Source organism: uncultured Neptuniibacter sp. (assembly GCF_947498015.1).
Classification (GTDB): Bacteria; Pseudomonadota; Gammaproteobacteria; order Pseudomonadales; family Balneatricaceae; genus Neptuniibacter.
Map to the genome: position 1 here is coordinate 57672 of NZ_CANMIR010000011.1, position 57671 is coordinate 115342.

Below are 57671 nucleotides of genomic sequence, written 5' to 3' on the forward strand. Positions count from 1 at the left end.
CAGTCGGATTAACCACTATGACCAGTAAAGCTGATTTCTATGTGTTGCCCTCCAGCGATCCCGATGCCCGGGGTCGCTTTCTCTGCCGTCTGGTAGAGAAGATCCGTGCATTAGGCCACACCATCTACATTCAGGCACCGGATGAAGCGGAAGCCAACCATATTGATCAGCTACTCTGGGAGTTCCGCCCGGATGCTTTTATCCCGCACAGCTTACTGAGCGAGCAACTCAACAGCGGTATCGAGATCGGCTGGGCTGAACAGCGTCCAAGCCATCGGGATGTTTTTATCAATCTGCACTTGGAGATACCTGAAGATGCGCTGCAGTTTGATCGCATTCTGGAAGTAGTGGTGCAGAGCGAGGATATTCTGACCGCGACACGCGCGAACTATAAGCGTTATCAAGCGAATAATATTCCGATCGATATGCATGATATGCGCAAGAGGGCCTGACGAGGCTTGATCCTCCTTATTCATTTCGCGGTGGGAGACCGCTCCCACTCACAGCGCCTTTTTGTAGGAGCAGTCTCCCACCGCGAATTCCCATAGCGAGTCCTAGGAACGATCCCCCACTGCGAAACCTCACAACGTTTTTGTAGGAGCGGTGTCCCACCGCGAATTCACGCAACCACGGTCCATTTACCTCCTGTTTTTTTATGCGCCCGGGTCTCCTCAATCAAAAACTTCAGCCAGCGGATATAAGGTGTTCCGCCAGTCCCCTGCGGATCGTTGCAGCGGCGGGCGATATATTTGATCGCCCAGTGGTAATGCACCTCTCGGAAACAAGCCATCAGCTCTAATACCGCATCAAACTTTTCTGAGTGTGCCAGCGGTTTCAGGTCAGGCATCGCCCGCACCTGCTCCAGAAGCATTCGATGATCCGCTGGCATATAGCGGCGCATATCGTAAAGGTGGCGCGTTAGCTTGTTATCCTGATGCGGAATCTTCATGAGTTCGGTGAGGAGCGGCATGATCGAGCTTTGCGCGCCTGTTTCTCCCCGAAAACTGATCGGCTCAATGTTTACCCCTTCATACACGACCTCCCTGAACTGACCGATATAGGGGCGAAATTTGGAGAAGTAGAGCTCATCTGACATCTTTTCAGGGATACGCTGCAGTACCTGAATAATCTGCGTTAATGCTGCTGCGATCTCATCCAGTGCCGTATCAATTTGAGCAGGCCCGACCTCCCCATTCAGTGAGACAACCGCTTTAAGGATATCGGCCGCCAACGCTTCTATCTCAACATGAACAAGAATAAACCAGCGCTCATCGTAGAGATGGACAAAGTTCTGGATAGTATCGATATTCCCTAACGCAACCGGTTTACGGATATTGAACCGGCGCCAGTTATACAGCGCATAGCCGTCATAGCTCAGGATCGGCGGACGCTCCAGTAAATTTGAAATTTTTACTAAAGGCCGCGCCAGATTCGCAGGCAGTGAGTGGCAGGCGGGTTGCCCAATCTGATTGATATACCCTGAGGCGATAAACCCCAGCCTCAGGTAGTACAGACAGGCTTGAGGCCAGAGATCGTCCGGGATATTGACATAGGACCAGTCTGGCACAAAGACACGCCGCAGATAGTCCCGCGCATCTTTTTCCAATAGCAGGCTGGGTAACATCCGCCCAACCTCATCCAGTACCTCATATCGTTCCCCCAAAACGATCTCGGTAGCGGGATCTTCGCAAGGTAAAAAACCACGCGTGGCATAACACTGTTTCATGTTTCGCCCTCCGCTTAATCGTAGATACCTTAAGTATAGGAGTAACTACACCTAAACAGGCTGTATGATTGCGAAGACACATGACTAACATGCAAATAAGCTCCTCTGCGTTTGGCTTTTCCAAACGACTGACAAATCAACGCTTGAGCCCCCTGAAAGGCACAGCCGTTCTCGTAGCGTAGCGTACGTATACACTGTATAATGCCGGGTTTATTCGCGCCGTCCCAAACTGACCGGACGGCCCTAAATTCGACAGTTTTTCAGAAGAATCAGAGCGCAATGGATACCACTTACCAGCCGCACGAAATCGAGAAGTCCCTGTACAAAAATTGGGAAGATAAAGGTTACTTCGCCCCATCCGGTGAAGGTGACTCTTACTGCATCATGATTCCACCGCCGAACGTCACCGGTAGTCTGCATATGGGACACGCGTTCCAGCATACGATCATGGATGCGCTGACCCGTTACAAACGTATGCAGGGCAAGAACACATTGTGGCAGGTCGGTACCGACCATGCGGGTATCGCGACACAGATGGTCGTTGAACGCAAACTGGCGGCAGAGAAACAGCAGACTCGCCACGATCTGGGCCGTGATGCCTTTATCGAAAAGATCTGGGAGTGGAAAGAGGAATCCGGTGGCACCATCACCAATCAGATGCGCCGCCTGGGTAACTCCGTCGACTGGCCATCTGAGCGCTTCACCATGGACTCCGGTTTCTATCACGCGGTTCAGGAAGTGTTTATCCGTCTGTATGACGAAGGACTGGTATACCGTGGTAAGCGTCTGGTTAACTGGGATCCTAAACTGCACACCGCAATCTCAGATCTGGAAGTCGAGAACAAAGAAGTTAAAGGCAAGATGTGGTACCTGCGCTACCCACTGGCCGATGGCGCTAAAACTCAGGCGGGTGAAGATTACCTGGTTGTCGGTACTACACGTCCGGAAACGATGCTGGGTGACACCGGTGTTGCGGTAAACCCGGAAGATGAGCGTTATAAAGACCTGATCGGCAAAGAGATCATCCTGCCGCTGGTTGGCCGTCGTATCCCAATCGTTGGCGATGATCACGCCGATATGGAAAAAGGTACCGGCTGCGTAAAAATTACTCCTGCGCATGACTTCAACGATAACGAAGTGGGCAAGCGTTGCGGTCTGCCAATGATCAACGTCCTGACCTACAACGCCGATATCCGTGATGAAGCGGAAGGCTTCAACACCGACGGCACACCGAACAACGAGATCGACACCACCATCCCGGAAAAATACCGTGGCATGGAGCGTTTCGCGGCGCGTCGTGAGATCGTAGCTGATTTCGAAGCAGCTGGTCTGCTGGTTAAGATCGAAGAGAACGACATGACGGTACCTTACGGCGACCGTGGTGGTGTTGTTATCGAGCCTATGCTGACTGACCAGTGGTTTGCCGATGCTAAAACGCTGGCAAAACCTGCGGTTGAAGCGGTAGAAAAAGGCGATATCAAATTTGTACCGCAGCAGTACGAAAATATGTACAACGCCTGGATGCGCGATATCCAGGACTGGTGTATCTCCCGTCAGCTGTGGTGGGGCCACCGTATCCCAGCCTTCTATGACAATGAAGGCAACGTATACGTAGCCAACGACAAAGAAGCAGCCCGCGAGAAATACGGTCTGGACCCAGAAGTTGAACTACGCCAGGACGACGACGTACTGGACACCTGGTTCAGCTCCGCCCTGTGGACCTTCGGCACACTGGGCTGGCCGGAAAACACCCAGCGCCTGCAGACGTTCCACCCGACCGATGTACTGGTGACCGGTTTCGACATCATCTTCTTCTGGGTGGCGCGCATGATTATGATGACCATGCACTTCATGAAAGATGAAGAGGGCAACCCACAGGTACCGTTCAAAACCGTTTACGTTACTGGTCTGATCCGTGACGAAAACGGTGACAAAATGTCCAAGTCCAAGGGTAACGTACTCGACCCGCTGGATATGATCGACGGTATCGAACTGGATACCCTACTGGAAAAACGTACCGGCAACATGATGCAGCCACAGCTGGCTGAAAAGATCGGCAAACGTACCAAGAAAGAGTTCCCGGAAGGGATTCAGGCCCACGGTACCGATGCCCTGCGTTTCACTCTGGCAGCACTGGCCTCTACCGGCCGTGATATCAACTGGGATATGAAACGCCTGGAAGGTTACCGTAACTTCTGTAACAAGATCTGGAACGCTGCCCGTTACGTGTTGATGAACACCGAAGGGGAAGACTGCGGTCAGAACGGCGGTGACGTAGAACTGTCACTGGCAGACCGCTGGATCAGCAGCCGCCTGCAGAGCGTTGAAGCCGAAGTAGTTAAACACTTCGACGAATACCGTTTCGATATGGCCTCCAAAACCCTGTATGACTTTATCTGGAACGACTACTGCGCATGGTATCTGGAACTGTCCAAACCTGTACTCTGGGATGACAACGCCTCCGCTGAAGCCAAGCGTGGCACCCGCCGCACACTGGTGCGCGTACTGGAAACCATCCTGCGCCTTAGCCACCCGATCATGCCGTACATCACGGAAGAGATCTGGCAGCAGGTGAAAGGTCTCGCCGGTGTTGAAGGCGATACCATCATGACCCAGGCCTACCCAGTTGCGAATACCGACAAGATCGACACTGACGCTGAAGCTGAAATTGAATGGCTGCAGGGCGTGATCACCGGCGTACGTAATATCCGCGGTGAGATGGGTATCTCCCCTGCCAAAGAGCTGGACGTACTGTTCCAGAACGGCGGCGAACTGGATCAGCAGCGTCTGGAAGCTAACCGCACCTTCCTTTCCAAATTGGCAGCCCTGAGCAGCATCACCTGGTTGAATGCTGGAGACGAAGCGCCAATGTCAGCAACTCAGCTGGTAGGCGATATGGAAGTACTGGTACCTATGGCCGGCCTGATCAACAAAGATGCTGAACTGGCCCGTCTGCAGAAAGAGCTGGATAAACTGCAGAAAGAGATCAGCCGCGTTGAAGGTAAGCTGGGTAATGAGAAGTTTGTTTCTAATGCACCGGAAGCCGTTATCGCCAAAGAGCGTGAGAAGCTGGCGGGTTCACAGGCTGCGTTTGATAAACTGAAAGAGCAGTACGGAAAGATCGAAGCCCTCTAAGGCTTCGACTTTCAACAGCCAAAAAAGCGATTTAGTCATAAAAAGCCCAGATCTCGGTCTGGGTTTTTTTCTGTCTGGCGCTACCTGTTATTCGGTGAGATCAAACTCAAACACACGGTAAGAATTTTTACCGGCCTTCTTAGCGGCATACATCGCTTCATCTGCCTGAGAGATTAACTCATCCGCCTCGACATCCTCATCCTGAGGGTAGATTGCCACCCCGATACTGACAGAAACCTGTATCAGATCCCCATCAATCTCAACGGGTTGTGAGGTCACATCCAAAAGGCGTGAGAGGATCTGTTCACCATCCCCCTCTACCGAAAAGTCATGTAGCGTCGCAATGAACTCATCCCCGCCAATTCGGGCCAGCGTATCCTCCTGACGCATCGTTTCACGCATCCTCATGGCAAGACTCGACAGAAGCTTATCTCCTGTTGCATGGCCGTAGGTATCGTTGACCGCTTTAAAACCATCCAGATCAAGAAAGACCACACCCAGTTTTTTCGTATAACGTTTCGCCAGCGCCATCTCCTGCTGCAGACGCTGATAAAACAGAATACGGTTGGGTAACCCGGTGATCACATCAAAATGGGCGATCTGCTCCAACCTGTGCTGATACTCTTTCTGCAACGTGATGTTTGAGAAGAGCCCAACGTAGCCCTCAAGCGCACCCGTTGTATCATGCACCGCGCCAATGGTTAGCTGGACCGCATATTTGGTTCCGCTCTTGTGACGATTCCAAACCTCTCCCTGCCACTCACCGCGCGACTGTAGTGCGCTCCACATCTCAGTATAAAACTCGGGACTCTGCGAGTTGGATTTCAACATCCGGGTATTTTTACCGATAATCTCTGCACGGGAATAGCCGGTCATCTGCTCAAATGCAGTATTTACATCGAGAATCGTCCCCTGCCTGTCTGTGAGCGAGATCCCCTCCCGCGTGTTGGCAAAAACGCTCGCAGCCCGCCGTAGGTTCTCTGCATTTCGGGATAACTGAATGTTACGGCGATACAGCAACAGCGAAAGAAACACGATCACACTAATACAGATCGATAAAAGCACAACCGCTAACTGATGCTTTTCCAGAATATCAGCCAGGGTAAATTCAGGTAGCTGATCATAGGGGGGAACACGCAGAGCACGGGCTAAATTCTCCACCGACAGATAATCCTTCGGTGGATCAAAACCGCCAATTCTGGCGGCCTGAGCAGCGGGGTGGTACATATCCAATGCCAGTAGAGCAGAGGCGACCTGACGGATCTCTCTATCCTGCAACCGGGGCAGCGCCAATAACGGCCATTCGGGATAAAGATCAGTAGAGAGTGCGAACGGAAACGTATCGACCGCTTTAGGGCTGAGTACCTTTACCTGACTGGCTGTAAGCTGTCCTGCTTTGACCATCGCCTCAAGCACACCACTACGGATAAAACCAACATCGGCTTTACCCTCAACCACCGCAGTAACCACCTTATTATGTTTTTTTAGAAATTCGATATTGCCGCTGAGTTCAACACCCTGCTGCATAGCTTCATAAACCTGCGCCTGATACCCCCCTAATGAGCGCGGATCTGCGGCTACCACATGCTTATCAACCAGATCATCCAGCCCATCGATCTGGGCATTATCCGCACGGGCGATGATCACCCCACCAAAGGAACTCACAGGTACACTATTACGCAGCACAACCTGCGTCAGCATCGCACCGCTCAGATTATGATGGATCCGGAGTTTAATAAAATGGCTGGGGTTGGTAAGCAGCAGATCGATACGCTGATTGGCAATCGCCTCCTCAACCTGATCCCCCTCATATGAGAGTGGTAATAAGCGCACATCACGACCGGAAAGGGACTCACTCAGATAGTTTGCTAAGGGTTGATAGCGCTCAATCATCTGCTCTTTAGGCAGGTACGCCAGAATACCCAGCGTAAGCGGCTCAGCAGCCTGAACAACTTGCACAACCAGCAACAAACACGCGGCCAAAACCAACCTAACAGACCGACCAATAGCAGACATTCTCAGAAACAGATTAAGCATACAACGCAATGATTCAGACTACAGACATGACAATTAATGAAGTATAACTCAAAAATAGCACCACCCTTCAGCCTGAGATCAAGCAATTACGGGGTTATTGCGTAGTAAAGTGAAAAATTTTCTTGGTTGGGATTGGGTAGGCTCATCGACAAAAATGCTGAACTGGCACGCTTGCAGAAAGCTCAGCAGAAACTACAAAAACGCTGTTACAGCTGAAACTACTTTGAAATCACTATAGTCAAATAAAAAATCTCCTTCACAATCCTTAAATATCTCACCAACAGGATCATTTCAAAATTCGTTACTTGATGACATATAAATCCCCCTCATACTCATAAAAAGGTTAGAGATATCTTATTATCTAACCGACCCACCAACCTCATCAATCTTAACTTCTTCAATATTATAATTTTGATATTAAGGTAAAACTTTGTCCTTATATTTCCCAGGAATTTTAGACGAAGCACTAATAACTAATCCATCATTTTCAATCTTTGATTGTTTTTCAATATCTAAGGCGATCTCATAATTAACCGACCTTCGATACAAAAAACTGGCCAACACCAGAGAACCAATAACCAAAGATAGTTGTACCCAGAGCAATTTGGGGTCATAAAAAACTATCATCGTAATTGTTTGGATAGCACAAACAAACAGCACTAAAAGTGGGTACCACTTATCTACACAATACCCAATTTTTCTACTTCTGCCTTTAGGTACCTGTATACATTTATCAAACTCTAAAAAGTTACTAGCTCTGCGGAGCTGATTAATTGTTAAGTCACCTTCACTTTTTTCGAGAAGTTCAGCGTAAATTTGGCGCGTATACCTATCACCAGGAATCCCGGTAACATTCATAAAGAGAGTACGATTCATATCTTCAACCAATACGAACCTGACTTCATCTGATAGATTTTCAATTTCTAGGGCAGTCTTGATATGGGAGACTTTTCGCTCTTTCTGCTTCCATGCAAATTCTGAGAGATTTCTCAGAACAGCAAATAGTCCAAAAACAAATGCTAAAGCTAGAACTTGCCAGCTGCTTTCGCCAAAGAAAGCACTCAGTATTGCAGGCCAACTAGTCATGACCACATCCTAAGCATGAGCCCCAAAACCGAGCGGCTGAGGTTTTAAGATGTTCCGCACTCCTCACTAATGGAGTGTTTAGCCATTCACGGCTAATTAAAATACCCTTCACGTCAATTCCCTTTGCATCAGTTCTAATGCACTTTACCCATTACACGTTTTTTACCCATGGTTCCCGCCAGATCAACCAAACGTTCTTCACGGTAGACTTGCACAGCTATGGGATCACCCTCTTTCAGGCCTTTGTAGGCTCTAAAGATATCCCTTGCAGTTACTTGTTCTTTACCTTGCCAGGCAGTGATAATGTCACCTTTCTGAATACCAAGCTGATCTGCTATCTCTCCTGGCTCTATATAACTCACCATGGGCAACGGCACACTGTTTGGACTGCCAATCGTCACATTAAAGCGATACTCGCCCTTCTTTGGATACGGCGGTGCCTTCATGTATTTCTCAAAATACATGTCACCACGTTTCACTCTGACATAGATATCCAGCCCGGGGCGTACTTTTTCCATGCGGCTGCTTATAGTTCTTTGCCCCGGCATCTCTATACTCTCCCACTGTATAATCACGTCCCCTTTTTTAAAGCCCTGTTTCTCCATAAAGCCACCCTGTTTAGGGAAACTGCGAATGACAGTCCCTTCTGGTGTATAGGTTAAGCCCATTCCATAACTGCGATAATAAGGAATACCTTGGTGTTCAAACTGTTCCCCACCGGGGCGAACAAAATTGAGGTGTTTAAAGCCAAAGTTATATTTCGCGATACCGGACATTTCATAACGCCCATAGTGGAGATACCAAACATTGCCAAAAGTATGCCCCAGCGCATTACCCAGTGTTTTGAGGTCCAGTCGCCATTTTCCATCAACCCCTTTTTCAAACAGGAAAGGGTCACAACCACGATTGCTCAGTGCATGATTTAAGACGGCACGTGTGCCAGCTTGATCGTAGATAACATGCTCGGCCACACAGCGACGATAGCGTTTGATGGTATTGTCCATTTGGGCGGCACTACCCACCATCTTCTGCATGTGCGTTTTGGTTTCATCGGTGAAGATATCAAGATCCCAGCGTCCGTTTCTCTGCATCATTGAGTTAAAGAAACGCTGCAATGTTTCTTCCGGGGTGTCCGCTGCCAGCACATCAGGTTTACCCTCCACAAAAGTAAGGTCACGTCCTGCATCAATACCCGCTTTGGCTGATGCTCCTCCCCCAGTGCTGTCTCGTACCGATGAGGGATCAAACTCAATTCCCTCCTGAGCTTGTATGGCTCTTGTCCTAATCAGTTCACTGGTTGCAAAGATTCCATCATCTACACGCCCCAGATTAAAAAATGGAACCATTTGGCGGTGTTCGAGGTAGGATATGAAGGCATCTGTGTAGACAGATTCGAGATTACCGGAGACTTCAATTCGTAGCTGATCTTTCACGGGGTCAATGACGAGCAACATCCCTTTCCCGGTTTTACTGTGACGACCCACCTCCTCTTCCTGAAACGTTTTCCAGGTAAATTGGTTGATATCTTCAAGATTATTTGCCGTAAATACGCGGTAGTCCATATCGAAGCGGCGTAATAGCATCTGGTGGTATTCACCAATATATTTTTCATCTTCGATCGTGAGAAGCTCTGCCTGATCATCCACCAGGCGACTGGATAACCCAACCTCCTGCTGAATCATCTCAAGATCTATAGAGTCTCGATCAAGGTAGGTATAGCCTGCATAACCGGCGGTGGCGAATAGGATTACCAATAAGATTGTGATCCGCATTTTCGTTCCTGAAATTATTTAGTGAAATCCGTTTACGTGGGTACGCATCAGTTGTAGTCGACCTGAACAGCCTCACGCGCCCCTTGTTCAGATTGGAAATAGGCTTTGCGCTGAAAGCTCCCCATTCCGGCAAACCAAACACCAGGAATGGTTCGGATACCGCTATTAAATGCTTCTACTTTTTGGTTGAAGTTATAGCGGGCAACATTGATACGGTTTTCAGTCCCTTCAAGCTGGGCTTGTAGCGCCATCATTTGGTCGTTTGCACGAAGATCTGGATACGCTTCTACTGTGGCTAACAGACGCATCATCAAACTACCTACTTTGCTTTGGGCTGCCTCAAAGTCCTGTAAAAACGCTTCCGATGATAACCCGGTTTTAAGATCACCAGTGGATAGGGTCTTCGCATCAGATTCGGCTTTCACCAACTCAGACACTAAGGTTTTCAATGTGTCCTGATCACCTTGACGCGCATCAATCACTCGCTCCAGTGTTTCCCTCTCATGGTCCATATACGCTGAGGCCGTTTTAACCAGATTTGGAATAAGATCTGCTCTACGTTGGTAGTTACTCTCTACTTGAGCCCAGGCACCAAAAACTTCCTCCTCTTTATTTACAATTCCGTTATAGAAATAAATAACTCCCAACAGAGGAAGTATTAAGAAAAAAGCAACCGCTAGAAGAGTTGATAATGTAGAGTTCATAGCACCCTCATTTCCTGTTTGATTCAGTGTATTGGATACGTCAACAGCTGTCTGAGTCGCCTCTGCGGTCTGAGCTAAACTGCCAAACAGCAAAACAACTAACGTCCCAGCTAAGCAAAAGGCATTTGATTTAAAGAGGTTCTGACAGTGAATTAGATAGCTTGCAAATAAATCAGCATCAATGGAACGAGCCAATTTGTAATACAAGGCGTTACAACTGCTGTTTGTATACTGACGAGTAGTAAAAATACCCAGCCCAATAACAGATAAGATCAGAATTCCTTCCATCGTCATTCCCTCTGACGCTTATAATCCACGGCCACCTTGGCCTTGATTCAAACACTATGCCTTGCACTATCCCCCAGAGCAACTACACGAAGTGATAACACCCGATTCCCCTATAAATACCGAGGCTATTTCGCTCTCATCTTGTGCTAGCATCGGTGGCTATTGAATCGTCATCGGACCTTTAACTGGTGGCAAAGTTTATTAAAGGAATCCCCATGTTAACTATTTATGGTAGCCCTCAGTCCAGTGCCGGTCGTTGTTTCTGGTGCCTTGAGGAAGCGGGTGTTGAGTACACCGCTCAATCGATCGATTTTCGTGCAGGTGAGCACAAGGCTCCTGACTTTCTGAAGGTCAATCCCAACGGTAAGGTACCGGCGCTGGTCGACGGTGATTTCACCATCTGGGAGTCGCTGGCGATCAATAACTATATCGCTGAAGCTTATAAACCCGAGCTGCTGGGTAACACTGTTCAGGAGCGCGGGTTGGTGAGTCAATGGAGTATCTGGTCGGTAGCGGATCTGCAGGCACCGTTGATTCAGGCGTTTATCCAGCTGGTCTTTGTGCCGGAACCCAAGCGTGATGCATCGATCATCGAAAGCTCTTTTGAGAAGCTACCACCCTTACTGAGTACGCTGGAAAGCTCTCTGGCTGATAAAACCTATCTGGTAACGGAGCGCTTTACGTTGGCGGATCTGAATGTCTCTTTCGTCGTAGCGATCTGTGATGCGGTGAGATATGACCTCTCCGAATATCCGAATATCAATGCGTGGCGCGAGCGGATTGGCGAGCGGGAGGAGACGCAACGCTATCAGGCGCTGTGTAAATAGTAATCCTCTTCTGATAAGTGCTATTTAAGGCCCGGAGACACTCCACTCTCCGGGCTGCAATACCCCTCTTTAACCCGGCAAGACCCGTTTCAGCTGTGCGCTCAGCCAGCCATGGCTACTCACCAGCAAAATACCCAAGATAATCAGCCCTGCACCGATAATAAAGTTGGGTTCGATCTGTTCATCCAGCCACCAGTGGCCGAGTAATACACCCAAAACCGGTGTCATAAAGGAGAGGATCCCCAGCTGCGAGGCTTGATAACGGGTTAACAGCCAGAACCAGAGCAGGAAGGCGAGAAACGCCACACCGATACCGTGATACGCCAGGCTCATCATCACTTCAAAGGTCAGGTTCACATCGGTCTGGCCGCTCCAGAAAGACCAGAAGGTGAGAACGATAAATGCCATCACCAACTGATAGAACAGCACCTGTTTGGCGGGTAGTGCCGCCAACCCGGTGGCCCTGACCACCACAGTGGTCGCTCCCCAGGCAGCACCGCCCAGCAGTGCCAGCAGATCCCCCATCAGTACGGCTCTGTTTAGCTCCGTCTCATCATCACCCAGAAAAGCCAAACTCATTCCGGCAAAAGCGAGCATAATGCCCAGCCACTGTAGCCGGTTCATCCGCTCACTGGCTATTTTGATATGCAGGCCGATCGCCGCAAAGATTGGCGAGGTATAGAGCAGTACGATCGCATGGGAGGCACTGGTATAGCGTAACGCCTCCCCAAGGAAGAGAAACTCGACGGTAAATAACACCCCGATCCAGATCGCAGGGCCACGGTTCTCGGGCGCTAAACGCACCTGTGTCGCTTTCGATCGGATAAGCAGCATCAGTAACATCGCCGCAATGCCATAACGCAGACCGATCTGAAACACCGGTGCGATATCCGCAGCCACCGCTTTCAGTACGACCTGCTGTGAAGCCATCACCATGCAGAACAGCAGCATGCAGCTGAAAGCAAAAAGATCGAGCGGTTGGCGAATTCCCATGTAGCATCCTCGGGGTTGATCGTCTGTAAGACTCTATGGCGGCAGAAACTAACGATATCACTCGGATAAGACAAGCGATAATTCAGATAGACCGCAACTCGACCCACTCACTTCAGCTGAATACAAGGTATCAATCCGCATAGCGATCGATCGGTTTCCTGCAAGCTAAGGCATCGGCCCCCCGCGTGTAGTTCGCAACCAGAATTCCCACCACCACAATCATAAAGCCTGCCCAATCAACTGCCGTTGGTACCTGATCAAACAGCGGCCAGGCGATCAGTGCTGCTGCCACAGGAACACCGTAAAAAACACTGGCGACCTGACTGGCACTGTTTCTTAGTAGCAAGATATAGAGCAGACTCAACGCCCCGATAGATACCCCCACCGCCATCCAGAAGATCGCGATTACCAGATCCAGATGCCAAACCAGCTCACCCGATTCAAATAACCAGCCCAGAAGCAGCATCAATGGCAGCGTTGCCAACACCTGAATCGCACCACCACTGATCAGGTTCATATCGGCGCAGTGTTTTTTCTGGATCAACTGTCCGGCCGTTAACCCTATCAGAGAGAGCAACGCCCATGACAGATTGATCACGCTAATCCCTTCAACAGCCAGCCCATCGGCAACCACCAGCGTCACGCCCAACACTCCTATAAACAATCCAATCCAGCGTTGTTTACCGACTTTTTCACCCAGATAGGGGCCCGCCAGAACCGTCACCAACAGCGGCTGTAGTGCGATAATCAACGCACTGACTGCCGGTTTCATCCCCAGATAGAGGGCATAAAACACCCCCACTGAGAACACCCCCTGCATCATCAGGCCACTGAGCAGTAGCCAACCAGGTTGGCGTGGCCAGGTCGCATCCAGCAATATAGCGGCCACAACCAGCAGCCCCCCCGCCAGGGCAAAACGCATCGCCAGAAATGTGAACGGTTCACTGTAAAGAAGCCCAAGCTTCGCCCCGACAAAACCAGAGCCATAGATCACAACAAACAGAAAGCACAGCATCACTGACTGCATCGATCGGTTTTTCATCCCCTTTCACTCCCACAGTCAGTGACTGTTTCATCTGCCTATTTTTACATACCAGTAGGTACAATTTAGTTGAATAAAAAAACGTGCAGCAAAACACGTTTTCTCAGGTTGATCTCTGAGCTGTAGGCCCGACTCAATTGAGGCGCTGAACCGCCAGCAATCCGATAAAGGTTTCACAAGCAGCGGTCACTACTCCCGCCTGAACCACTGCCCGACCATAAACAAAACTGCCCTGAATCACACTGACGGTGGCCGTTGCCAATCCGTCTGGTGAACACTCCGGCTGAAGTTTCCCCTCAGCTTGCGCCTTCGCGTATAACGCAGACAATCCCTGATGGATCGCAACAAAATAGCGTTGCAGCGGGGCAATCAGTGCCGGATCTTCAACCGAAGGGTCCTGAACAATTCGCCCCATGCGGCACCCTTTAAGCGCATCTCTCGGCAAAAGTAAGTAAGCACTGACTTTGTCCAGCCAGTCGCCCTCAGTTGACCTGATAATCTGCTCAAACTCAGCGATCAGCTCATCCGCCCGGGATTCCATTGCAGCAATCGCCAGATCTTTTTTACTTTTAAAGTGATGGTAGAAACTGCCCTTCCCAACCCCACTGCGCTCCAACACATGGTTGGGGCTGGTTGCATCATAACCACGCTCCCAAAGCAGCTGTTTCATCGTATCCACTAACAGATCACGGGTAGTCGCCATACTTTTCCTGCTCTACTAAAAACTGAGACACCAAACATACTAGTAGGTACAAACAGTTTATTCAAGCTCTTCTATTGAACTTTTTGCCAGATATTATTCCCTGCAGATACAGGCATACTGATCACTTTCTCATCAATTATGGATGATAACGATGCGCCCTCAATCACTTTTCACAACGCTCACCCTCACTACCCTCTGTACCCTTTATGCTGGCAGCGCATCTGCTTACGGCATGATGGGTAACAAAAAGGGGGGCGGCGGAAAAAAACAACAGCAGGCGGAACAGCAGGAGATGCAGGGCCAAGGAACCCCTGAGATGAGAGCAAAGGCTAAAGCCTTTATTCCACCCAAAGCCACCCGAGAGATGATGAAACGTTTCGGCTTTATCGCCACCGGCCTGTCACCGGTTTACCCTGAAACATTCAGCTGTCCACAGATGGGTTCCGGTTTCGCGACCCCTTACCGAACCGATGGTTCATCCCGCAGCCGTCGGTTCTTTCAGGGCCTGCATGGCGGTTTCGATATTCCTCAGGCTAAAGGGGTCCCGCTGATCGCCATGGCCGATGGCGAACTGATCCTTCGCCATGAGGGGCAGGCAGACGGTATCGGTGGTAAAGGGATCTGGATGCGGCATAGCCCCGAACAGACAGGCCTCGATAAGTGGCTGTTTATTGAATATAAACATCTGGATAAGCTTCCTGATCTTGAAGAGGGTGCCATGATTCGAATGGGTCAACCGGTCGGGGAGACCGGCAACAGCGGCACCACTGGAGGGCATTATGGCGCAGCTGGGTTTTATCATCTGCATATGACCGCATTCTGGAGTGACTCACCGGAGTTCAGCTTTAAACGCGTTCTGATTCCAAAAGAGGGAGAGTGGCTTGACCCGTTGGCACTGTTTCGTGGAGGTTCACTGGATTCAAATCAGCTGAAGGCTCTGCCATCCGATCAGAAAGCAGTGCCGATCCACTTTATCTCCAGTGATGGCAGTTTTCATCCAGCAGGCACCCGTATTATCTGGCCCTATGCCTGCTCACCTAAAAGTTGACGGAAGACATCAGAGGCGCCCAAAGGGTGCTCCCCTTTGGCAGGCGAGATCGCATCAGGCTCCGAGATTACGCGCTGTATCGTTTCATACACCTCGATACCATACCTGTGCTCCACAGGGATGGAGACAGGACCTAACTGCGCATACCGTTGAGCCGCCTGTATGAAAATATTCTGATTCAGTTCAATCAGGTACTGGTTGAACTCTGCCTGTTCCAGATCAGCCTCGGTTCGCTGTTCAACCCGTTCAGCCACCAACTTCTCATACGCCGATGGGCTGATCTCGACAACTATACCCTCCTGCGGTTCCACCGAGGGAGTATCAGTTGGCTGGGTCACACTCGCAACCGGTTCAAGATCAGGTTGCGAGACGGGAGTAACAGGCGCTAAAGGAGTTATATCGGCCATATTTTCTCACTCAACAGCCCTTAATACAGGCTGTTTACTATATGACCAGAACGGGACCTCCTAAGTTCAGTTCTACTCGACTCCCTAAACCAAACAGTAATTACTGCCTATTCTGTCGCCACCTTGGCAAAGGTGGCGAGTGCGCCAGAGACCTTTTTAAGAACCTCCTCACACCCTTCAATACTGTGTCGCTCCGCCAGATAGGCCGGATCGTTATAGCTTAACCAAACGGCACCCTCCTCATCCTCCCAGATAAGCGCTTTTTGCGGTAGATCGATCGCGACACGTTGCACACACTGCATCAATGGGGTGCCCACTTTCGGATTGCCGAACAGAATAAGCTCTGTCGGACGCAGCGTTTTACCTACACTGGCTGCACCCTCACTGTGGCTGATCCGATTAAACACGGTCATCCCTTTGGCTTTCAGTACTGTTTCCAGCTTCTCAGCTGTGGCACTTACACCGTGCAGACTTTTCACATCGACCATTCCTTCTGCAGCCGCTGCCGTCGTAGACAGCCCCACGGCTGCCAGAAAAACTAACCATAGATAACGCATTTTCAAACCCTCCCTGAACGTTCGTTATTTACTTCAGCTTAGTTCCGACACGGGTATAGGTAAAAAGTTGCAGTATAGTTTCTGAACACGTACAGAAGTTGGGCATCACCTGTTGCATAGACCAGGTGAACCAGAGTTGAGGTAGGAACATATGGCGGTGGGATCAAGGGCTCATCAGTATAGCCGTCTATGTACCTGACTACTCATATTCCCTGAAAATGGACTCGGCCCTATCGCGATCAACGGGTTTACCAAAAAGATAGCCCTGGGCTTCGTGACAGCCTGCATCTGCAAGAAAACAGGCTTGCTGCTCTGTTTCCACACCCTCTGCGATTACAGTTAACCCCAGACTCTGCCCCATGGCGATAATCGCTTTCGAGATCGCCATATCATTGGGATCATCGGGTATATCCCTGATAAACCCCTGATCAATTTTGAGTTTATGTACGGGCAACTGCTTCAGATAACTCATTGATGAATAACCGGTACCAAAATCATCAATCGATAAGGTCACACCCAGATCGCGAACCCTTTGTAGCTGTTCAGCAGCCCGATCCTGCTGCTTCATGATGTAATTTTCGGTGACCTCCAACTCCAGATACCGGGCAGGGAGCCCCGCTTCTTTCAGGGCGGAGTTCACCATTCCTACCAGATCACCCTGCTTGATTTGCGGGCCAGCGATATTGACAGCAATCCGCCCAAAGTTAACCCCTTTATCCAACCATGTTTTTGCCTGGATACAGGCCATCCGTAAAACCCATCGACCGATCTCAAGGATCAGACCTGACTTTTCAGAGAATGGAATAAAATTCACCGGCAAGACCAGCCCTTTTTCAGGGTGATTCCAGCGGATTAAAACCTCTGTACCGATGATTTTGTTGTCTTTGAGGTTGATCTGGGGTTGGTAATAAAGCTCAAACTCCTCTTTTTCAATCGCCTGTCGCAGGCTATTTTCCAGCACCACCCTCTCCACTGCATTGGAGGTCATCTCCTTCTCGTAAAACTGGAAGGTGTTTCTGCCAACCTCCTTCGCACTGTACATCGCAGCATCAGCATTCCGCAGCAACTCTTGCGGCGTACTCGCCGCCAGTGGATAGAGGCAGATGCCCATACTAGCGGTGATATTGATCCGCTGTTCCGCTAACACCATCTCTTGTTGGAATTCACGTAGTAGCTCCCGTACAACCTGCTCAACATCATGAACCTGATGCACATCCTCCATGATGATGATAAATTCATCGCCACTCACACGTATAACCATGTCACTGGCTCTTACATTTTTCACCAGTTTCTGAGCGGTTTGTTGCAACAGTTGATCACCCACATCATGACCGAAGCTATCGTTGATAATTTTAAAGTTATCCAGATCAAAGAAGATAACGGCGAGCGACCTGTTATGTCGTTTAGCCCTCTCAATTGCGAATGCCAGATGTTCATTCATGTGCAAACGGTTTGGTAGACCGGTTAATGTGTCATGATGAGCAAGCCGGTAGAGTTCATCTTTTGTGCGTTTTACGTCACTAATGTCACGAATCACACAGACAATCTCGTTGTTGAGAGGGATCCGGTTTAATCGGGCATCAAAGTGACGTAACTCATGATGGACTGGTAGGGAGTATTCAAAAACCAGCAGTTGATCCTGCTCATTCATCTCATGGAGTTTAGACTGGAAAAGCTGACCCGCCTCGCCGGGTAGTACCTCCTGCATTTTCTGGCCAATAAAATTCTCGGGCGAAGTGTATAACTCCCCTTTATTCTGTGACTGATAATCCAAAATGGTACCATCGGATGACATCCTGAAATATAGATCGGGTAGGGCTTCAAAGAGACTTTTCAGCTCCGCGTTATAGCGTAATCTTCCCTCTTCTGCCTCTTTTCGCTCAGTGATATCCTGAACAAGCCCCACCATTCGATCAGCCAGATTTTCCTCATCAAGCTCATGCCCACCAGCAACCCAGATCCAACGAACGATCCCATCAGCACGCTGAATTCGACACTCAAAATTCCAGTCACGCTTTAACGCCAGCGCGTCTCTAAATGTACGATCGACTTCCGCACGGTCCTCAGAAAGAACATGCGCCAGTAATCTCTCGTAATTCCACTCCGGTTGCAGTGTTTCATATCCAAAAATTTGATCGTTTTCGAGGGTATGGTTGGCTGACAGATCATCCAGACTGAGATCCCAGAAACCGGTATGGCTGCGATTCAGTGCAAAATCCAGACGGTGCTGGCTTTTTTTCAGAGCTAATTCGGTACTTTTCTGCTCAGTAATATCATCGATGATCCCCTCGAGCATCTCAGTACCATCTGCTGCGGCCCCAACATGACGACCTCGCTCCCAGACCCACCTGACCTCTCCATCTTTTCTCCTGATCCGGTAATTCACTTCGAAATGACTATTAGACCTGATCGCGCGCGCTACCTGCTTCTCAACATCAGGCATATCGGCAGGAAGGATGATAGCTCCGAATGATCCCAACTCAGCGGATTTAATCTCATCCGGTGTATAGCCTGTAATCGACAAACAGCTATCACTGATAAAAGTGATACTCCAGGGTGGTTTAGCATGACAGCGATACACCATACCGCTCAGGTTACCAATAAGCGTACTCAGCCTGCGTTCACTCTCAAGCAACTCCTCTTGGGTATATTTCTGAAGCGAGATATCGGTCTCAGTACCGGTCATCCTGATCGCCTCCCCCCTCTCATTCCATTGAGCTACACCCCGATCCAGAATCCACTTCCAACTACCATCTGAGACACGGATTCGATATTCAGCACGAAATGTCTCGGAACCTTTATTTAGGTGATCTTCCAGCTTTGATATCACATGGGGTAGATCATCAGGATGAATTCCGGAACGCCACTCTGTTTCGTCACCAGTGACCTGATCAGGGCTTAATCCTCTCATCTCGCACCAGCGATCCGAAAAATAGACACGTTTCTTCTTGAGATCCCAATCCCAGACCGCATCGTTTTCACCCTGAAGGATACGTTTGTATCGCCCTAAGTGTTTTTTGAGCTCGAGCTCAGCCTCAGTTTTCATTCCATCTCTCTATGTACAGCTGATCACAGATAATGGGAAGTTATATTCACCCCCTCTGATATACTAGTTGAAAATTCATAGACACCCTTTCTCATAAACTACTTAAATTTGCTTTTGCTGATCTGCGTACTCAATCAGATCAGGGGATAAAGGTTTGATAACCCCGCGCTGACATCGCTCTAATCTGATCAATGCGTGGCCAGAAATGAGCCTTCAGGCAGGCGTCCCTCCAGAGCTTTAAGAAAAGCCACAATAGCATCGACCTCATCGTCACTGATCGCTCTGTTGCGGTTGATATAAAACTGGCGTTGATCACTTCTCCAATAGACCTGACTGTCATCCTCCCCCTGATCACTCAATACTTTATCCAGCTGAACTGTCGCCATGATGCGCACAGCCTCCTCTAAAGTTTCAACAGACCCATTATGAAAGTAGGGAGCCGTCAGGCTGACGTTCCGGAGAGAGGGTACCCGCCATAAACCGCGAGCATGTTTTTCTGCTTTCTGATTCAAACCTTTGTCGGCTACAAGTTGATACTTCTTTTCATACTCCGGGTGACGGATTGATGGGAATGCCCGGTAAGCCGAGGTCTGGCTAAACACACTGGCTGCACTGAAGTTGGGACCGGAGTGACAGTGCTGACAACCACTGCTCTCAAACAACGCCATCCCCCTCTGCTGCTGAGGTGTCAGTGCAGTTTTGTCTCCCGATACGAAGCGGTCATAAGCACTATCCGGCGTGATCAGGGTTCGCTCAAAGGCCGCTATCGCTTTCGCAATATCTGCCGCCTCAATCTCATCTGATTCTGGAAACGCTTTACGAAAAAGCGGCGGGTACCGGCGCTGCTCACTCACACGGCGAACCACACTCTCCAGATCTGGCATCCCCATCTCGATCGGGTTTAGCAATGGTCCTAACGCCTGCTCCTCCAATGAAGCCGCACGACCATCCCAGAACAGGACCTGCTGAAATGCAGCGTTGTAGACAGTCGGCGCGTTGCGCGCTCCTCGCTGTCCATCAACTCCGATAGCATTTCTCTGACCATCACCCCCTCCCAGCCTAAGGTTTAAACCGTGGCAGCTGGCACAGGACACCGTCCGATCTGATGATAGGTTGTTATCATGAAACAGCATCTCTCCGAGGCGGATTTTCTCAGGTGTTTGCGGATTGTCTGCCGGTGTCGGTACCCTGTATGGAAGGGATTGCCAATTACTGACTTGCTCCGCATCATCGCGCGCTAACCTTTCAACTTTCTCAAGCCCTGGTCGCTCTGTATGAACACTCTGTTGTGTAACCGGGAGCCACTGAAGCATCGGCATAGAGTAAAAAGAGAAGAGTACGACAAAAAGAAGCTTCAGGCCGAACGCCATTACACCACCCCCTAGTGCCACAGAGAGCATCCACTGCATCCGGGCCTGCGGGGTTAACTCGCGTATCAACCCTATCACTACAAACAGAGCGATAAGGCTGAGCAACACGCCAAAAACCAGGAGTTCAATATCCCCGGAACTGAATCGATCACTCACACCTATTCTCCTTTCTGACCTCTGGTCACTGTTCAGAAAACAGACTAAGCTGAAGCCAATAAATTTATAAATTCTATTTATAAATATTACTTATAGATTATTTGAATAAATATTATGAATCTAAAGCAGCTGCAATTTATGGTGCATGTCGCCACCACTCAATCCTTTAGCCGAGCGGCCGAACTCAGTTTTGCCACACAGCCCACACTCTCCAACGCGATCTCACAACTGGAGGAGGAGCTGGGCGGGCGATTATTTAAGCGCACGACCCGAAGTGTTGAGCTCACGCCGTTTGGCGAACATATGCTGCCTCGTATCCAGGAGCTGCTTCAGAGTAAAGAGGATATCTATAAAGCTGCCGAAGCGTTTCATAACCCCAGTCATAAGATCCTCCGCATCGGCTTCTCACCTCTGGTCGATATGCAACGACTTGATCAGGTGCTGACGCCGTTTCGTCAGACCCACCCAGAAGTGACGCTCTTTTTTAAAGAGTGTTTTATTGATGATCTGGCACAGCGCTTAGAGAATCAGCAGATCGATATTCAGATCACCCCTGAATCCACTGCCACTGATGATCCCTGCAGCTGTTTTTTCTATCAGGATCAACTCTGCTACCTGCCCTCTCGCGATGACCAGAGCGACAACAGCCGCCTGGCTTACAGACTGTCGGACCTGCCTGAAACTCCAATCATCCTGACAGGTGGTGGCTGTGGATTGAATGCCGCACTTGAATCTCTTTTTCATGCTGAAGGGAAAGCTTTCAACGTTTATCCGGGTCAGGCGATGAGCTACCAGGTGATTGAGGATTGGGCGTCACTGGGTATCGGATCAGGAATTTTACCAAGATCCAAACTCTCTGCGGGCCACACCGATCACTTCCCTCTCTTTACCGCTAAAGAGTTTCCGGCGCATTTCACCTTCAACTGGCGCTGGCGTCAGCATGATCAGCAACCAGCTCATCTACTAGATTTGATCTCGTATATAGAAACGACCGTGCCCTCTTTAGTACAAGGGCAAGCTTCGCAGCAGAGTTAATCGCAGGTAGCCCTGATTGATCTATTGGTTAAATCTATAAATCAGATTCATAAATAGAATTTCTAATTAACCCTCCTCCTTCTTAGGCTAAATGCACAACGTAATCACCCATTTACCTGTTGCTACAAAGGAGAGATAAAAATGAAAAGGGGTTTTGTAAAATCTATCCAGACCATCGGACTATCGTTCGCGATACTACTGTCCAGTACCTATAGTTGGGCTGAAGCAAGCCTGTATGAACGACTCGGCGGTTATGACGCTATCAGTGCGGTAGTCGATGATGTGGTTCAACAGATCGCCTCTGATAAAAAGCTTGGGCGTTTCTGGGCTCATCGCGGAGATGATGGTATCACCCGGGAGAAGCAACTGATTGTCGACTTTATCGTCCATAAAGCGGGAGGTCCGCTTTATTACACTGGGCGTGAAATGAAACTTTCCCATCAGGGGATGAAGATCGATCAGGAGGATTGGGATATTCTAATCACAGCACTTAAAAATACGCTATTGAAATTCCAGGTCCCCACCCAAGAGACTCAGGAGGTACTCGAGTTTTTTGATTCAACCCGTCAGGATATTGTTGAGATCAACTCGTAAATCAACTGCGCAGTCTGTAGGACGCCCCCTTAAGGCTGCCCTCCCTTATGCCAATGGCTACATCCCGTTCACTGCAATTCGCCTGCATCCGATGTAAGATGGATAAACATGCCATCTATCAACAGTATATCGGCGAAACTGGCAATGCTGGAATTTTCAAACAGGTACGTTATCCCCCTGGCGTTATGGGCAGCCTGCTTGTTTTTGTCTGTTTTCTCACCCTCGGTGTCTGCCGATAAAACAACCAGAACTACGATCAGTTTTACGCCGGAGGAGCAGGCTTTTCTAGAAACTAATCCGATCATTCTGGTGGGTGCAGAGCAGGACTGGGCTCCTGTGGATTACACGGTCGATGGCAAACATATCGGTCTATCGAGTGATTACCTTAAGCTGATCTCAGAGCGCACCGGACTCAAGTTTTCCTATATCACTGGATGGACCTGGGAGGAACTGCTCTCCGGACTGATTGAACAGAGAATAGATCTCTTACCTGCGATCTACTGGTCTGCCAATCGCACTGAGTTGATGAACTTTACCTCTCCCTATCTACGCCTGCGCCACTATGCCTTCATAAGGCAGTCACGCACTGACATCCGTTCCATTGAAAATTTGAAAGGAAAAAGGCTCGCAGTACCCAGAGGTTACTCCTATCTGGGTCATCTGGAGCAGCACTATCCTGAGATAGAGATATTCCTTGTTGATACCACCATAGAGGCAATTGATGCCGTCATCACCGGTCAGGCCGATGCGATCGTAGAGAGTACAGCCCTGATCACCCACTACCTTAAAGAGAACAACATTCACGGCCTCAAACCCGCCTTTGCCTCTGACTTTGGGATCAATGAGGTCCACTTAGCCACCCGTAAGGATCTGCCTCTCCTTCGCGATATCATCGATAAGGCACTGCAAGAGCTCTCCTCTGAAGAGATCACCCAGATCAACGACCGCTGGCTAAACATTAGCTTTCCGGTAGAAAGCGGTCAGAATTCACCGCTGTTTACCATTGATGAACAGGTCTATCTGAATAAGAAACAGCAGCTCAAAGCCTGCATTGATCCTAAATGGCTTCCATATGAGGGGTTTATAGAGGGTAAGCACAGTGGTATCTCATCGGAGTATCTACACTACTTTTCAGAACAGATCGGGATCCCGGTTAGTGTTGTAAAAACCGACTCCTGGAAGGAGTCACTGGCATTCGTAAAACAGCGCCACTGCGACTTTCTCACGCTGGCCAGTAACCGCCCCGATCGCAGAGCATATCTGGATTTCACGCAACCCTATATCCAAACTTCACTGGCATTGGCCACTCAGGGAGATGCCTGGTTTTACTCCAACTTCAGTGAATTAAACGGTAAGAAGATCGGCATCATACAGGGCTACTCACCCGGAAAGGTTCTGCGAAAGCGTTTCCCGAGCATCCAACTGATCGAATACAAAACCATTAAAGAGGGCCTCCGCGCGGTACAGGAGGGCAGAGTTCTTGGCTTTCTCGACGCGGTTCCTACCCTAAGTTATCACATCCAGAATGATTTCCCTGGCGACCTGAAGATAAGCGGTAAGTTTGATTATGACTGGAGTGTGGGGATTGCAGCACGAAACGATGAGCCCCTGCTGGCTAAAATATTCGACAAGGTCATTCTCGCAACGCCGGAGAGTGTCCATAACCGAATTCGTAACAACTGGCTTGGGGTCCGCTATGAACAGGCGGTTGATTACAGCCTGATCTGGACGATTATCAGCGTCTTTGGGTTTGCTCTACTCCTGATTCTGATGCGTTACCGGCAGCTTCACACCCACCGCAGAGAGATTACTGATAAAAACAGAGAGCTAGCGCTGATCAACCAACAGCTTGAAGAGCAGAAGGAAGCCGCTCAGCATATGGCGAATCACGATATGCTAACGGGCCTGCCCAACCGTTCTCAACTCCTCAATACACTGGACCATGCTGTACAGATTGCAACACGCCAGCAGAGCAAAGTAGCGGTCCTCTTCCTTGATCTTGATCGCTTCAAATACATTAATGACTCTCTGGGGCATCATATCGGTGATGAGCTGTTACGGGAGGTGAGTCAACGCCTGGCCAGGCGGGTCCGCAGCTCAGATACGCTGGCACGTATTGGTGGCGATGAGTTTATCATCGTGCTGGAATCATTCAGTAATGATCAAGCCCCAGCAACCATCGCACAGGATATTATCGACAGTATCAAAGATCCTATTTCCGTTATGGGACATAAGCTGAATATCAGTGTCAGTATCGGTATCGCTCTATTCCCCCGGGATAGCGATGATATTCATATGCTGATCAAACATGCAGATATTGCAATGTACCGGGCAAAAGAGCTGGGCCGTAACCGATTCCGCTACTACACCCAAACCCTGTCAGAACGCACAGAAAAGCGCCTTAAGACTGAAGCTGCCTTACGTGAAGCGATGGGGAATCACCAATTTTCACTTTACTACCAACCGATCACACATATTGAGACGGGAAAGGTCACACGCGCAGAAGCCCTGATCCGCTGGCACCATCCTGAATTAGGTATGGTGCCACCCGATTACTTTATCCCGATCGCCGAAGAGAACGGTCTTATCCATGAGATAGGGCTCTGGGTGATGACTGAAGCCTGTCGCCAATTTAAACGCTGGGAAGCTGAACAGTTAGGTATTAGGTCAATCTCAATTAATGTCTCCAGTATTCAGTTTCAGCAGGGAGACCTGATCAGCCGTTTTGCAGCGATACTATCTCAGGAACAGGTCGATGCTCACTCTATCGGTATCGAAATCACCGAACATTATCTGATGGATCAGACTGAACGTAACATCGCCTACCTGACCGATCTCAAAGATGCAGGCCACAATATTCTGGTGGATGACTTTGGAGTCGGCTACTCATCGATGAGTTATATGAAACGGTTACCGCTCGATATTATTAAGATTGACCGCTCCTTTATCAGTGATATCCCAGCCGATAAAAATGATATACAGATCACCCAGGCGATCATCGCCCTCACCCATAGTCTGGGATATGGCTCTGTGGCAGAAGGTGTTGAGAATACTGAGCAGTTGGCATTCTTACAGCAGATCGGTTGTGACTATGCTCAAGGTTACTACTTCAGCCGCCCACTACCACCAAAAGAGTTTGCTCTGCGGGTTGTGGAATTAAATCAGCCTGAATCCCCCGCACCAAGCCAATAAGGGCGATCAGGCAAAGATAGCTTCAGCCCCTCCAATGGTGGATAACTTAACATCTCGGCTGATCTCCCGAACTTTTTCGAAAACAGGTGTTCTCCCCAGAAACTGTGGATAAGGTTGTACATTAATTATTAGTATCTCCTGTGAAGCCCGTATTAACTGGGCTTGATAAAACCGATCATTTTTTAACCCTATCCACCGCTGCAACCAAATTTGTAAAAATCAACCTTTTCTTAAAAAAACAGCAAACTTTTCCACAACGATCAAATAACATACAAATATCGTCAAAAACAGAGCAACAAACTCACAGAAACTGCCCCCATATTCTGTGGATAACTGTGTTGATTAATTCTTAGTATCCTCCCTGAAGCCCACTATTACAGGCCTTCCAAATTCTGATCGTTTTTACACCTATCGACCTCAAACGGAAATTGAATTTTTTAATTGCGTATTCACCGGATCTGTCGTTATTCTATTCCCCCTCTTAATCCCCGCTTGATCCTAACTATGTCGCTAACCCTACTCTCACTGTTTATCCCCACCTTCTTTTTGGTCTCAATTACACCAGGCATGTGTATGACCCTGGCATTGAGCTTAGGTATCTCTATCGGAGTTAGACGCAGTCTTTATATGATGTGGGGGGAGTTAATCGGCGTTGGTTTAGTAGCAGCTTCTGCTGCTTTAGGTGTGGCAACCCTGATGTTGAAATACCCCGATGCATTCACCGTATTAAAACTCGGTGGAGGAGCTTACTTAATCTGGTTGGGAATTGAGATGCTCCGCTCCCGCGGCAAACTGGTACTAAAAGAGCCCGGAGAAACTCAAGAGATCGCATCCGCCGGACAACTGGCTCTAAACGGCTTTATCACCGCAGTCGCCAACCCTAAGGGCTGGGCATTCTTTGTCACCCTGCTCCCCCCGTTTATTGATTCCTCTCTGCCTATGGCCCCCCAACTCTCTGTGCTTGTCTTACTGATTCTGCTACTCGAATTCAGCTGCCTGCTGATCTATGCCTCAGGAGGCAAGCTCCTTCGCCACCTTCTGATGGCGCGTAACAATGTCCGGTTGATGAACCGTATCGCAGGCAGTCTGATGATTTGTGTGGGGATCTGGCTGGCGCTGGGGAAGTAGCCGATTAAAGTTGCAACATTTTCAAGATCACTCCATGCAGGCTAGCTACACTTAAATCAACTTTATAGGAGGGTTTCGTTATGTCAGTTACCAATACCCTTGATAGCTATCTGCTCAATAAAGCTTGTGCGTACGATACGGTTCCTCATGAATTCTCAACCTCTGCCAGTGAGTCAGCCCTGCTGGCAGCTGTGCCGATGAAACAGGTCGTAAAGGCTGTTGTAGTCCACGATCACAGCCATTACATGCTGGCGGCGATTCCGGCAATGAACAAAGTCATTCTACCGCAGCTAGAAGAGATTACGGGGAGTCGGAACGTGTTAGCAAAAGAATCAGAGATCAAACGGATATTTGGCGATTGTGAAGCGGGGGCTGTCCCGGCAATAGGACAGGCTTATGGCGTAGATGTGATCTGGGATGATGCCTTAGCAGAGGGTGATGATCTCTACATTGAGGCAGGAGACCATCGCAATCTAATCCACCTTAAGGGTGATCAGTTTAAACAGTTGATGAAACATAACCCCCACGGCCAGATCAGTTGCGCACCGGAAGAGTTATATGAGATGAGTCACTTTTGATTGGTCAATAAATATGACCTCCCACTGTTTCAAGCAATAAAAAGCCCGGTCTCACCGGGCTTTTTTTGATCAATTACCGCATTTTTTCCAGCCGCCTTTACAAGTACCGGAGCCACCGCCATCAGAACCTGACGTCACCTCAATTTGAGGTGCGATAACCCAATCAGAGTTGCCTGCACTGTTGAAGGCGCGGACTCTGTACTCATAAACACCATCCAGACCGGATTCATCATAAAAATCGACATTGCTGCTGGTGGTCGTCACAGCGGCAAATCCACTCCATTTACGACGGTTCTTCTTGCGCTTCTCGATATAAAAACCGGCTTCGTCATCACTCACATCATTCCAGCTAAGGTTAGCAATACCGCTTCCAGATACGCTGGTTACTGCAAAACTGGTGGGTGCTGAGGGTATTGTTGGTTCCGGCTCAGGAGGCGGCGGAAGCACGCCATCCAACGCAGCTAGTGCTGCTCCGGCATCTAAGATGCCTGAGCCACATTGAGAGCAACTTGCTGGAAATGCCCGCGCGGAAGCTTTAAGTGTTGCTTCAACTTCAGCCGGTGTAATTCCGGGGTCTTTTAAATACATTAAACCAGCAACCGCAGCGACATGCGGTGCAGCCATACTCGTGCCCTGATAATACGCATATGTCGATGACTCAGGAGAAGTCGCACCCGTATTTAACGTCGATAACACACCATTAGCGCTGCCCGTTGACATATCACCGCCCGGGGCTGCCAGGTCTACTGAATCACCAACGTTAGAGTAGTATGCACGGCCACCTGTACGGCCCGTTGCAGCAACACTCACCACATTACTGCAGTTTGCTGGTTGGAACCCTGCTGCATCCGTATTTGAATTACCCGCAGAGACGACAACGGTCGCACCAGCAGCTACTGCCGTATTAATAGCCTGCTGATAGGTAGAGCTACAACTGCCCGAACCACCCAGGCTCATATTGATCACTCGTGCCTTATGTGAATTATCTGAACCTGTTGCTGCCCAGACGATGCCATCGGAGATATCAGAAAGATAACCACCACAACGTCCCAAGACACGAACCGGTACAACTTTTAGTAGGTTATAACCAACCCCTGCAACACCACTACCGTTATTGGTTACCGCACTGATTGTTCCGCTGACATGTGTTCCGTGCCAGCTGCTATCCTCATCCTGTCGGGGGTAACCACTACCACAAGCCCCTTGTGAAACCCAATCACCGGGATCGCTTGGATCTGAATCCCTGCCATCTCCATCATTCGATACAAATGTCCCCGAGATCATATCCGTTCCACCAAGCACATTGCCCATAAGGTCCGGGTGGTTCGTAATACCAGTATCCAGTACAGCCACATTAACTGAACCGTCAGTGCTATTAAGCTGAGCCCAGGCACCCTCAATATTCATACCACCTGCGGTTTCATGATAATGCCATTGAAGGTCATAAACCGGTTGGTTACCACTGGCAACACCCTCATTTGGCGGGGTTGCGAGATCACCCACTGCAAACATCATCTGGTCAGCTTCCGCATGCTTAACACCAGATGTCGCAGCCAAAGCGGTTGCATAGCCCTTAACCTGCGGCAAGCTTTCCATCGAAGGAAGCCTATATACATGTGCCCCTAAAGAGGTGCTTTTAACATAAATAAGTTTCTTGTTAATCTGTTTTGAAAGACCGATAGCTTTTCGTGAACCAGATGCCAGTCGATCACTGAATTTTACGATGATCTGATCGGTGAGGTTATGCTCTTGCGGTGCAGCAATCGCCCCTGTTGACTGTACTAGTGCTGCACTGACAGATACAGCCAGCCCATATTTCATAAACTTCATAACATTCTCGCTTCGGTCTCAAATATTAGGTTGTTGCATTCCAATCGAGGTAACGACCCTAAAACCATGACAACTCAACCATTTGAGTTTAGCTGTACTTTTCAGGGGATAACAAAATATTTTCCAGTTTCGGTTTCACTTTTAAGCTGCACAGCTTTCATCGCTTTCAGGTGATGAACGGTAAAACTCAACTAGTTTTAAGCGATATTTATTCTCACCCTTGTGACGATCATAATCGATCGGGGTAATCGTGCGCTCAAAGCGCTCAATAATTTCTACAAGATTATATCCATTCTGTGGTGCCACTCTCAGTAGAGGTAGTGAAACTGCATGGCACAGCTCTTCAAGAAAAAGATCCTGCTTTTTGAACTGCTTTTTATCAAAACTATGATCATCTAGCTCAACAGCGCAGACGATGGCATCAGAGATGCTATCACACACAATATAATCGAAAGCGTTTGCTTCAATGGGTTTCAACGCTTTTCGTTTAGCCCGATCAGACAGCTCCGGTGTCGCTTCAAAAACATCAGACATCGGTATTTTGCTATAGACCTTATATTTCCCACCTACCGCTTTTTCCAGTATAGAGCTGAACATCTGCTCTTTATGGGAGAGCGCATGTTGAGGTTGTTTACCTCCAAACAGGCTCCTTGTGATTTGGAAAATAAATCCTGTCATTACCAGCCCTCCCAGCAGATAAATCCATAACTGATCGTTCACACCAATACCCTTGTTATATCGAAGGCGGCAATACTACCGGCTGCATAGTCGGAAAGCATCCCATTTCCTTTTGGCAATCGGATAACTAGCCTAAAGTACCGCTTATTTCTTACCTGGAAATGACATACCGCCAACATCCATGAGTACTCGATGAGTTACCTGAATATCGGCCAGCATCAGAGTTTCTGAATAATAGAAAAGTATTAAGGACCTGCCAGAAGAGTTATCTGGCAGGTGTTGCAAAGGTCGTTTTAATAGCCTGATTCAGGTCGGGTGTCGGTTTACCAATATGATAGCCCTGCGCAAACGTAATCCCTGACTGGGCAACCAGTGAGAGGACCTCTTCACTTTCAACAAACTCTGCCACAGTTTCGACATTCAGCTCCTGCGCCAATGAAGAGATGCTGTTAACAAACGCCATATCTCGCTGATCATTAGCCATATTAGCAATGAATTCGCCCTCAATTTTGACATAGTCAATCGGCAGATGTTTTAGGTAATGGAAGGATGAGAATCCCGAACCAAAGTCGTCAATTGCCAGTTTGAAGCCCTGATCTTTAAGATTGAGAACAAAGCTCTCCAATACAGCAATATTCTTCACCGTATCCCGTTCAGTGATCTCAAAAGTTACCTGTTTGGGATCAATATCATAGTTCTCGGCGATCCTGCGAATGGTCGGAATAAAGTCACTGATGACAATTGACCGTGGCGATAAGTTGATAAACACCTTACCGCTGTATCCGGTCTCTTTGACCTGAGCGAAGGCCTTATCCATAACGATGTAATCGAGCTGATGTACTTTACCGATCGATTCCGCGATCTCAATAAACTCGTTAGCCCCCATTAATTTATTATCCGGAAGCTGAATGCGGCTGAGCACTTCCACCGCATGGACCTCACCATTTTCAGATGAGACTATCGGTTGAAATGCGGGAATCAGCTCACGCTTTTCGATTGCCTGAGTCACAAGCACTGTTTTATCTGACATCTCTTTGAAGATATCAACCAGTTCATTCTCATCGGGTAGAGCGATCTGATCCTTGCCTAAATTTTTCGCCCGGTACATCAGATTATCGACAAACATAAACAGATCTTTCTTATTCTGGGCATGATCAGGATAAACACCGATACCCAGAGAGCCTGTCAGCTTCAGGTTTGTAGATTCATCGTAATAAAGAGAGTGGCTCCGAATTGCCTGTAGTACTAATTCAGCAGCCTTAGCCGCCTGTGTAGAATCCGCTTCGGGCAGCACGATAACAAACTCATCCCCCCCATATCGAGCTATGATCGCATCCTTACCCAGCGCATTTTGTAAAGCGATCGAGAAATCGGCCAAGAGCTTATCGCCCCAGCTGTGCCCATAACCATCATTAATTGATTTAAAGTTATCCAGATCCAGCAGGAGCAGTGCAACTTTGTAATCATGCCTATCGGCACGATCGAGTTCATAATCCAGCAACTCCCAGAACATTCTCTGGTTATACAGATTAGTGAGAGGGTCACGCGTCGCGTAGTACTCAAGATCTTTTGTGTATTTATAGATCGCTCTGACCGAGCCAACCACATTCAGCAGTGTTGAAAGAATACTCTCCAACACCAGCACTTTAGTGGAATCCTGAATTGTATCGGAGTGCACGCCGATACCGACAATCCCACCAATTTTGGGCGTTTCAACTAATAAAGACTTGGTTTGTAGTTCAACTGATTTTTCGTCCAGCTCCAACGGCTCTGCATACTCATAAACTGTATTATGCCGTAGGTTCAATCCACCTGTGCTAAATAACGTTTCATCATTTTCAAGTCGTTTAAGGATCGCCTGCTCCATCAATTTCTTAGTTTGATCCGAGGGAGGCTGCAACCAGAATATCTCCAGATCAAACACCTCATTATCAACCTTAAAGATCGAGAACATGGTGAAGACATTCATCACTTTATTGATATCGACCATCAGAAAGTTTACATACTCCCGCCAGTCTTTGACGACTTCAGAGGTGATTACAAACTTTTCCAACAGACGAATCTCAAATTCCAACAGCTCTTTATCGACAGCGATACTATTCAGCTTTGTCGCCAGCGATCTGACCTGATTAAAGATGACCTGGAGCTCTTTAAAAGCAATGGAGTTATGGCCCTGCTCAAAACGGGCAAGATCCGAAACCGATTCAATCGAATCGATACTGGTGGCAAGCTCCTCAATAGAGCGATCCACGCGTGATGAGATCTGCCGAGTTGCCAGAAATGCGAGTAAAATTGGAAGGGGAGAAACCAAAAGCAGTGTCAGTAACAGCTCTTTCTGAGCATTGAAGAAGGATTTATCCAGCTGTTGAGTCACCTCAATTACACCTAGAGTCTCACCCTCCTCAACGTTGGTATGGCAATTGGTGCATACCTCTTTGGCATTGAGCGGGTAGAGATAGGTCAGCGTTTGATCACTGGTCAGAAGTTCTGAGCGACCAGACTGTAATACCCGACGGTGTGTTTCCTGCAACTCAGGCGACACCATATCACCAAATTTCTGGTTAACCTTTTCACCACGGTATAGCGTGACACGCAGGTCACTTAATCGATTATCCAGCTCCATCTGCTTCACGAACGACTCAAGTTGAGTACGATTCCAGCCTTGGCTCATTACCAGATACATCGAATTGAATGTTTGCTTAGCAACACGCTCAGCGACCTCTGCAGCACTGCGTTCAACACTTTTATTAAACGCATAATGGGTCACGGAAAAGAGTACCAAAAACCCGAGGACAGAATAGATAAACGTTTTTTGTAGCAAAAAACTACGGATAGACGCAGCCGACCGCTTGCTCACTGAGTACCACACTATGTATTGTTATTTTTTGATTGCCTAACATAGCTGCTTCTGAAACAGACCGTTTGACCTGAATCAAATAAACTAACATTAGGGATGTTAAAGTGATGCGGGGAGTATAATGACTAAAAATAAAAAATTAAGTGTCTTTTTGTTATAAGGATAATCTTGAAAAGCTAATAACTTCCTAGTTTTCATGGCAAAAGAGGTATAAACGGAGGTCAAGTTCTAATTGATGGTAGTTTGGCTCCATATACTCACATAGATTGTAAAATGCCTTGTTATGCGCCATCTCTTTTAGATGGGCCAGCTCATGTACCACAATCATTCTCAAAAAATCTTCCGGCATCTGTTTGAATCGTGTATCGATCCTGAGCTCTTTTTTAGCCTTGAGTTTACTCCCCTGCACCCGAGAGACCCGGCTGTGCGTACCCAAAGCATTCAGAGCTGATACCTTATCACTGTATTCAACCTTGCTAATAGGTGCTGATTTTCGCATGTGGCGATTTTTCATCTCCATCACATATTCATACAAAGCTTTGTTACTTTTTACATGATGTTGCTGTGTATATTTATCAGCTAACAGCTGTACCAGACGCCCCTCTTCAAGAAGGCGAACAGCCTGCTCCTTGAGATGCTCTGGGTAATGATTGATATATTTTAGATCGGTCATAGAGAGAAAGAGCCTGAAAAATCAGGCCCTTGCTTATCATCAGGTTATCTTTCGAATTAACAGGGTCATCCCTTCACAGTCATAGACTTCAATCCGTGTCCCTTCTGTTAGATCTTCTTCAGCCGACACTCGCCAGAAGGTATCACCAATCTGTAAACGCCCGCTGCCATTTTCAATGGTTTGTTGCAGGATCAGCTTTCGGCCAACAAGCTGTGCAGCCCTATTATTGATCATCTCTGCATCATCGATGCATTTATCAGGGCGAAAGAATTTCCAGAACAGAATCGAGGCGACCACAGAGAGTAGAGCAAAAAGAAGAAACTGAGTTTGCCAGTCATTGATCAGCCCAGTTGCCATTAACAGAGCGACACCTAGTGCCGACATCGATATGCCAATCATAAACCCAGCAGCACCCAGTGCTTCTCCTCCCAACAGAACTAACGCAAGGATGATCCAATGCCAAAAGTTGAGGGATTGCAGTAGTTCTAACATCATTTAGCCTGACTTGGTTGCTTTCAAGAGTTCGCTGATGCCCGCAACGGAGCCAATCACACTACTGGCTTCCAGTGGCATCATCACCACTTTAGAGTTTTCGCCGGACCCAATATTCTGTAGCGCCTCGGTGTATTTTTGCGCGATGAAATAATTAAGCGCCTGAGGATTCCCTTGAGCGATCGCATCCGAAACAACTTTAGTGGCTTTGGCCTCTGCTAATGCCAAACGCTCACGCGCCTCCGCTTCTCGAAATGCTGCCTCCTTTTCACCTTCTGCTGTGAGTATGGCCGCTTGTTTCTCACCTTCAGCCACTTTAATTGCAGCTTCCCGTTCACCTTCAGCCGTTAAAATTGCGGCGCGTTTTTCACGCTCAGCCTTCATCTGGTTCGCCATCGCTTCAACCAGATCAAGAGGAGGGGAAATATCTCTAATTTCAACACGGGTCACTTTTACACCCCATGGATCAGTAGCCTCATCCACTTTATTCAGCAACAGGCTATTGATGCTATCCCGATTAGACAGCATCTCATCCAGTTCCATAGAGCCAAGTACAGCACGGATGTTTGTCATCACCAGATTCTGCATCGCTCTGTAGAGGTCATTCACCTCATAACTTGCTTTGGATGCATCTAAAACCTGATAAAAACAGACAGCATCAGTCGTTACCTGAGCATTATCAGAACTGATGACCTCTTGTGGTGGCACATCCAGAACCTGCTCCATCATATTCTGCTTAGCGCCAACGCGATCAACAAATGGAATGATCAAATTTAAGCCTGGACGGAGGGTCTTGGTATATCGCCCAAAACGCTCAGTTGTCCAGTTAAATCCCTGGGGTACTATTTTGACCCCGGAAAAGATAAAAATCAGTGCAAGAACGACGACCACACCGGCCGTTATTTCAAACCCAAACATCACATCCTCCTTTGAGTAAAGCTGGGTGAAGAGATTCATGTTAATACTGATTTACGATAACTGGAAATAAATGATTCAACACGAACGAATGGGATAGGTATTAAAAGAATAGGTTAGAGAGGTGAGGTAACCCTTAGGGTACGTGAATTTTAAGTCGCCAAGCTACTCAGGCTATTCACGATGACTGCGTTCAGGGTTACCTGCTTTGATCGTTTATCTGGTAATTCACTGATATTAAGCCACGGGTTCGAAAAGAGGGAGAACCTACCGCACAACAGCAGCTAGACACTTAAGTCTCTTCGATAGACTGATGCTCTGCCAGAAAGTTTCGAATAAAACGACGGACCTCCCGGGCTGCGCTTGTATCCATTTCATCACATAAGGCAACAAAATCATCCCGCTCATCCTCATTGATACGAATGACCAACTGGCTATTTTTCTTTTTTGCTTTTGACTTCTTTTTAACAGCCATCTCTCTCAGACCTCTGAAAACTTCTGCATGGAAGAATACAGCAAATGTATCGCCACCCCAACGCATATATTGAAAATATACATTGTATATACGTTATTTTTATCCTGCCCCCTTATATATACGACTGATGACAAGCACTCCAAACGAAAACAGGATCAACTAAATTTTGCCAGACGTTTCTTAATTCACACATGCTAGAATGCCCCCTTCTCACCTATAGCTACTCAGTCGATTCAATGGAAACCTTCAATAGTTCATTCGGGCAATTCAACCTATCACGCTACCCTAAGCGGAAACGCGAACAACTCAGAGCATGGGACGCTGCAGATGAATATCTGTTAAAGCATCTCGAAGAGGAAGGCCTCTCTCCAGAGAACAAAAGTGTTCTGGTTGTTAATGACCAGTTTGGAGGCTTAGCAATACCCCTCAGTAAATATTCACCGATGGTGATCAGCGACTCATGGCTGGCACATCGGGGAATAACCGCTAACGCGCAAGACAACACTATCGATCCATCAACCATCACCCTATGCTCAAGCCTTGATTATCCTGAGGGGGCTTTCGATCTTGTGCTGCTTAAAATACCCAAAAGTTTGGCGATGCTCGAAGATCAGTTGATCCGTCTACGCCCTCTGCTTTCAACCTCAACAATTGTGGTGGCTGCAGGTATGGTGAAATCGATCCATACTTCAACCCTCAAACTATTCGAAAAATATCTGGGCCCTACAAAAACATCGTTAGCATATAAAAAAGCACGTCTGATTTTCCCACAGCTGGATCTCAAAAAGGAACGGGCACCCTCCCCCTATCCAAGCCAATATAAACTTGAAAACACGCCCTACCAGATCATCAATCACGCAGGTGTGTTCTCTCGAGATAGCCTGGATATCGGAACACGCTTTCTCCTACAACATCTACCCAAAGATAATCGCTACGAAAAAATCATCGACCTCGGCTGTGGAAATGGCGTTGTTGGGTTGATGGCTGCAGAGTTTAATCCCGATGCAAGCATCCACTTCGTGGATGAATCCTTCATGGCTGTTGCCTCAGCAAAGGAAAATTTCGAAGCAGCGTTTGGTGATCAGAAAGATGCAATATTTGAAGCAACCGATTGCCTTACTGGCATCGCCCGTAACAGTGCCAATCTGATTTTAAATAACCCCCCGTTTCATCAGCAGAATGCAGTCGGCGATTTTATAGCAAAGCAGATGTTTAGAGAGTCATTTAGGGTATTGTGTAATAAAGGAGAGCTTTGGGTTATTGGCAACCGACATTTGGGTTACCACTTAGCATTGAAAAAAATATTTGGAAATTGCGAAACCGTCGCAAGTAATAAAAAATTTGTCATTTTAAAAGCCACCAAACATTAGAGAGGTCTTTATGGCTATAGCATTAGCATTAACCCTGCATCTCATTGCCGCAGTTATCTGGGTGGGTGGCATGTTTTTCGCCTACGTGTGTCTGAGGCCAGTAGCAGCACAGCTGTTTGAGCCCGATAACAGACTGAAATTATGGTCACAGGTATTCACCCGTTTTTTTCTAACGGTCTGGGTGGCCATACTGGTAATAGTCTTCAGTGGGCATGGAATGATTGCGTTATATGGCGGATTCGCCAACATCGGGACTCATATCCACCTGATGCTTGCAACCGGATATCTGATGATCGCACTATTCGCACACCTTTATTTCAGCCCTTTCAAAAAGCTAAAAGCGGCTGTCAAAAATGAGATATGGCCTGAGGCAGGGAAACAGTTAAATAAGATAAGACTGATTGTTGCGATCAATTTAACCCTCGGCATGATCACAATAATTATCGGGACGGGTGGCAAGTACCTATTCTGATCAGGTAAGTGTTGAAGCAGATCGGGTCGACTGGCGAGATCGACCCAACTTTTTTATAGCATCAGGATGCTATGCATTGATAGTCAGCGGCATTGGGATAAAGTCCCCAATTTCATCAGGGTCCTGATCAAGCATGGCTTCCCAGCCTTCATCACCTGGCTTCATCTCATCAGGCAACCCCCAGAATTCACCACACCAGAATGCTGCAATCCAACGCCGACCATAACGGACCTTATAGAAGCCGCGTTCTCTAATCTCACTCACGATGCTCTCCTTTTATTCTTATTAGGAAGTCGAAGGTGCCCCTTCAAAACTTCTCACAAATGAGTGTACACAATTTGATCAGAGTTAGAAGCGGGTTATAGCCGAAGGTGTAATACCTAATTAGGCTAATCCGCTTGTATCAGATGCTCTTCATTTTCATACAAGGATCTTGAGTCAAAACAGAAAGGTTGAGAGTTTATCTCAAGCAATAAAAAAGCCGCACTGGGCGGCTTTTTTTACAAAATCATAAACTGACCAACAGGGGAAGGTGACATGCAACCCCAGCAGTTTAAATCCTTACTTGCTCTTGTCTTCGTTCATCAGTCCGCGGACTTTAAAAAACGCCCAAACCATCGCGACAGTCATACCAGCGATCATCGCCAAACTTGGAACAAGAACTTCCATACTATATACATCAACCATTACGACACCCTCACAAATCTGTTTCATATTGCTCGTAGTTATTGAGGGTAAGGTTACCCTTTTACACATTAGCGAATATTGATGTAGCTCAAGAAACAGTCAGGTGCCAAATATGAAAATTTCTACGGTTGCTCCGAATCTATTTGAAAAACGTTGAAAGCTGGCTCATAACTTAATAGTCAAAGCGTGGACTAAAGGACAAATACTCTGGTTTCTAATTGGATCTGAGGGACTAGAGGCACTTGCTTTGTAATGTAACTCTAATGAGAGGTGTAAGTTATGCCTTATCGGACAGAAGCCTGGACACCAGAACAGCTGGATAAAATGAACTCGGAACCCTTCATGGTTGATTTTCTGGATACCTTTAAAATTTCTCCGCTGACCCAGGAAGCAGATGAAACAATCAACTCCATGAATGAAGCACTTGACCGAGTAGAAGATCAGATAAATAAACCCTAACCACCGACGAATATCCTTAAACGACCGGGCGCTTCATGCGCCCTTTTTTCGTTAAAATTTTTCTCTTATCTCCAGTAACCCTCCTCATACAGCCAATCATGGTCACGTAGTTCTCAGCTCTTATTAAAGAACAGTCAAAACTTTTTTTTGATACCTCGATATTAATAAAACAGCAGTTTTTTTGATTTTATGTGAATTTTAATCAACTCAAATCATCAATATTTTTACCTTTAAAATCAACAAGTTAAACAAACCTCAAAAGAAAACAAAATAAACCTGAAATAATTAATTTTCTCCTTATTTTTCAATGAGTTATATGCACAAAAAAACCATTATTTATTTGTGAAATATCACCATTTATTTTATACTTATCAATATAGATAAAAGATCATTCATATAAGGGGAATGAAGATGCAAGAGAAGGAAGTGAAGTTATTATTTAAAGCTGGGGTTTTTGATTCCTGCCAAGCGATTCCTATCTCAATGGCACGTGGCTGGACATTGAAATTTGTCACTAAACAGGAAGAAGTGATCACGCTGGATCTACAGCGCTCGAAATCAGAACGTGAATTTAAAAGCCTGGATGGGGCCGCTGCTGTGGCTAAGCGAATTGGATTTGAGTGGCTAAAAGTTCAGATCGGAGATCTTGAATGGCAGGAAAAAGTTAAATAGCAAGCATAAAAAAACCGCTCCAGGCAGGAACGGCTTATTCAGAAGAGAGGATGATAGATCTCTATTTATCTATCGCATCCTTAATTTTCTGATCGGTCTTATATTGACTCAGCGCGTATACAGACCAGATGGCAGCAGGAATCCAGCCTATCAAGGTCAACTGGAGGATCAGGCAGATAATGCCTGCTATCGGCCTGCCAATTGTAAAAAACTGGAGCCATGGAATAAGTAAGGCAAGAATCAATCGCATCTTTTATCTCCTAAGGTGCGGGAAGTGTATACGGCAGACAGTAAGCATAAAGCTTTTTGCTTAATGGAAACTGACTTCAGGGCTCAATGCGCCCCGCAGAAAGCTCCTCCTCTGTTGCTTCCCGCACATCAACAACTTCAACATCAAAACACAGTTCAATACCAGCAAACGGGTGGTTACCATCAACAGTCACTTCATCACTATCTATTTTCGTGATGCAGACCAGTTCCAGTTCGCCCTTTTCACCTTCCATCTGGCAAACCATACCCTCATGCAGGTCACCAAACCCTTCAAATGAAGCCTTATCCACAATCTGTACTTTAGCTTCATCCCTCAAACCATAGCCCTGATCCGGTGACACTTTCACCTGAAATTTATCACCCGCTGAACGGCCATTCATTGCGGATTCAAGTCCGGGAACTATGTTCTTATGCCCGTGCAGGTAGGGTAATGGCTCACCATTTGCTGAACCATCAAGCACCTCCCCTTCACTATTGATTAGGGCATAGTGAAACAGAACAACTTTATTCTGCGATACTTTCATTTACTTTCAACTCCGATTAGCTGGCCAAAGATTCAGTTATCCACTGACCAATCGCTTCTATCTCTTCAATAACCACTTCATGACCCATAGGATAGGTAAGCCAATGGGGTTTATATTGCAGTGTTTCCAGGACTGTACGTGCCTGCTCACCCAAAAGTACCGGAACAACATCATCCATCGTTCCATGGGCGATCATAACAGGCAGATTTGAATTCTCTGCACTTCTGTTGCGAGTGATCTCTTCAAGAGTGGCAGTATAGGTTGAAAGCGCTATCAACCCTGCCAGCCTTTGCGGGTAACAGAGCGCCGTATGATAAGCCACAGCCCCTCCCTGAGAAAAACCCGCTAGCACAATTTTATCTGCAGGGATTCCCGATTCAATCTGTGCCTGAATCAGGTCAGCGATCCTTTCAGATGAGCGTATCAGAGCTGCTTTATCCACTTTACGTTCGATATTCATCTCAAGAATATCGTACCAGGCGCGCATCGGCATACCGCCATTTACAGTGACGGGCATCTCCTCCGCATGCGGAAACAAGAACCGTACAGACAGATGCTCTGGTAGTTTCAGGTAAGGAATGATCGGCTTGAAATCGTACCCGTCAGCCCCTAGCCCATGAAGCCAGATCACACAGGCTTTAGCAGCCTGTGCAGGTTCAACTGTGACCAGCGTATCCTTCGTTTCTGCATTCATGGCTGCAACCTCTCAACCTTCCAGTTACCCTCGGTTAAGTTGTACTGAAAGCGATCATGCAGACGATTTTCGCGTCCCTGCCAAAACTCAAATCGGGTGGGTTTTAATAGATAGCCTCCCCACTCTTCAGGATGGGGCACATTTCCGTCCGGGTGATCACTCTTAAGAGCTTCAACAGCAGCTTCAAGCACCTCACGGCTCTCTACAGAGGCACTCTGACAAGATGCCGCAGCACTCAAACGGCTACCAAGCGGACGCTCATTAAAGTATTTTTCACCCTGCTCACGACTGAGTTTAACAACAGAACCCTGAATCCTGACCTGCCGCTCAAGTCCATACCAGTAAAACATAATCTCAGCCTGGGGATTTTCTGCCAGATCGCCCCCTTTTTGACTACGATAATCTGTATACCAGGCAAAACCTCGCTGATCAAAATGCTTTAGCAAAACGATTCTCGCAGAGGGCATCCCCGCCGAATTTGCCGTTGCCAGTGTCATTGACGTTGCATCATCAGGAGAAACCTCCATAGCAGCCTCCATCCATTGGGAGAACATCTCAACGGGGTCACTTTCCAGATCTGATCGGTGTAGCGGTTTTGCCAGATATTCCCGCCGCGTGGCGGTCAGGTCACCATGTTTATTCATATCTATCTCTTGGGTGAAAAGTTCAAACTGAGTAGGTCGCTCACTATAGCACTAAACATACTTTTCGATAACGCGCTCAACCTCTCTGAGGTAACTGTTACCAAACAACAGAAGGTGGTTTAACAGGTGCCAAAGGTTGTAAAGATCCATTCGCTCTTCCCAGCCTGCCTCTAATGGGCGACATTCGTTATAGATTTGATAGAAGCAGTCACTGAACCCTCCGAACAGTTTTGTCATCGCAAGATCTGCTTCAGGCCAGCCATAATAGACAGCGGGATCAATAAGTATCGGTTCCCCCTCTGTACCAGTGATCACATTACCTGCCCATAAGTCTCCATGGAGCAACGCTGGGGGCTGAATCGGGACCAGTTGTGGTAGTCGGTTACAGATCACTTCAATTTTATCCATCGCAACCCGATCCAAAGCCTGTTGTCTGACACACCTCTGTGCCAGATAGAGAAAACGATGCTCACTGTAAAATTGATAACCATCCGCCCCCTGATCGTTAGGCTGAATCGTCGGGCCGCAGAAAGTATCTGAGCTAAATCCAAACTGCGTCGATGTCTGGGTATGCTGTGTAGCGAGCGACTGTGCTAATTGCTCCTCAAACGTTGAAGATCTCGGTGCAGAATCAACATACTCGAGGAGTAAAAAACGATCACCCACGGCAATCACCTTCGGGGTTCGAACTGCTCCTGATCTCCTTAACGCATCCAGCCCTATCGCTTCAGCCAAAAACTGGCCAACCTCAGGATCGCTTTGCTGCTTCACGAAAAGCAGCTGTGCCGTATCGAGCCGGATTCGTTGCGCGTCCGCTGTACAGCCACCTCCCAGAGCCCGCTGCTCAACAACCTTTACATCCTCTTTGCGTAACCAATCCTGAAAACTGTTCATAGTCACTGTTAGCCTTTGCTTGTCGGGGGATGGATAATAGCTTTATAGTTCCAACAAAAGGGTTACGCATCAATAAGGGATACTATGCGTCTGATATTGTTTTTCACTCTATTGGTTCTGTTTTCAGGCTGCACCGACAAAAACGCAAAGCCTTTCCAAATCAAGAATCTAGCTAAGTCTGATATTGACATGGTCGCCGATATCAACCTGAAAACCTGGCGCAAACTGACCCAGGAACTCACAGTTAAACTCTATAAGCGCAACCCGAAGGAGCTTAAGAAAAAGCCCGGCATGACGATCTCACGCCGTCTCGATCAGCTTCATCCACCACAACGATTGGCCGGTGGTTTTCCGGAACTGAATAACCTTGATGGCGTAGAAGCTTTACCGCTGGCGTTCTCTGAACAATTCGAGGGAGACCGGGTATTTGCACTGATGGCTGGAATTACTGGCATGCTCGACCGTGCATACAATGGCAAGAAAGAGATATTTATTCTCGATGAGCTGGATCAGCAGAAGCTTTACAACTCCGCACGGAACCTTGAATCCTTTGCCTGGCACCTCAACAACCGCAAGCGACCCAACGGAGAGCTCTATCTACTCAGCAACGGCATCTCTACCACCGGGATAACTAACTACAGTTTCGAGAGGATCCTGGGAAAACTGATCGGGATGCAGGATCTCATGGCCAATGTGATTGCGGATAAAAATAACCGCACCATAAACCGGGTTGTCCATGGTGCAGCTTCGATGACATTCCTGCCTATCTAAACAGAGCCGTTCACCCCTGCTCCATCTGCTTGATAAAGCGGTCCGATTCAGTGATCGCTTTTTCCATATCCCTGACCAGCAGATCGATATTACTCTTGATACCACGGTACTCCGCTTTCAATGACCCGATCGCCCGAGCATTAAGGTTATGCTTTAAAAACAACACATTATCCTGCAAAGCACTGAGAACTGGGGGCATCCGTTTTTCAGCACGTTTTAATGAACGGATCAGTTCGGCATAACGCGCCTTAGTGGTTCGAAGCTTAGCGGCACTCTGGTCACGCAATTTGCGGTTACTGTATTTCGTCAGTTCCTCTTCCCACTCTTCGAACAGCGCTTCAGAGACCTGTTCCACTTTATCAATTCGGTTGCTGACATCCTCTGCGGCTGCAACACTGTCATCATATTCACCCTGAAGGCGATTATAGAGTTTATCCAGTTCTCCACCATCAAAACTAACCACCGAACGGAACTGTTCCAAGGCATCTTTAAACTGTTCCTGTGCCTCCTCCTGAGACTCTCTCGCTTCCTCAACCCGATCCACCAGAATATCCCTCTTATGGACCCCCACCTGCTCCATCGCTGAGTAGTATGCGGTCTGACAACCCGACAGAGATGCCAGCATCAGAGTTACCAGAGTGATTTTTACTAATGTTTTCATAGGTGTCCTTAATTGCAGCTCTGCAACGGCTTGTTAATCTTAATCTCAGCAATTTTATGGTTATTATTCAGACAGAGTGTCACATCCGCACGGGATGGCATCTCCTCAAGCATATGCCTTGTCAGACGCTCGTAATGCTGAATAAAACGCTGAATCTGTTCTTCATTCATGATTCTAAGGTGCTCTGTAGGCTGCTGCGTGTCATAAATGTATTTAACCCGCTCAGCCAGTTTCTTCTCCTGAAGGGAGCGCCATTCGAACACCGCATCCATACTCGGGACCTTTAACATCACCAGCACTTCAATCATGGAAAAAAGTTCCTGATAGGGCCCTGCAAGCTGTGCATTCACATATTCCCGCCACAACCCTGCTGTGTCCTGCTCACTTTCAAGATCGTTGATCGCTTTCGCCAGCTGTTCAGGCTCCTGAGGATCAGCACCTACACACCACCCTTCAAGTACGATTACATCTGCAGGTCCAATCCACTCCTGCCATACCGCTGCCTGACATCGATCATCGGTAGACTTATCAAAGACCGGAATTTTAGTAATGGTATTTTCATCACTGGCTATCAATGAGTTGAGAATATCAATTCCCAGATCCACATCATGTGTACCCGGCACGCCTCGGGTTCGTAACAGGGGATGGACAGTTTCAGAAAGCTCTCTGCGCTCGTCATAGGTTTTATAAAGATCATCAATCGAGAACCCGACAACCTTAAGCCCAAACCCCTCTGTCAGAATCACCTCCAGCAGATTGAAGAGCGTGGATTTACCTGCCCCCTGGGCACCGTTAATCCCCATCACTAAAGGTCCGCTTTTCTGCTGTTTCTGGCAGGCAAGCCAAGCTCCCAGAGGCACATAGATCGCCTCAAACATATCCACCAGCCCGATATCCACTTTTAAAGATTCCAATGTGGAAGCAAAGGCACGCTCAACTGCTGCAACCGCAGCGGCACGCTCATTATCGCTCAGGCAAAGCTGATGCTGGGGCCAGCGAGTAATCACGCCCATAACTAGTAATCCTGTTTATCTGTTTCGGTGGAGTCGAAGCCACTCCTGAATCTGTTTGATCTGATCGCGCTCCATCAGGGATGGTACATGAGGCGTATCAGGCACTGTTACGAGATCCAGTTTATCGTTTGCCTGCATCTTTCGTACAGTCTCTTCCTGCAAAACATCAGAACTCTCCCCCCAGATAAGCAGCTGCGGGATCTGAATCGCTGACCAAATCGGCCAGAGGTCTATATCTTCTGATGCATTTTCCAGTGTCGCCTGCGCAATCGCTGGATCATAATGCAAGGCGTAGCCCCCCTCGGGCCTTTCTTTACAACCAGATCTGACCAGATGGTGCCACTGCTGATCTGAAAGTTTGCTGAATGAAACATAGGTTTGACGCATGTAAGCTTCAACCTCATCGAGCGTAGCAAACTGCTTATCACCCAGATAGTCTGAAATTCGCTGCAATGCGCTAGAGGGAATAAATGCCCCTATGTCGTTTAATACAAGATGTTTGATGGGGGACCCAGGCAAGGCAGCCAGGCACATCCCAATAATCCCCCCCATTGAGGTACCGACCCAGTCCACTTGATCAACATTGAGTCGCGCCAGCAGAGTGGTTATATCGTTGAGGTACTGAGGAATGGCATAGGGCTGCCCGGAAGGCAGCCAGTCGCTTTCGCCCCGTCCGACAATATCAGGACAGATTACCCGATAATCACGTGACAGTAGTTTCGCGAGTTCATCAAAGTCCCGACTGTTTCTGGCAAGTCCATGTACACAGACCACAACTCGGTCATTATCTGCACTTCCCCACTCATGATAAACCATCCGGTGAAATCCAGTAGCATTTAAACAACGTACGCTATCCGTATGCATGAAACCTCCTGAATTGTGTAATATCAGTAAGTTAGCATGATCCCCAAAAGGCCGCTATCTGCAGGTAAATTTTGTAAAGATATGAAACTGTTGCTGACCCCGTAGATCCGATTCAGCTAATATAGTCGGTATTAAGGATATCCCCTGAGTCATGAGAGTTATAATGAGCGAATCATCAACCAAACAGGTGAACCGGTTAAAATGGATACTTCCGATCGCAATCATCCTGGTGGCGATCCTTGCCTTTACCGCATTAGTAAAAAGCAAACCCCAGGCACCCTCCCGGCCTGTAGCTGAGAAGGTATGGAGTGTACAGACAATCTCTGCAACACCAGGTACTCATCAACCCGCTCTGACACTTTATGGGACCGTCGAATCACCACGTATGACTCGCATGACCGCTGCTGTTACCGCATTTATTCAGTCGGTTGATACCGACGAAGGTAAAACCATTTCGCAAGATCAACTCCTCATAAAACTGGATGATAGAGACGCTCAGCTACAGCTATCACAGCGCCAGGCCGACGTCGATAACTACCTGGCACAGATCGAGGCCGAGAAGGTCCGTTATCAGTCGGACCTGAAATCACAGAAGATTGAGCGCAATTTACAGCAGCTGAGTTTAAAGACTGTCGAGCGTTATAAGAACCTGATCAAACGTAAAGTCGCCAGCCAGGAAAATCTGGACAGTGCACGCCGCGACTATCAGCAACAGACACTCTCCCTGACTCAACGGGAAAGATCGATTGCCGATCACCCTAACCGCCTTCAGCAACTTGAATCGCAATTAAAGCGTGCTCAGAGCCTTCTGGAAGCCGCGCAACTTGATCTTGATCGCACGCAGATAAAGGCTCCGTTTCAGGGACGTATCGCCACCCTTAACGTCTCCCCCGGAGACCGTGTCCGTGCAGGGGACCCGCTTCTCAGTTTATATAGCCTTGAACGCCTTGAGGTACGTGCCCAGGTTCCAAGTCGCATTCTGCCGGAACTCCGTGATCAGGATGGAATGGCGATTAATGCCGTTGGCCTGATCGATAACCGGGCCATCGCATTAAAACTGGATCGGATCGCCGCAGAGGTTAACGCCGGACGTGCCGGGGTTGATGCCCTGTTTAAAATTACACCCAGCAGCTACCACCCGGAGCCTGGAAGAACACTGGAGATTAAAGTTGATCTTCCCCCGGTCAGAGGTGTAATCCCGATACCGCCCGTTGCCCTGTATGGACTGAACCGAGTTTATCGGGTAGTTGATAACACCCTGGAAGCCATTCAGGTGGAACGGTTAGGGGATAGTTACAATGATCAGGGAGAAGCGATCGTCCTGATCCGAAGCACCCGGATTCAACCCGGCGACCGTCTGGTTACAACACAGCTGCCCAACGCGATCTCAGGCTTGAAAGTCAAAGATATCGCTGCCTCTGACAAGGCCCAGACCCATGAATAACTATCAGGGCCCGATGCAGAACCTGACCGCTCTGTTTGCCAGTCACAGGGTCGCTGCGAACCTGTTTATGCTATTGATGATTTTGGCAGGAGTATGGGGACTGAAGAAACTGAACACGCAGTTTTTCCCCTCATTTGAGCTGGACATCATCACGATATCGGTCCCCTGGAGCGGAGCGGCGGCAGAAGATATTGAAACCTCCATCGTCCTGCCGATTGAAGAGGAGCTAAAATCGCTGACCGGCATCGACGCACTCTATTCAACCGCACTCCAAAGCTCCGCATCGATCCGAATTGAGGTCGATCCCGATACCGATGTTGATTTCCTGCTCGACGAAGTGAAGCAGAAAATCGATAACGTACGCGGCGAGCTGCCTTCAGATATTGAGGAGCCTCTGGTTCAACGCATTATCCGCTATGAACAGATCGCCAGCCTGATCCTGAGTAGCAGTAGCGGATCTCTGGAGGAATTACGCTCCTACGCTCAGCGCTTTGAGCAGGAACTGTTGGCAAGGGGTATCAACAAAGTAGATTTTACCGGTTTACCTGACAAGCAGATCCGTATTGAGCTGCCCGCCGCACAGCTCAATGAATTGGACATGACCATGGCACAAGTCGCCAATAGCATCCGCTTGCGGAGCCTCGATCTTCCCGCCGGAACAGCGGCTAAAGGGGATGGATCCCGGCAGATCCGTAGCCTCAATCAGCAGCGAGATGTCGAAGGCTTCCGTCAGTTACCGGTCATCACTGACAATCAGGGGCGACTGATTCGCCTTGGTGATATCGCAGATGTATCGCTCGCCCTAAAAGATAGTCAGGTATTACTCAAGCATAAAGGCAAACCGGCGGTAATGATCCGCTTACGTCGTACAGAAACCCAGGACACACTCAAATCTGCGCAAATCCTGAACGAGTGGCTGGAAGAGGTTAAACCGACCCTCCCTTCAAACATTCAGATGATCACCTACGATGAACGCTGGAAGCCGGTCCAGCAGCGTATCAATCTGTTGTTGAAAAATGGTCTTAGTGGTTTGGTTCTGGTGATCGGGATACTTTTTCTGTTCCTCAACGCCCGTGTTGCGTTCTGGGTCACTGTAGGTATCCCGGTCTCATTCCTGGCTACCCTGGCCGTACTTTATGGCATCGGCGGCACCATCAATATGATCAGTCTCTTCGGTCTGATTATGGCTCTCGGTATTATTGTTGATGATGCGATCGTTGTAGGTGAGGACACTCTCACCCACGTACAGATGGGTGAGCCCGGGCTGCAAGCGGCTATCGGGGGCGCCCACCGCATGCTGCCACCGGTCACTGCATCCTCCCTAACCACAATTGCTGCGTTTCTCCCTCTACTCCTGATCGACGGGCGGATCGGTAATATCCTGATCGATATCCCCACCGTTGTAATTTGTGTCATTCTGGCCTCTCTTGTGGAGTGCTTCCTGATCCTCCCGGGTCATCTTCATCACAGTATTAAAAAGGCCGATGACCTGCATCCTTCCGCTCTGCGGATTCGTCTGGATAATGGATTCAATCGTTTCCGCGATGTCCACTTCCGAGGCTGGGTCAGACTGGCGATCCGTTACCGGGGTGCAACCATCGCCACCGCGTTTGCGGTCTTTATCATCGCCATCGGTCTGATCGCTGGCGGCCGGATTAAATTTACTTTTTTCCCTGCCGTCGAACGGGACACAATGACCGCCAACGTTCAGTTCACCGCAGGTACCGATTCTGATCTTGTCGACCGTTTTATCCAGCATCTGGATGAACAGCTAGAAGCAACAGATAGTGCACTGGGTGGGGGCAATGTTAAAGTTTCCTTCCAACAGCTGCGCAGCGCCGCTTTCTCCCGCACCTCTGCATCTGGAAATCGTGGTGATGAGTTCGGATCACTTCAGGTTGAACTCTACCCCAGTGACGACAGAGAGGTGAGCACAACCGAGCTGAACAGAGCCTGGAGAGAACGTATTACAGTCCCAGCGGGGATTGAGAAGTTCTCAATCGATGTTGCCCGCAGCGGCCCTCCGGGCAAACCGATTGAGGTTAAACTCTCCGGGACCAACATCCATGAGCTTAAACAGGCCTCTCTGGAGCTTCAGGAGAGCTTGAAACCCTATGTTGGCCTGACCAATATTGACGATGACCTTCCCTTCGGAAAATCCCAGCTGATCTACGAACTGACCCCTGCTGGAAAATCAGCCGGAATGACGCTGGACAGCGTTGGCAGACAGCTGCGTGCCGCCTTCGATGGTATTGAGGTGCAAAATTTCTATCACAACCGTGATGAGATCGAAGTGCGTATCCAGCTTCCCAAAGAGGAACGCTATCGCCTTAATGTTATTGAACAGCTACCGGTTGTCCTGCCCGGAGGAGGCACAACCCCTCTCAGCAATATCGTATCATTCCGTGCAAAACAGGGCCTCGACACTCTGACTCGGGTGGATGGGCAGCTTTCGATTAAGGTTACAGCTGATCTTGATGAAAGCGCCGCTAACGCCGATGAAATTATTGCAGATTTGAAATCAGGGAAACTGGAGCAGATCCTAAGCCGTTATGGCGTATCCGCCAGCTTTGAAGGCAAAAACAAGAGCCAGCGAGAGACACTAGCCGATATGAAACTGGGATTGTTACTCGCTTTAACCCTGATATTTATTATCTTAGCTTGGGTCTTTGCCTCTTATAGCTGGCCGATCGCGGTGATGCTGGCAATCCCATTAGGCCTGACCGGCGCCATTCTGGGGCATGGAGTGATGGGCCTTAGCATGACCATACTCTCGCTGTTTGGTTGCTTTGGCTTATCCGGCATCGTCATCAATGACTCCATCGTACTGGTGACGTTTTACAAACAGCTCCGTAAAAAGGGGATGGCGGTTGAAGAGGCGATTGTGGAAGCAGCCTGCCAGCGTCTAAGAGCGGTGCTTCTGACCTCACTGACAACTATTGCGGGATTAACTCCGATTCTGTTTGAAACTTCGCTGCAGGCCCAGTTCCTGATACCGATGGCGGTATCGATCGTCTTTGGTCTGGCTTACGGCACAGTACTGATCCTGCTGTTTGTACCAGCAACCCTGACATACATCGAGGGTGCCCGAGAGAAGCTGGGACTGAAAAGTCTGGATGCCCCTGAGCCAGAGAAACAGATCGGGTAGCCCCTAGTGCAGCTGCTGTTCAATATAGGACTGTAGCTGCTCCTGTGTCTGCAGATCCATACTCAAAACAGAGAGACCATACCGTAAGCAGCGCTGAGATTGCCTTTGTTTGTAGACAACACGGCACAGGCAATGAACCGGCTGATCATTCAGTCCGAAATGCAGATTTACCTCTAAAGGCGCCCCTGTGATCACAGGTTTTAACTCTGCTAAATCAGCGCCCCCCTCGACCAGCATCCCGCCTAAACTGAGATTGATCAGCGAGACATCGACAGATTGCCCATCGCCACTGGATAGTTCTGCGGGGAGTTTCACATGGATCCGAGGATAAATACGTCTTTCAGCGTGCATATGGAAGCCTACACATTACAAATCAAACGGGTGTTAGAACCACTTCCTCATCATAGTTCGATTCGAAGATAAGGACAAATTAAGCTCTACAGCAGCAGATAGCGGCTGCAACTGCACAAGGGACTTAATCCCAGTGCGGTTCTCAGGTATAATTTCTGCCCCTGAAATTCTGCATCTTGTTTTCATTATCCAGCCCTGCACTGGGAGTTTAAGGACCCGTATGAACCGCGATCTAAGTCTGCTACAGCCTTACCCTTTTGAAAAACTGACGGCTCTGAAAGCTGAGGTAACCCCTCCAACAGACCTGGAGCATATCGCGCTGTCTATCGGTGAACCCAAGCACCCGTCACCACCGTTCGTTGCAGAGTGCCTGATTGAGAACATGGACAAGCTGGCAAACTATCCAACGACGAAAGGTTTGCCAGAACTGAGGGAAGCGATCTCTCAATGGTGCACCCGGCGTTTCAAACTGAATGCGGGCACCCTGAGTGGTGAAGATAATGTATTACCGGTCAATGGGACACGCGAAGCGATCTTTGCGTTTACTCAGGCTGCGGTTAACCGTGCTCCGGATGCACTGGTCATCTCACCTAACCCTTTCTACCAGATCTATGAAGGGGCGGCATACCTATCAGGCGCTGAACCCTATTACCTAAACTGCCTGCCGGAAAACGGCTTCATCCCGGATTACGATGCCGTTCCAGAAGAGATCTGGCAGCGCTGCCAGCTACTCTTTCTCTGCTCCCCGAGCAACCCGACAGGTGCTGTCACTGACCTGGATACTTTGAAAAAACTGATCGCGTTATCTGACAAGTACAACTTCATTGTTGCATCAGACGAGTGCTATTCAGAAATTTACCTGAATGAAGACCAGGCCCCAGTTGGCCTTCTGCAAGCCTGTGCAGAGCTTGGACGCGATGATTACAAAAACTGTATTGTGATGCACAGCCTGTCAAAACGTTCCAACCTGCCAGGACTCCGCTCCGGTTTCGTTGCCGGTGATGCTCAACTGCTGAAACCGTTCCTCTCCTACCGCACCTACCATGGATGCTCTATGCCGATTCAGCATCAATTGGCTTCAATTGCGGCATGGAACGATGAGGATCATGTGCTTGATAACCGTGATCAGTATCGCCACAAATTTGATTCTGTGATCCGTATTCTTGAGCCGGTCATGGATGTAAAGCGTCCCGATGCCAGCTTCTATCTCTGGGCCAAAACACCGATCGCCGATGATAAATTTGCTCAGGGGCTGTTTGCTTCTCAGAATGTAACTGTTCTACCTGGCCGTTACCTCTCCCGTGAAACAGATGGTCTGCTGCCGGGAGCCGGGTTTGTTCGTATGGCCCTGGTTGCAACAGTAGATGAGTGTGTGGAAGCGGCAAACCGCATCCGCGCTTACGTAGAATCTCTCTGAACCGGAGCAAGCAGATGATCACTCTCTACGGCATCCCAAACTGCGACACGATAAAAAAGGCCCGTAAGTGGTTGGAGTCGAACCAGATTGAATACCGTTTCCATGATTTTCGTAAAGATGGTCTTGATGCAGAACGGCTGAACAGCTGGGTCGATGAATTGGGCTGGGAGCTGCTGCTGAACAAACGCGGAACAACATGGCGGCAACAACCCGACGAGGTTAAAAATCAGATTGATCAGAGCTCAGCCATTGCGTTGATGCTTGAATACCCAGCCATGATTAAGCGTCCGGTCCTGGATACAGGCGACGTAAGAAAGGTTGGTTTTAAAGATACAGAATATTCCGCCCTGCTTGGTTAAGGGCTTACACAGCATAGAATTTAAGCATTTAAAAATCTGGAGATTAACATGGCAAATTTTGCATTCGGTCTGGGCGTAGGCACAAAGTCCTCTGCTGGTGAACTGCTGGAAGTGTATTACAACGCACCACTGATGAGCGCAGATGATGCGATGGTGAAAGCGGTTGCGGAAAAAGTAGGTTATACCGGTGGTAACGCAGCAATCGAACTCAAGGAATCACAGCTGAAAGATCTTGAAGCTGCGTTCCTCTCAGTCGGTGCAGAAGATCAGGCTGAGATCGTTGAGATTCTGGAAGGCACAAAACAGGCACTGGTATTGTGTATTCTGGAATCTGATGAAGGCCCTACCTCAACAGCGGAAGCCTATCTTAAACTATCCCTGCTTTCTCACCGTCTGGTACAGCCTCACGGCATCAACCTGACCGGTATCTTTGGACTGCTGCCTAACGTAGCCTGGACCAATGAAGGCGCAATCTCTCTGGATGATCTGCCGAAACGTCAGTTAGCTGCACGCGCTCAGGGCCGAATTCTGAGCGTTAACTCTGTAGATAAATTCCCGAAAATGACTGACTTCGTCGTTCCTGCAGGCATCCGTATCGGTGATGCTTCCCGTGTACGTCTGGGCGCACATGTCGGTGAAGGTACTACCGTCATGCACGAAGGCTTTGTTAATTTCAATGCTGGTACTCTGGGTGTTAGCATGGTCGAAGGCCGTATCTCTGCAGGCGTTGTTGTGGGTAACGGATCTGACCTGGGTGGTGGCTGTTCCACAATGGGTACCCTATCCGGTGGTAATGACGTTGTGATCTCTGTAGGTGAAAACTGCCTACTGGGTGCAAACGCAGGTCTGGGTCTGCCGCTGGGCGATCGCTGCACACTGGAAGCAGGTCTTTATGTAACTGCAGGTTCTAAAGTCACTATTCTGGATGACCAGAATAACGAAGTGAGCACTGTCAAAGCCGCAGAGCTGGCAGGTAAGCCAGATCTTCTGTTCCGTCGCAACTCTCAGAATGGTCGCATTGAGGTTAAAACCAACAAATCTGCGATTGAGTTGAACGAAGAGCTACACAAGCATAACTAATCCTTCTGGATTAACTCTGCATGGCGCGCTTTACTGCGCGCCTATCTTTTCAAGCCTACCGGAATTCCATTATGTCTCAGCACCTCTCTGCAACCATTGAACTGGCTAAGGATCTCATCAACCGCCGCTCTGTCACCCCGGAAGATGCAGGTTGCCAGGATCTTATGATCGCTCGTTTAGAAGCCCTGGGTTTTAAAATTGAGCGTTTGCAGTTTGAGGATGTAAAAAATTTCTGGGCACGCCGCGGTGAATCGGGACCTGTTTTCTGCTTTGCTGGTCATACCGATGTCGTCCCTTCGGGCCCTGAGGAGCGCTGGGAGTTCCCACCGTTTGAAGCCACTATCGAACAGGGAATGCTCTGTGGACGTGGCGCTGCAGATATGAAAGGTAGCCTAGCAGCCTTTGTAACAGCACTGGAGCGCTTTATTGAACACCACCCGGACCATGCTGGCTCTATCGCTCTTTTGATTACCAGTGATGAAGAGGGGCCCTGGATCAATGGCACAACGCGCGTGATTGATCATCTGGAAGCTCGCGGAGAGAAGATCAACTGGTGCATCGTGGGAGAACCCTCCAGCACGGAACAGGTCGGTGACGTCATCAAGAACGGTCGCCGCGGTTCACTTGGAGGCTCACTGACCATTCGCGGTATTCAAGGGCATGTTGCCTATCCCCATCTGGTTAAAAACCCGATCCATATGGCTGCACCAGCCCTTGCAGAGCTGGCGGCTGAGGTTTGGGATGAGGGTAATGACTTCTTCCCACCTACGAGTTTCCAGATCTCTAATATCAATGGCGGCACCGGTGTAACCAACGTGGTTCCAGGCCATGTAGACATTATGTTCAACTTCCGCTTTTCCACTGAGGTCACAGCGGATGAACTCAAAAGCCGGGTTCGCGACATTCTGAACAACCATAATCTTGAGTGGGATATTGACTGGACTCTCTCGGGTAATCCCTTCCTGACAGCTGAAGGCGATCTGGTAGAAGCCAGCCAGCAGGCGATTAAAGCGATCACCGGACTGGAAACCGAACTCTCCACCTCGGGCGGCACCTCTGATGGTCGCTTTATTGCTCCGACCGGGGCACAGGTGGTTGAATTAGGGCCCATCAATGCGACCATCCATAAAGTGAATGAGCGTGTCAGCTGTAAAGATCTGGATACCCTATCCGATCTGTACGAAAACATCATGGCACGTCTTCTGACAGAAAGTTAAGGCGACCCTTATGCAGCTGATCTGCCCTGTATGTGCCTCATCTCTTTATCAGCAGGAGAGAAATCTGCGCTGTGAGAACAACCACAGCTTTGATGCTGCACGACAGGGTTACTGGAACCTGCTGCTAGCCCACAAGAAACGCTCTAAAGACCCCGGGGACAATCCAGAAATGGTCCAGGCCCGGCGGGCTTTTCTGTCGCAGGGCCACTACCAGGCACTCTCGAACAGGATCAATGAGCTGGCAACCCAAGCGTGCAAAACGATCGAGGCACCCCGCATTATGGATATGGGGTGCGGTGAGGGTTATTACACCGAGCGCTTAAGTGAGCATTTGAAAACTGCGGGGGTCTGTGCCGATCTCGCAGGTCTCGATATCTCTAAACATGCGGTGAAAGCAGCCTGCAACCGCTCAAAGCAGATCACCTGGCTGGTCGCATCTGGTGCAAATGCGCCTGTTCCAGAGCACTCTCTCGACCTGCAATTGGTTCTGTTCAGCCGCCTGATGCCTGAAGCACTGGCACGTACAATGAAACCCGGCAGCACACTTCTGGTTGCATGGCCCGGCGAGGACCACCTCCGTGAACTCAGAGAGCAGATCTATAGCCAGATACGGGAGAGTCAGTTTGATCCAGCTGAGACGCTCAAAGATTATTTCACTCTCACATCTGTTGAGACCGTCAACACAGATTTTCATCTGAACAGTCCGGAGCAGATCAGCTCTCTACTGGCGATGACTCCGCATGGGCAGCGCCTGAATCAGAGTGCCCGGGATAAGATCTGTGCGCTTAAGACACTGGACCTTACACTGGATGTTAAGCTCGGCCTCTTCACCCGACTATGAACAGCAAAATTAAACAGTGGCTCTATGCCCGTGCTGATAACCCCCGCCAGAATCTGATTCTTCTGGGTATTGGCTTTGTCACGTTTTTTATCGGTTTACTACTTTTGGGCTCAGCAGAATACCTGCTCAAAAGCTCAATCTCTCAAGAGATACTTGCCCTGACCGGCTTGATCATCATCTGCACTGGCATCATACTGGCGGCAATCGGCTATCTAAGCCTCAGCATCCTCCGCATACTCCGTTTTATAAGCGACGATAATCATGACTGACACCCGACACCCCGATATTGAGATCTATGTAAAGAACCGCTCTTTGGATGAGATCCGGGGTTGGCTGGCAACGCACTCAGAAAAGATCGAGGCCCAATCCAGCAAAGGAGGGATTCATGAACTGGATCTCTCTATTGATGGGGTAAAGGTCCCAGTGCTGATCCACGAAAAAGTCGCGGGAAAAGCATGGAGCAGCGTTTGGTTTAAATCAGATCAAAGCCCTTGGGCCAAAGATCTTGATTGCGCTCAGGCAGCGTCCGAAGAGATGGAGACACAGGTTCGCTGTATCGCCTCAGGCTGGGCCGATGGAGATGATCCTGATGAATACTGGAAAGTTGAAGCGGGTGAATCTGAAAAGATTCAGTGGCACACCTGAGTAAGATTTAGGCGGCTTCACTGATCTGCTGGCGGGAGACCTCAATCTCATCGACCATTAACTGACCGGTAGAGATCAGAGCAACCTTGGCATATTCATCTGAGGCCAGCGCGGTCTGACGCGGCGTATGGCTGTGGCTATAGAGGTAGCCATTCACATAGGCAAAGTCACCTACCAAGCCTTCATGTACTGCGTGATTCAAACGCCCTGTCACTTCTGCGTCATGCAGCTCATTCACATCTGGATAAGCACTCTGCGATTCAGGAAGCCGGAACTCACTATCAGAGACCGCAGCAACATGCTCCGGTTTGATCAGTTGTTGATTGGAGTGAATCAGACTCAACAGCATTGAGAATTGCGCACCACTCCCACTCTGAACCGCCTGGCTCAGATTGGAGGTATAACCCTCAATCCGTGTTTGTATCTGTTCGGTACGCATTTTTACTTTAAAATCACCAAATTAGTGTCCCGTTTTTATCGGCATAAGATTAAAATTCTTTACGGATAAATTCATAAAAATCAGGGAGTCACAGATGGGTAGATGGCGCGCTCCACAACCCCGCAGTTCTAAATACATCACAGCAGAGGGCTACAAACGGCTCAATGATGAGTTGAAATACCTCTGGAAGGTTAAACGCCCAGAGATCACCCAATCCGTTAAAGAAGCTGCGGCTCAGGGTGACCGTTCTGAAAATGCCGAATATATCTACGGAAAAAAGCAACTTCGCGAAATTGACCGCCGGGTTCGCTATCTATCCAAACGCCTGGAAGATATGGTGGTAGTTGATCGCGCTCCCGCCCCTGAGAAGCAGGACACCGTTTTCTTCGGAGCCTGGGTCACCCTGCTTGATGAGCAGGAAAGCAGCAAACGCCACCGTATCGTTGGACCCGATGAGATTGATGCGGGTTCGGACTATATCTCCATGGACTCCCCCCTTGCTCGCCTGCTCCTCAAAAAGCAACTGGGTGATGAGGTCTGCCTGGAAAAACCGGATGGCAGCGAGGTCTGGTATGAGATCACTGCAATTGAATATACTCAGTGAGTACGCTTCTGCTCGTACATCTTTCGATCTGCCAGCTCCAGCCAGTGTTCCAGCGGCCTGTTTCTCTTATCAAGCATCACACCACCAATACTGACACTGAGACCTTTACTGTTCATATCCTCACAGATACGCTGGGAGATCATCTCAAGCTGCTCCTGATTTTCAGCAGCAGCCAGAACAACAAACTCGTCGCCCGCCAGACGTGCGGTGATATCATTCTCCCTCACCGCATAACCGATGGAATCAGCCAGCTCGATAAGTGCCTGATCTCCACTGGAATGCCCTTGAACGTCATTAATCTCTTTGAGCCCATCCAGATCCAGATAAAGTAATCCAAGAGTGATACCCGAACGCTTCGCCAGAGCAACATACTGACGTGAAACAGAGTTAAAGCCACGACGGTTATAGAGACCTGTTAGCTCATCAGTCATCGCCATATTGGAGATCAACTGGTATTGGGACAAAATCTCAAGATCAGACTCAATCAATCCCTTTAGCTCCTCCATCAACTCAACATAATCATGACGATAATCCGTAGCATTAAAATCCATCACACAGATGGTCCCGAAAGGATCGCCGGAAGGCCAGTAAAGTGGAAGTCCAAGATAGGAGCAAAAGCCATCATCTCTGACCTCGGGATTTGTTGCCCAGACAGGATCATCAGATGCATCTTTAACGTAGAGTCCAGTGCTTTCTTCTATAATTTTCCTGCAGAAGATATTGGTATCAAGAGGGATGACCGAACCGGCTGAATAGGGGTTAGATTCCTGATCACTGGAAATAACAA

56 protein-coding genes (1 of these 56 only partly in view) are annotated in these 57671 nt (G+C 48.5%); 24 read left to right on the forward strand and 32 right to left on the reverse strand.

Annotated features, from left to right (window positions below; genetic code table 11):
• Positions 1-17: 17 nt before the first annotated feature.
• A complete protein-coding gene (locus tag Q0882_RS13340; protein ID WP_299182591.1) occupies positions 18-452 on the forward strand; it encodes a DNA polymerase III subunit chi in 435 nt (144 codons plus the stop codon).
• Positions 453-619: 167 nt separating this feature from the next.
• On the opposite strand, the gene Q0882_RS13345 is transcribed toward Q0882_RS13340, so the two are convergent.
• Complete coding sequence (locus Q0882_RS13345; RefSeq protein ID WP_299182593.1) at positions 620-1726, reverse strand: hypothetical protein; 1107 nt, start codon at positions 1724-1726, stop codon at positions 620-622.
• Positions 1727-2005: 279 nt separating this feature from the next.
• Here Q0882_RS13345 and Q0882_RS13350 point away from each other — a divergent pair, with 279 nt between their 5' ends.
• On the forward strand, positions 2006-4861 hold the full coding sequence (locus Q0882_RS13350; RefSeq protein WP_299182595.1) for a valine--tRNA ligase: 2856 nt from the start codon (positions 2006-2008) through the stop codon (positions 4859-4861).
• Between the two features lie 87 nt (positions 4862-4948).
• On the opposite strand, the gene Q0882_RS13355 is transcribed toward Q0882_RS13350, so the two are convergent.
• The 4 genes from Q0882_RS13355 to Q0882_RS13370 all read right to left on the reverse strand — a co-directional run bounded on the left by Q0882_RS13355 (position 4949) and on the right by Q0882_RS13370 (position 10748).
• A complete protein-coding gene (locus Q0882_RS13355; RefSeq protein WP_299182597.1) occupies positions 4949-6877 on the reverse strand; it encodes a diguanylate cyclase in 1929 nt (642 codons plus the stop codon).
• A 438-nt stretch (positions 6878-7315) separates the two neighbouring features.
• A complete protein-coding gene (locus Q0882_RS13360) occupies positions 7316-7984 on the reverse strand; it encodes a hypothetical protein (RefSeq protein WP_299182600.1) in 669 nt (222 codons plus the stop codon).
• Positions 7985-8118: 134 nt separating this feature from the next.
• A complete protein-coding gene (locus Q0882_RS13365) occupies positions 8119-9756 on the reverse strand; it encodes a TPM domain-containing protein (RefSeq protein ID WP_299182603.1) in 1638 nt (545 codons plus the stop codon).
• A gap of 47 nt (positions 9757-9803) precedes the next feature.
• On the reverse strand, positions 9804-10748 hold the full coding sequence (locus Q0882_RS13370; RefSeq protein WP_299182606.1) for a LemA family protein: 945 nt from the start codon (positions 10746-10748) through the stop codon (positions 9804-9806).
• A 215-nt stretch (positions 10749-10963) separates the two neighbouring features.
• On the opposite strand from Q0882_RS13370, the gene Q0882_RS13375 reads away from it, so the two are divergent.
• Entirely contained in the window at positions 10964-11575 is a 612-nt protein-coding gene (locus Q0882_RS13375; protein ID WP_299182608.1) for a glutathione S-transferase family protein, read from the forward strand.
• Positions 11576-11644: 69 nt separating this feature from the next.
• Here the strand turns inward: Q0882_RS13375 and Q0882_RS13380 are convergent, their stop codons facing one another.
• The 3 genes from Q0882_RS13380 to Q0882_RS13390 form a co-directional block, all read right to left on the reverse strand.
• Positions 11645-12568 carry a DMT family transporter gene (locus tag Q0882_RS13380; protein WP_299182610.1) on the reverse strand — a complete coding sequence of 308 codons (924 nt, stop codon included), beginning with the start codon at positions 12566-12568 and terminating at the stop codon, positions 11645-11647.
• Positions 12569-12698: 130 nt separating this feature from the next.
• The gene (locus tag Q0882_RS13385) at positions 12699-13610 is read right to left on the reverse strand and encodes a DMT family transporter (protein WP_299182613.1); all 912 of its coding nucleotides are present in this window, start codon (positions 13608-13610) and stop codon (positions 12699-12701) included.
• Positions 13611-13743: 133 nt separating this feature from the next.
• On the reverse strand, positions 13744-14313 hold the full coding sequence (locus Q0882_RS13390) for a TetR/AcrR family transcriptional regulator (protein WP_299182618.1): 570 nt from the start codon (positions 14311-14313) through the stop codon (positions 13744-13746).
• 151 nt (positions 14314-14464) lie between these two features.
• Here Q0882_RS13390 and Q0882_RS13395 point away from each other — a divergent pair, with 151 nt between their 5' ends.
• The gene (locus tag Q0882_RS13395; protein WP_299182621.1) at positions 14465-15361 is read left to right on the forward strand and encodes a M23 family metallopeptidase; all 897 of its coding nucleotides are present in this window, start codon (positions 14465-14467) and stop codon (positions 15359-15361) included.
• On the opposite strand, the gene Q0882_RS13400 is transcribed toward Q0882_RS13395, so the two are convergent.
• The 4 genes from Q0882_RS13400 to Q0882_RS13415 form a co-directional block, all read right to left on the reverse strand.
• Positions 15337-15768 (reverse strand): hypothetical protein, encoded by a 432-nt coding sequence (locus Q0882_RS13400; RefSeq protein WP_299182624.1) that lies wholly within the window; start codon positions 15766-15768, stop codon positions 15337-15339. The genes Q0882_RS13395 and Q0882_RS13400 overlap by 25 nt on opposite strands.
• A gap of 107 nt (positions 15769-15875) precedes the next feature.
• The gene (locus tag Q0882_RS13405; protein ID WP_299182627.1) at positions 15876-16325 is read right to left on the reverse strand and encodes a DUF302 domain-containing protein; all 450 of its coding nucleotides are present in this window, start codon (positions 16323-16325) and stop codon (positions 15876-15878) included.
• Positions 16326-16524: 199 nt separating this feature from the next.
• Positions 16525-19371: an EAL domain-containing protein gene (locus Q0882_RS13410; protein WP_299182629.1), complete on the reverse strand. Its 2847-nt coding sequence runs from the start codon at positions 19369-19371 to the stop codon at positions 16525-16527.
• A 188-nt stretch (positions 19372-19559) separates the two neighbouring features.
• Positions 19560-20897 (reverse strand): cytochrome c peroxidase, encoded by a 1338-nt coding sequence (locus Q0882_RS13415; RefSeq protein WP_299182663.1) that lies wholly within the window; start codon positions 20895-20897, stop codon positions 19560-19562.
• A gap of 114 nt (positions 20898-21011) precedes the next feature.
• On the opposite strand from Q0882_RS13415, the gene Q0882_RS13420 reads away from it, so the two are divergent.
• The 5 genes from Q0882_RS13420 (at position 21012) to Q0882_RS13440 (ending at position 27424) form a co-directional block, all read left to right on the forward strand.
• Positions 21012-21932, forward strand: a complete 921-nt coding sequence (locus tag Q0882_RS13420; protein WP_299182666.1) for a LysR family transcriptional regulator — start codon at positions 21012-21014, stop codon at positions 21930-21932.
• Between the two features lie 141 nt (positions 21933-22073).
• The gene (locus tag Q0882_RS13425; protein ID WP_299182668.1) at positions 22074-22526 is read left to right on the forward strand and encodes a group 1 truncated hemoglobin; all 453 of its coding nucleotides are present in this window, start codon (positions 22074-22076) and stop codon (positions 22524-22526) included.
• A gap of 108 nt (positions 22527-22634) precedes the next feature.
• Positions 22635-25718, forward strand: a complete 3084-nt coding sequence (locus tag Q0882_RS13430) for an EAL domain-containing protein (protein WP_299182671.1) — start codon at positions 22635-22637, stop codon at positions 25716-25718.
• A 504-nt stretch (positions 25719-26222) separates the two neighbouring features.
• A complete protein-coding gene (locus tag Q0882_RS13435; RefSeq protein ID WP_299182674.1) occupies positions 26223-26846 on the forward strand; it encodes a LysE family translocator in 624 nt (207 codons plus the stop codon).
• Positions 26847-26926: 80 nt separating this feature from the next.
• A complete protein-coding gene (locus tag Q0882_RS13440; protein ID WP_299182677.1) occupies positions 26927-27424 on the forward strand; it encodes an aminoacyl-tRNA deacylase in 498 nt (165 codons plus the stop codon).
• A 69-nt stretch (positions 27425-27493) separates the two neighbouring features.
• On the opposite strand, the gene Q0882_RS13445 is transcribed toward Q0882_RS13440, so the two are convergent.
• The 7 genes from Q0882_RS13445 to Q0882_RS13475 form a co-directional block, all read right to left on the reverse strand.
• On the reverse strand, positions 27494-29254 hold the full coding sequence (locus Q0882_RS13445) for a S8 family serine peptidase (RefSeq protein WP_299182680.1): 1761 nt from the start codon (positions 29252-29254) through the stop codon (positions 27494-27496).
• A gap of 141 nt (positions 29255-29395) precedes the next feature.
• Complete coding sequence (locus Q0882_RS13450) at positions 29396-29932, reverse strand: DUF2726 domain-containing protein (protein ID WP_299182682.1); 537 nt, start codon at positions 29930-29932, stop codon at positions 29396-29398.
• Positions 29933-30197: 265 nt separating this feature from the next.
• Positions 30198-32789, reverse strand: a complete 2592-nt coding sequence (locus Q0882_RS13455) for a bifunctional diguanylate cyclase/phosphodiesterase (protein ID WP_299182684.1) — start codon at positions 32787-32789, stop codon at positions 30198-30200.
• A gap of 187 nt (positions 32790-32976) precedes the next feature.
• Entirely contained in the window at positions 32977-33462 is a 486-nt protein-coding gene (locus Q0882_RS13460) for a YgjP-like metallopeptidase domain-containing protein (protein WP_299182686.1), read from the reverse strand.
• A 39-nt stretch (positions 33463-33501) separates the two neighbouring features.
• Positions 33502-33957: an NfeD family protein gene (locus tag Q0882_RS13465; protein ID WP_299182689.1), complete on the reverse strand. Its 456-nt coding sequence runs from the start codon at positions 33955-33957 to the stop codon at positions 33502-33504.
• Positions 33958-34872 (reverse strand): SPFH domain-containing protein, encoded by a 915-nt coding sequence (locus Q0882_RS13470; RefSeq protein WP_299182693.1) that lies wholly within the window; start codon positions 34870-34872, stop codon positions 33958-33960.
• Positions 34873-35161: 289 nt separating this feature from the next.
• Positions 35162-35344 carry a hypothetical protein gene (locus Q0882_RS13475; protein WP_299182696.1) on the reverse strand — a complete coding sequence of 61 codons (183 nt, stop codon included), beginning with the start codon at positions 35342-35344 and terminating at the stop codon, positions 35162-35164.
• 236 nt (positions 35345-35580) lie between these two features.
• Here Q0882_RS13475 and Q0882_RS13480 point away from each other — a divergent pair, with 236 nt between their 5' ends.
• Both Q0882_RS13480 and Q0882_RS13485 read left to right on the forward strand, forming a co-directional pair.
• Positions 35581-36714 carry a methyltransferase gene (locus tag Q0882_RS13480; protein ID WP_299182699.1) on the forward strand — a complete coding sequence of 378 codons (1134 nt, stop codon included), beginning with the start codon at positions 35581-35583 and terminating at the stop codon, positions 36712-36714.
• 10 nt (positions 36715-36724) lie between these two features.
• Positions 36725-37186 carry a CopD family protein gene (locus tag Q0882_RS13485; protein ID WP_299182701.1) on the forward strand — a complete coding sequence of 154 codons (462 nt, stop codon included), beginning with the start codon at positions 36725-36727 and terminating at the stop codon, positions 37184-37186.
• 69 nt (positions 37187-37255) lie between these two features.
• On the opposite strand, the gene Q0882_RS13490 is transcribed toward Q0882_RS13485, so the two are convergent.
• Together Q0882_RS13490 and Q0882_RS13495 are read right to left on the reverse strand one after the other, a co-directional pair.
• Positions 37256-37450: a hypothetical protein gene (locus Q0882_RS13490; RefSeq protein WP_299182704.1), complete on the reverse strand. Its 195-nt coding sequence runs from the start codon at positions 37448-37450 to the stop codon at positions 37256-37258.
• Positions 37451-37747: 297 nt separating this feature from the next.
• A complete protein-coding gene (locus Q0882_RS13495) occupies positions 37748-37900 on the reverse strand; it encodes a hypothetical protein (RefSeq protein WP_299182706.1) in 153 nt (50 codons plus the stop codon).
• A gap of 252 nt (positions 37901-38152) precedes the next feature.
• Between Q0882_RS13495 and Q0882_RS13500 the strand changes: the two genes are divergently transcribed.
• Entirely contained in the window at positions 38153-38332 is a 180-nt protein-coding gene (locus Q0882_RS13500; protein WP_299182709.1) for a hypothetical protein, read from the forward strand.
• A 426-nt stretch (positions 38333-38758) separates the two neighbouring features.
• Entirely contained in the window at positions 38759-39004 is a 246-nt protein-coding gene (locus Q0882_RS13505; RefSeq protein ID WP_299182711.1) for a hypothetical protein, read from the forward strand.
• A gap of 61 nt (positions 39005-39065) precedes the next feature.
• Here Q0882_RS13505 and Q0882_RS13510 read toward each other — a convergent pair whose 3' ends face one another.
• From Q0882_RS13510 to Q0882_RS13530, 5 genes are all read right to left on the reverse strand, one after another.
• Complete coding sequence (locus Q0882_RS13510) at positions 39066-39254, reverse strand: YqaE/Pmp3 family membrane protein (RefSeq protein WP_299182714.1); 189 nt, start codon at positions 39252-39254, stop codon at positions 39066-39068.
• A 76-nt stretch (positions 39255-39330) separates the two neighbouring features.
• A complete protein-coding gene (locus Q0882_RS13515) occupies positions 39331-39798 on the reverse strand; it encodes a peptidylprolyl isomerase (protein ID WP_299182717.1) in 468 nt (155 codons plus the stop codon).
• A gap of 16 nt (positions 39799-39814) precedes the next feature.
• Positions 39815-40492, reverse strand: coding sequence for an alpha/beta hydrolase (locus tag Q0882_RS13520; RefSeq protein ID WP_299182720.1), 678 nt, complete (start codon positions 40490-40492; stop codon positions 39815-39817).
• On the reverse strand, positions 40489-41136 hold the full coding sequence (gene pdxH / locus Q0882_RS13525) for a pyridoxamine 5'-phosphate oxidase (protein WP_299182722.1): 648 nt from the start codon (positions 41134-41136) through the stop codon (positions 40489-40491). The genes Q0882_RS13520 and pdxH overlap by 4 nt, the downstream gene beginning before the upstream one ends.
• A 51-nt stretch (positions 41137-41187) precedes the next feature.
• Positions 41188-42030: a fructosamine kinase family protein gene (locus Q0882_RS13530; protein ID WP_299182725.1), complete on the reverse strand. Its 843-nt coding sequence runs from the start codon at positions 42028-42030 to the stop codon at positions 41188-41190.
• 84 nt (positions 42031-42114) lie between these two features.
• On the opposite strand from Q0882_RS13530, the gene Q0882_RS13535 reads away from it, so the two are divergent.
• Positions 42115-42801, forward strand: a complete 687-nt coding sequence (locus Q0882_RS13535) for a hypothetical protein (protein WP_299182728.1) — start codon at positions 42115-42117, stop codon at positions 42799-42801.
• Positions 42802-42811: 10 nt separating this feature from the next.
• Here the strand turns inward: Q0882_RS13535 and Q0882_RS13540 are convergent, their stop codons facing one another.
• Genes Q0882_RS13540 through Q0882_RS13550 form a run of 3 tightly spaced genes read right to left on the reverse strand, consistent with a single transcriptional unit; the run spans position 42812 to position 45339 of the window.
• Complete coding sequence (locus Q0882_RS13540) at positions 42812-43462, reverse strand: DUF2959 domain-containing protein (protein ID WP_299182730.1); 651 nt, start codon at positions 43460-43462, stop codon at positions 42812-42814.
• Positions 43463-43470: 8 nt separating this feature from the next.
• On the reverse strand, positions 43471-44475 hold the full coding sequence (locus Q0882_RS13545) for a hypothetical protein (RefSeq protein WP_299182733.1): 1005 nt from the start codon (positions 44473-44475) through the stop codon (positions 43471-43473).
• 15 nt (positions 44476-44490) lie between these two features.
• Positions 44491-45339: an alpha/beta hydrolase gene (locus Q0882_RS13550; RefSeq protein ID WP_299182736.1), complete on the reverse strand. Its 849-nt coding sequence runs from the start codon at positions 45337-45339 to the stop codon at positions 44491-44493.
• A gap of 163 nt (positions 45340-45502) precedes the next feature.
• Between Q0882_RS13550 and Q0882_RS13555 the strand changes: the two genes are divergently transcribed.
• Entirely contained in the window at positions 45503-46783 is a 1281-nt protein-coding gene (locus Q0882_RS13555; protein ID WP_299182738.1) for an HlyD family efflux transporter periplasmic adaptor subunit, read from the forward strand.
• Positions 46776-49931, forward strand: a complete 3156-nt coding sequence (locus tag Q0882_RS13560) for an efflux RND transporter permease subunit (RefSeq protein WP_299182741.1) — start codon at positions 46776-46778, stop codon at positions 49929-49931. Before Q0882_RS13555 ends, Q0882_RS13560 begins: the two co-directional genes overlap by 8 nt.
• 3 nt (positions 49932-49934) lie before the next feature.
• Here Q0882_RS13560 and Q0882_RS13565 read toward each other — a convergent pair whose 3' ends face one another.
• The gene (locus tag Q0882_RS13565) at positions 49935-50282 is read right to left on the reverse strand and encodes a PilZ domain-containing protein (RefSeq protein ID WP_299182743.1); all 348 of its coding nucleotides are present in this window, start codon (positions 50280-50282) and stop codon (positions 49935-49937) included.
• A 220-nt stretch (positions 50283-50502) separates the two neighbouring features.
• On the opposite strand from Q0882_RS13565, the gene dapC reads away from it, so the two are divergent.
• The 7 genes from dapC (at position 50503) to Q0882_RS13600 (ending at position 55841) form a co-directional block, all read left to right on the forward strand.
• On the forward strand, positions 50503-51699 hold the full coding sequence (gene dapC, locus Q0882_RS13570; protein WP_299182746.1) for a succinyldiaminopimelate transaminase: 1197 nt from the start codon (positions 50503-50505) through the stop codon (positions 51697-51699).
• Positions 51700-51713: 14 nt separating this feature from the next.
• Complete coding sequence (locus Q0882_RS13575; protein ID WP_299182747.1) at positions 51714-52058, forward strand: ArsC family reductase; 345 nt, start codon at positions 51714-51716, stop codon at positions 52056-52058.
• A gap of 48 nt (positions 52059-52106) precedes the next feature.
• Positions 52107-53138, forward strand: a complete 1032-nt coding sequence (dapD, locus tag Q0882_RS13580) for a 2,3,4,5-tetrahydropyridine-2,6-dicarboxylate N-succinyltransferase (protein WP_299182749.1) — start codon at positions 52107-52109, stop codon at positions 53136-53138.
• 71 nt (positions 53139-53209) lie between these two features.
• On the forward strand, positions 53210-54355 hold the full coding sequence (dapE, locus tag Q0882_RS13585; protein WP_299182751.1) for a succinyl-diaminopimelate desuccinylase: 1146 nt from the start codon (positions 53210-53212) through the stop codon (positions 54353-54355).
• Between the two features lie 10 nt (positions 54356-54365).
• Positions 54366-55196 carry a putative RNA methyltransferase gene (locus Q0882_RS13590; protein WP_299182754.1) on the forward strand — a complete coding sequence of 277 codons (831 nt, stop codon included), beginning with the start codon at positions 54366-54368 and terminating at the stop codon, positions 55194-55196.
• Positions 55193-55465, forward strand: coding sequence for a hypothetical protein (locus Q0882_RS13595; protein WP_299182756.1), 273 nt, complete (start codon positions 55193-55195; stop codon positions 55463-55465). Before Q0882_RS13590 ends, Q0882_RS13595 begins: the two co-directional genes overlap by 4 nt.
• Entirely contained in the window at positions 55458-55841 is a 384-nt protein-coding gene (locus Q0882_RS13600; protein ID WP_299182758.1) for a hypothetical protein, read from the forward strand. Before Q0882_RS13595 ends, Q0882_RS13600 begins: the two co-directional genes overlap by 8 nt.
• 7 nt (positions 55842-55848) lie before the next feature.
• On the opposite strand, the gene Q0882_RS13605 is transcribed toward Q0882_RS13600, so the two are convergent.
• Entirely contained in the window at positions 55849-56280 is a 432-nt protein-coding gene (locus tag Q0882_RS13605; protein ID WP_299182761.1) for a hypothetical protein, read from the reverse strand.
• A gap of 94 nt (positions 56281-56374) precedes the next feature.
• Here Q0882_RS13605 and greB point away from each other — a divergent pair, with 94 nt between their 5' ends.
• The gene (greB, locus tag Q0882_RS13610; protein ID WP_299182763.1) at positions 56375-56884 is read left to right on the forward strand and encodes a transcription elongation factor GreB; all 510 of its coding nucleotides are present in this window, start codon (positions 56375-56377) and stop codon (positions 56882-56884) included.
• Here greB and Q0882_RS13615 read toward each other — a convergent pair.
• Positions 56878-57671, reverse strand: partial view of a sensor domain-containing diguanylate cyclase gene (locus Q0882_RS13615; protein WP_299182765.1) — the 3' portion only. Its footprint extends 145 nt past the window's final position; 794 of the gene's 939 nt are visible here — the last part of the coding sequence; its start codon lies off the right edge, out of view; it ends in the stop codon at positions 56878-56880. The two genes, greB and Q0882_RS13615, sit on opposite strands and share 7 nt — an antisense overlap.

Coding starts and splice junctions, on each gene's coding strand:
- Q0882_RS13410 (WP_299182629.1), bottom strand. CDS start 19,371: ATGAAAACTGAGGCTGAGCTCGAGCTCAAAAAACACTTAGGGCGATAC.
- Q0882_RS13460 (WP_299182686.1), bottom strand. CDS start 33,462: ATGACCGATCTAAAATATATCAATCATTACCCAGAGCATCTCAAGGAG.
- Q0882_RS13430 (WP_299182671.1), top strand. CDS start 22,635: ATGCCATCTATCAACAGTATATCGGCGAAACTGGCAATGCTGGAATTT.
- Q0882_RS13530 (WP_299182725.1), bottom strand. CDS start 42,030: ATGAACAGTTTTCAGGATTGGTTACGCAAAGAGGATGTAAAGGTTGTT.
- Q0882_RS13365 (WP_299182603.1), bottom strand. CDS start 9,756: ATGCGGATCACAATCTTATTGGTAATCCTATTCGCCACCGCCGGTTAT.
- Q0882_RS13420 (WP_299182666.1), top strand. CDS start 21,012: ATGAATCTAAAGCAGCTGCAATTTATGGTGCATGTCGCCACCACTCAA.
- Q0882_RS13500 (WP_299182709.1), top strand. CDS start 38,153: ATGCCTTATCGGACAGAAGCCTGGACACCAGAACAGCTGGATAAAATG.
- Q0882_RS13605 (WP_299182761.1), bottom strand. CDS start 56,280: ATGCGTACCGAACAGATACAAACACGGATTGAGGGTTATACCTCCAAT.
- Q0882_RS13600 (WP_299182758.1), top strand. CDS start 55,458: ATGACTGACACCCGACACCCCGATATTGAGATCTATGTAAAGAACCGC.
- Q0882_RS13545 (WP_299182733.1), bottom strand. CDS start 44,475: ATGGGCGTGATTACTCGCTGGCCCCAGCATCAGCTTTGCCTGAGCGAT.
- Q0882_RS13515 (WP_299182717.1), bottom strand. CDS start 39,798: ATGAAAGTATCGCAGAATAAAGTTGTTCTGTTTCACTATGCCCTAATC.
- Q0882_RS13450 (WP_299182682.1), bottom strand. CDS start 29,932: ATGACAGGATTTATTTTCCAAATCACAAGGAGCCTGTTTGGAGGTAAA.
- Q0882_RS13385 (WP_299182613.1), bottom strand. CDS start 13,610: ATGAAAAACCGATCGATGCAGTCAGTGATGCTGTGCTTTCTGTTTGTT.
- Q0882_RS13465 (WP_299182689.1), bottom strand. CDS start 33,957: ATGATGTTAGAACTACTGCAATCCCTCAACTTTTGGCATTGGATCATC.
- dapD (WP_299182749.1), top strand. CDS start 52,107: ATGGCAAATTTTGCATTCGGTCTGGGCGTAGGCACAAAGTCCTCTGCT.
- dapE (WP_299182751.1), top strand. CDS start 53,210: ATGTCTCAGCACCTCTCTGCAACCATTGAACTGGCTAAGGATCTCATC.
- Q0882_RS13560 (WP_299182741.1), top strand. CDS start 46,776: ATGAATAACTATCAGGGCCCGATGCAGAACCTGACCGCTCTGTTTGCC.
- Q0882_RS13565 (WP_299182743.1), bottom strand. CDS start 50,282: ATGCACGCTGAAAGACGTATTTATCCTCGGATCCATGTGAAACTCCCC.
- Q0882_RS13395 (WP_299182621.1), top strand. CDS start 14,465: ATGCGCCCTCAATCACTTTTCACAACGCTCACCCTCACTACCCTCTGT.
- Q0882_RS13510 (WP_299182714.1), bottom strand. CDS start 39,254: ATGCGATTGATTCTTGCCTTACTTATTCCATGGCTCCAGTTTTTTACA.
- Q0882_RS13355 (WP_299182597.1), bottom strand. CDS start 6,877: ATGTCTGCTATTGGTCGGTCTGTTAGGTTGGTTTTGGCCGCGTGTTTG.
- Q0882_RS13550 (WP_299182736.1), bottom strand. CDS start 45,339: ATGCATACGGATAGCGTACGTTGTTTAAATGCTACTGGATTTCACCGG.
- Q0882_RS13555 (WP_299182738.1), top strand. CDS start 45,503: ATGAGCGAATCATCAACCAAACAGGTGAACCGGTTAAAATGGATACTT.
- Q0882_RS13375 (WP_299182608.1), top strand. CDS start 10,964: ATGTTAACTATTTATGGTAGCCCTCAGTCCAGTGCCGGTCGTTGTTTC.
- Q0882_RS13405 (WP_299182627.1), bottom strand. CDS start 16,325: ATGCGTTATCTATGGTTAGTTTTTCTGGCAGCCGTGGGGCTGTCTACG.
- Q0882_RS13575 (WP_299182747.1), top strand. CDS start 51,714: ATGATCACTCTCTACGGCATCCCAAACTGCGACACGATAAAAAAGGCC.
- Q0882_RS13495 (WP_299182706.1), bottom strand. CDS start 37,900: ATGAAACAGATTTGTGAGGGTGTCGTAATGGTTGATGTATATAGTATG.
- Q0882_RS13390 (WP_299182618.1), bottom strand. CDS start 14,313: ATGGCGACTACCCGTGATCTGTTAGTGGATACGATGAAACAGCTGCTT.
- pdxH (WP_299182722.1), bottom strand. CDS start 41,136: ATGAATAAACATGGTGACCTGACCGCCACGCGGCGGGAATATCTGGCA.
- Q0882_RS13445 (WP_299182680.1), bottom strand. CDS start 29,254: ATGAAGTTTATGAAATATGGGCTGGCTGTATCTGTCAGTGCAGCACTA.
- Q0882_RS13380 (WP_299182610.1), bottom strand. CDS start 12,568: ATGGGAATTCGCCAACCGCTCGATCTTTTTGCTTTCAGCTGCATGCTG.
- Q0882_RS13480 (WP_299182699.1), top strand. CDS start 35,581: ATGGAAACCTTCAATAGTTCATTCGGGCAATTCAACCTATCACGCTAC.
- Q0882_RS13440 (WP_299182677.1), top strand. CDS start 26,927: ATGTCAGTTACCAATACCCTTGATAGCTATCTGCTCAATAAAGCTTGT.
- Q0882_RS13485 (WP_299182701.1), top strand. CDS start 36,725: ATGGCTATAGCATTAGCATTAACCCTGCATCTCATTGCCGCAGTTATC.
- Q0882_RS13435 (WP_299182674.1), top strand. CDS start 26,223: ATGTCGCTAACCCTACTCTCACTGTTTATCCCCACCTTCTTTTTGGTC.
- Q0882_RS13340 (WP_299182591.1), top strand. CDS start 18: ATGACCAGTAAAGCTGATTTCTATGTGTTGCCCTCCAGCGATCCCGAT.
- Q0882_RS13425 (WP_299182668.1), top strand. CDS start 22,074: ATGAAAAGGGGTTTTGTAAAATCTATCCAGACCATCGGACTATCGTTC.
- Q0882_RS13360 (WP_299182600.1), bottom strand. CDS start 7,984: ATGACTAGTTGGCCTGCAATACTGAGTGCTTTCTTTGGCGAAAGCAGC.
- Q0882_RS13470 (WP_299182693.1), bottom strand. CDS start 34,872: ATGTTTGGGTTTGAAATAACGGCCGGTGTGGTCGTCGTTCTTGCACTG.
- Q0882_RS13400 (WP_299182624.1), bottom strand. CDS start 15,768: ATGGCCGATATAACTCCTTTAGCGCCTGTTACTCCCGTCTCGCAACCT.
- greB (WP_299182763.1), top strand. CDS start 56,375: ATGGGTAGATGGCGCGCTCCACAACCCCGCAGTTCTAAATACATCACA.
- Q0882_RS13520 (WP_299182720.1), bottom strand. CDS start 40,492: ATGAATGCAGAAACGAAGGATACGCTGGTCACAGTTGAACCTGCACAG.
- Q0882_RS13475 (WP_299182696.1), bottom strand. CDS start 35,344: ATGGCTGTTAAAAAGAAGTCAAAAGCAAAAAAGAAAAATAGCCAGTTG.
- dapC (WP_299182746.1), top strand. CDS start 50,503: ATGAACCGCGATCTAAGTCTGCTACAGCCTTACCCTTTTGAAAAACTG.
- Q0882_RS13590 (WP_299182754.1), top strand. CDS start 54,366: ATGCAGCTGATCTGCCCTGTATGTGCCTCATCTCTTTATCAGCAGGAG.
- Q0882_RS13345 (WP_299182593.1), bottom strand. CDS start 1,726: ATGAAACAGTGTTATGCCACGCGTGGTTTTTTACCTTGCGAAGATCCC.
- Q0882_RS13540 (WP_299182730.1), bottom strand. CDS start 43,462: ATGAAAACATTAGTAAAAATCACTCTGGTAACTCTGATGCTGGCATCT.
- Q0882_RS13535 (WP_299182728.1), top strand. CDS start 42,115: ATGCGTCTGATATTGTTTTTCACTCTATTGGTTCTGTTTTCAGGCTGC.
- Q0882_RS13595 (WP_299182756.1), top strand. CDS start 55,193: ATGAACAGCAAAATTAAACAGTGGCTCTATGCCCGTGCTGATAACCCC.
- Q0882_RS13370 (WP_299182606.1), bottom strand. CDS start 10,748: ATGGAAGGAATTCTGATCTTATCTGTTATTGGGCTGGGTATTTTTACT.
- Q0882_RS13350 (WP_299182595.1), top strand. CDS start 2,006: ATGGATACCACTTACCAGCCGCACGAAATCGAGAAGTCCCTGTACAAA.